Origin of the sequence: Bradyrhizobium sp. S3.12.5, from assembly GCF_040548225.1 — a bacterium.
Classification (GTDB): domain Bacteria; phylum Pseudomonadota; class Alphaproteobacteria; order Rhizobiales; family Xanthobacteraceae; genus Bradyrhizobium; species Bradyrhizobium cytisi.
The window spans coordinates 273,508-328,888 of the sequence record NZ_JBEPRF010000005.1; the positions used below are offsets into that span (position 1 = coordinate 273,508).

A 55,381-nucleotide genomic window follows, 5' to 3' on the forward strand; every position below is an offset into this window, starting at 1 on the left:
TCTTGCGCCGGGCGCCACTGCTGCGGCGCGATGGACATTCATCCATGACGGGCTGTCGCGCTTCGCTGGCCGCGAACTGCCGCTCAACGAGGAAGTCTATGCGTCAGCGTCGCAGACTAATTTCCGCAACCGCAGTATCGCGCGGCTGCTGGAGAGCTACGACCGCATCTATTGCGACGCGAAGGAAGCGACTGATCTCTATACGCGGCAGTGCTCGCTCAATGTGAGCGCCCGCGATCTTGCCGTGATGGGTGCGACCTTGGCCGATGGCGGCGTCAACCCAGTCACCAAGAAGCGTGTCGTCGATGCCTCGGTCTGCCATTACGCGCTCGCTGTCATGATCACCGCTGGACTGTATGAGACGTCAGGCGACTGGCTCTACGACATCGGCCTGCCCGGCAAGAGTGGAATCGGCGGCGGTATCGTGGCGGTGTCGCCGGGCAAGGGAGGTTTCGGCACCTTCGCCCCGCCGCTCGATCCTGCCGGCAACAGCGTGCGGGGACAACTCGCGGCAAAATTTCTGTCGCAGCGGCTGGGGATGGATCTGTTCGTATCGCAACCGGAGCAATGAATGCGCAAAAACGATCGGCGGGCCGCTGGCCTGACCGATCGTAACCCCCATCAAGCGGGAGGACGTCATGGCCACGCAGACAATCTCGATCGGCGGCATTCACGGGGAAGAGCGCGTGTCATGGATTCCCATGATTTCGATCGCGCTCGGCCAGATGATCATGTCGTTCAACGTGGCCTCGCTGCCGGTGGCGATGGGCGGCATGGTCACGAGCTTCGGCGTGGCGCCGACCACGGTCGCGACCGGTATCGTGGCGTATTCAATGCTGGTGGCGGGCTTCGTGATGCTCGGTGCCAAGCTCGCTCAGCGCTTTGGCGCCTTGCAGGTGTTCCGCGGCGCAGTCGTTCTCTTCTTCATCTCGCAGCTCATGATGACGTTCAGCCCGACGGCCACGGTCATGATTTCGGCGCAGGCGCTCTGCGGTGCGTCCGGTTCGGTCATTGTGCCCTCGCTCGTCGCGCTGATTGCCGAGAACTATGCCGGCCGTCAGCAGGCCACCGCACTTGGCGTGCTCGGCTCGGCGCGCGCGGCGGCCGGTGTGCTGGCTTTCGTGATCGGCGGCGTGCTCGGGACCTATATCGGCTGGCGGCCGGCGTTTGGCATCCTGATCGCCGCCTCGGCGATCGTCTTCCTGATGAGCTTTCGTCTGAAGCCCGATCGTGGCCGGCCGGACGTGCAGATCGACCTGATCGGCGTCGCTCTTGCCGCCAGCGCAATCATCCTCATCAGTTTCGGCTTCAACAATCTGAACGGCTGGGGCCTCGCGGTTGCGACGGCGAATGCGCCATTCGATCTGCTTGGCCTGTCGCCCGCGCCAATCATGATCGTGCTCGGAATCGTGCTGGGACAGGGGTTTCTGCTCTGGACGCACCGGCGCCAGGCCGCTGGTAAGACGCCGCTCCTTGCCCTCGAGGTGATCGACTCGCCGGAAGAGCGCTGTGCGGTGTTCGCCTTGTTCGCGGTGGTGGCGCTGGAGGCCGCGCTGAACTTCACCGTGCCGCTCTATATCCAGATCGTGCAGGGACGTTCGCCGATCGCGACCGCGATTGCGATGATGCCGTTCAATCTCACGGTCTTCTTCTCGGCAATGCTGATCGTGAATGTCTATGAGCGGCTGACGCCGCGGCAGATCGGCCGCTACGGCTTTGCGCTGTGCACCATCGCGCTGGTCTGGCTCGCTTTCGTCGTGCGCAACGACTGGAGTGAGGTCCCTGTGCTGTTCGGGCTGGTGCTGTTCGGCATCGGCCAGGGCTCGCTGGTGACGCTGCTGTTCAACGTTCTGGTGACGGCGTCGCCGAAGGCGCTCGCCGGCGACGTCGGCTCGCTGCGCGGCACCACGCAAAATCTTGCTGCGGCGCTCGGCACGGCGGTGGCCGGCGCGCTGCTGGTCGGCCTGCTCAGCACCATTGCGCTGGGCAAGCTCACGGCGAGCCCGGTGCTGACGCCGGAGCTCCAGGCGCAGGTCGACCTCGGCAACATCACCTTCGTCAGCAACGATCGCCTGCGTAGCGTGCTCGAGCGCACCAACGGCACGCCGGAGCAGGTCGCGGAAGCCGTCCGCGTCAACACCGAGGCTCGGCTGCGGGCGCTGAAGATCGGACTGTTGATCATGGCGGGCCTCGCGCTGATCGCGATCATCCCGGCGGGACGGCTGCCGAACTATCTGCCGGGCGAGATTCCGAGCGATGAGACCACAGCGAAAACGTGAGTTCGAAACCGGGCAGGGGATTTCGCGAAGGAGACCCCCATGAATGAGATGGATCGCCGCGACGCGCTGCACCTCATGTTCGGAGGCGTGATCGTCGCAGGTGCAGGCGTGAGCCTGTGGCCGCAGGACGCCGCCGCCTTGGTGGACGTGTCGCCGCTCGATCAACGAGCTTCGACCAGACGCGAACCCGCGGGACGGGTTTATGCGCAATCGACCCGGCCACGGCCTCCGGCTCACCGCCCACCTCGTCGGCCGCCGCCGCGACCGCCGTCATGGCACCGGCGGCGCCGGCGTTGGGTATGCTGGTGGCATCGTGGTCGCCGTCATTGCGGCTGGCGTTGGCATTAACCGAGGGAGGATGTCATGACGACTTACGATCACAGCGCGCCGATGGGCGCGACCGGGCTGCCACAGCCATCTCGCTGGGTCTGCGTGCTGCTGGGTCTTTTCATGGTGTTCACGGGGCTGATGGTGCTGGGCGACGTTGCCTTCTTCACCGTGATCAGCGCGCTGTTCATCGGCTGGATGGCGATCGCCACCGGCGCCTTCGAGATCTTCCACGCGTTCTGGACCAAGGGCTGGGGCGGCTTTGTCTGGCAGGTGGTGCTTGGCGTTCTCTACGTCGCCTTCGGCATCGTTCTCATCAGCCAGCCGCTGACCGGCGCGCTGCTGCTGACCTACGCGCTTGGCGTCGCGCTCCTCGTCTCCGGAATAGTCCGCATGCTGATCGGCATCGGCCGCTGGCAGCAGGGCGGCGGCATCATGCTGGCCTCCGGCCTGTTCGGCGTGCTCGCCGGCCTTGTCATCCTGACCGGCTTTCCGATGACCGGGCTCTGGGTGCTGGGCATGCTGCTCGGCATCGATCTGTTGTCGCACGGCATCGGCTGGCTGACCTTTGCCTGGCGGCCCGTCGCAGCGGCCACATAGCGGCACCCCAGCGCGGAGATTGAACATGTCGGGATTGAGTGCGCGGGCCGGCCTCGCGGTGCTGCTCGCAATGATTGTCTGGAGCGCATCGCCCGCGCCGGCCCAGCAGGATTCTGCCGTCCTGTTCCGCAACGTCAAGATCTTCGACGGCAACAATGCGACGCTCTCGGCCGCATCCAATGTCCTCGTCAGGGGTGGCAAGATCGAGAAGATATCGACCGCGGACATCGCGGCCACTGGCCAGATGATCGACGGCGGCGGCCGGGTGCTGATGCCGGGACTGATCGATGCGCATTGGCACGCGATGCTGGTCAGGCCGACGCCGATGGCGGCCCTCGGCGATGTTGGCTACAACAATCTGCTCGCCGCCAGTGAGGCGACGGCCACGCTGATGCGCGGCTTCACCACCATACGCGACATGGGCGGGCCGAGCTTCGGCCTCAAGCGGGCCATCGACGAGGATCTCGTCGCCGGCCCGCGCATCTATCCGTCCGGCGCCATCATCACCATCACCGGCGGTCATGGCGATTTCCGCCAGCTCACCGATTTGCCGCGAACGATCGGCGGCATGCTCAGCCGCATGGAGCTGATCGGCGGCAGCCTGGTCGCCGACAGCCCGGACGAAGTGCGCGTGCGCGCGCGCGAGCAGCTGATGCAGGGTGCTTCCCAGGTGAAGCTCACCGCGGGCGGCGGCGTCGCTTCGCCCTTCAGTCCGTTGGATGTCTCGACCTTCACCGAGCCCGAGCTGCGCGCCGCCGTCGAGGCCGCCGACAATTGGGGCACCTACGTCGCCACGCACGCCTATACGCCGGTCGCGATCCAGCGCTCGATCGCCGCCGGCGTGAGATGCATCGAGCACGGTCACCTCATGGACGAGGCGAGCGCGAAGCTGATGGCGGAGAAGGGGATCTGGCTCAGCACGCAGCCGTTCCTGGATATGTCCGCGGCCGCCGCGCTCGGGCCTTCGGAACAGGACAAGATGCGGCAGGTCGTTGCCGGCACCGACCGCGTCTATGCGCTGGCAAAGAAGTATCACCTCAAGACCGCCTTCGGCACCGACGTGCTGTTCTCGCAGGCGATGGCGGAGAGGCAGGGCTCAATGCTCGCCGCGCTGACGCGCTGGTACACGCCGGCCGAAGCGCTGGCCATGGCGACCTCGACCAATGCCGAACTGTTGAGCCTGTCGGGCCCGCGCAATCCCTATCCCGGCAAGCTCGGCGTGGTCGAGGAGGGCGCGTTCGCCGATCTCCTCCTGGTCGACGGCAATCCGCTCGACAACATCGCCCTTGTCGAGGATCCCGCGAAGAATTTTGTGGTGATCATGAAGGGCGGCAAGGTCTACAAGAACATCCTGCCGCGCTGACAGCTGCCCCCAAAAAAGTTGCGGCCAGGCTTTGGGGGAAGCCTGGTTGTTGAAGGTTCCGTCAGTGCGGCTGCCCGATCAGCTCCGCATTGCGCTGAACCTTGCAGATGATTGCGGCTGTCGACCGAGATCACAACTTGTGATAGTTTAAGTCATTTCATCACGTAGGACTGGAGGTAGCTATGAATTGGAAGCCACCACGGAAGTCCATCAGCGATCTGAACGCGATCCATGTGCCGAATGAGTCCGGCGACGCAGTTGCTCATTTTGAGTGGCCAGATGAAATCGCCTTTGAATGGGAAGATCTGGTGATGTCCCTGGCGAGGACATTGGCCATGGCGCTGCCAGAGAAAGGTTTGACTCAGGAAGAGCGGTTGCAGCTTGCTCGCTCTGTCGCGATGCCGACTGCTGAGCGTATCAACGTTTTTCTCGAGAAAGAGGAAGCAGAGTTCAGTTTCAGCGATAAGCTCGAAATTCTTGCCGACATAAGGCCTGCGATCTCCGGTGAGGTTGGCGCGGCTGTGGCAGATCTCGTCATGGAGCATTTCAATTGCCACTGGCGGTCGAACGGGAACGACGCTGGTTTCGTCATCGCAAAGGGCGTTGACGTAACCGACGAGCGGATACCGGATTTCGTCTATGATCCGGGCGGCAAAGGCGGCTTCGAGCCAGGGCAACTGATCGCCGTCGAGGCGAAAGGGAGTCTCTCCAAGACCGGCGGCCCACGCCCTGCGATCAAGCGGCTCGCCAAGAAGGCCTTCGGCGGACAAGTGAAGAAGTATCTGGGCGCCAAGGCCGATGGATGCTTGATCGCTGCGGGTTACGGCGTGGCCTATGGATCGGTACCAGGCAGCAGGGAGTCGACCCTCGCTATCGCCAGCTCGCACAAATTTCAAACTGCCCTGCAGCCGCACAAGGTGCCGGCCCCGCTATCGGCCGCGGCGACAGGGCAGCCGGCGCCCGCCGAGGCGGAAGCCGAACTGCACCACGACGAGGAGCAACAGGAGGACCGGTCAAAGATGGATTTGCGAACGGCGCCTCAAATTGAATATCGGCAGGACGAACAGCGCAGCGAGCGCGAAGCGGACGATACAGGTGGGTTGGGCGACGGCGGCGATGATGGTGGCCGCGAGCGCGGCGGAGGACGGCCGCGTGCGACTCCGGCGCGTCGCGTGGCACTAGCAAATTATGAGACGGTGTTTCAACTATGCGGAGCGCTGGCCGCGGCCAGGTCAATTCGCGACATTCTGTCGGACGAGGGAACGCGCGTGGCCGAAACTGCAGACCGGTTTCAGGAATTTTACGAGATCGGGGATGACGAACCGATTCTGATCGGGGCACCCTATCGTTATGCTTGGTGGTACCCGGATCACAGTTTTGGAATCTCGGCAAAATCAGCTGAGGAGATCCTCAAGATCATTGCACAACCGGGAGAACTTCCACCCTCACTCGATCTCAGCGTCGTGCCGTTCGATCGACGCCGTATTCGAGACGGAGCGATCGAGGCTAATTTTCAAGGTGATGGCTTCGCGTTCTTGACGAGTTGGTCGGGCCCCTACAGACATCGCACCTGGGACCTTCGCGAGGGCGCCTGGGCGGACTAAGGCCCGGATGTTACGATGGAGTGACATCGCGAGCTCGTCTTGACAGCCCATCGCCGCGGCCACGCGCTCTTGCCCCCAAAAAAGTTGCGGCCAGGCTTTGGGGGAAGCCTGGCCGCGCGCGAACCGGTCTGGGACGGGGAGGGGTGGGGATGTGACCGGGTCGCGTAACTCCTTCGCTTATCTCTACTGATCTCTTGCGCTGGCGGTGGAGACCGCCGGCTTGGTATCGCCGAGCGACACCCAGACGTTGGGATCGGCCTGCGACTGGCGCTTGACGAAGCGGTAGCCGGTCTCGGTCCAGGCAACGACGCTCTCGTTCTGATTGTCGAGAACGAACTCGCCCTTGTCGGTCTTCACCGTCAGCACCGCGTGTCCTTCGCCCTTCTTGTCGCGCACGACGGTGATGAGCAGGGCCTCGCGCGGCCATCCGGCATCGATCAGCATCTTGCGCTTCAACAGCACGTAGTCTTCACAGTCGCCGTAACCGTCGGTCGGCAGCGACCACTTCTCGATCACGCCCCAGTGGTCCTGGTCGGTCAAAGGCTTGATGGTCTCGTTGACCCAGCGATTGACCTTGGTCAGGTCGCGCCACGCGGTCTGCGACATCACGATGTCGCGCGGCTGCGTCGGCCCGCCCTGACACTGAGCGGTATTCTCTGCACAAAACTCGACCCAGCCGATCGGCGCACGCGTGGTGTCGCCGAGACTCGCGTAGAGCAGACGGCTTTCACCGGCCTGCGCTGCAGCGCTGATCCCGAAGAGCATGGCGGCGATCGCCACTCTCTTCCCCTGTCCCCTGAAGTCCAACATTGCGGCCCCCGTTTCTTGTTGGGACCACATTTCGCATGGAGCTTTTGAGTTGCCGCTAAGTCAACCAAGTCAAGTCGAGACGAATACAAGTAAAAGGCGCGGAGATTTCGATCTATACTTGAATATAATTCGAGTAAAATTGGAGAATACTGCAATTGATTCAAATTGTAGGGATTAACGCGGAAACGCTGGCGGAACTGCAGTTTCAGTGCGCGAACAAGCTGCGCGTTAACCGGCGTGAGGCCGCAACCGGACGCGAAAAAGGCGGCATCCGCATCGCGGAAGCCGCCTTTGAGGCCGAGAAATCAGGGGTTTTGGCGCGCTTTCGCTTTACCGCGCGGTAACGCTCTCTTCGAGTGTCTCGATCGGCTGCGAGTGCAAGAACTCCAGCGCGAAGCCATCTTCGAGGTTTCGGACCACGCGGCCCTGGACCCGGCCGAGCAGAACCGTCGATTTCAGCGGCGGGCGATTCTCCGCGGCGATGGCGGCGCCGGACAGCGACAGGTCGATGATGCGGCAAGTCATCTTGGTGCCGTCCTCGAGCGTCAGCACCGCGATCGGGTTGCGCGGCACGATACGGTCGTGGCGGCGGTCCTCCGGCAGGTTGAGGATGTCGCGGTTGGCGAGCCAGGTCAGCTGGGCCGCGAGCTTGTCGCGCTTGCGCGGCGTCGCGCCGACCGTCATTGCGAAGCCGTTGTCGATGATCCGGGTGATCTTGCCCTCGACCCGGCCGATATGGTCGAGATAGGCGACCACGCGGTCGCCGACATTGCCGATGCCGGGCGCGAGCAGCGCAAGCCCGCCGGGCGACATGTTGATCACCTGGCAGGGAAATTCACGGCGATCCGGCAGCATGTAACGGCCGAGCAGGTGAACCTTCACCCGTTGGAAACGCCGACGTTCCTCGGCGGCCGGAAGAAATTTTTTGTTCGCCAACGCCATTTTCACTACCCGACCCCCCGCCCGGGCGGAGTCCGGGACGACCCTAAGGTGCACAGGGTTAATGCCGCGTTATGATTTGGCGCGGCGATGACGCACCGAAACAATGCGTTCAAAAACCCACATCAAGGGCGGGCAGGCCAATACCGCCAGTGCGCCGAGGTCGAGCGCGACCGCCGCCGTCCCCACCGATTTGGCCAGCCACCCCGCCACCGCCGGCCCCAGCATCATCGCGCTGTAGAAGAGGGTGTAAAACACGCCCATGCCGATCGCCCTGGTCTCCGGGACGAGCACGCGGGCGGCGAGGCTCATGATCGGGCCGGCCGGATGGCCGCCGATCAGGCCGATCAGGACGAGGATGGTGATGACGGCATCCGATCGGCTCAGCCAGGCCAGCAGGGCGGCCACGACGAGGCTTGCCGCAATCGCCAATATAAAGGGCCGCTTGAAGCGATCGGCGAGGTACCCGCCCGCCGGCACCGAAACCACCGATAGCCACATCACGACGCTGATCGCCGAGCCGGCCGCCGCGATGCTCCAGCCGCGCTCGGCGAGCAAGGAGGGGCCGAACGAGAAGATCATGGCGAAGCCGACATTATAGAGGCCCCAGATCATGCCCGCGACGATCACCGCCAGCAGTGCGAGCAGATCGAGCCGGCCTGAGCCGGCCGCGGTGACTGTTGCGCCCGGCGGCGGCTGGTAGAGCGTGATCAGCACGATGCCGATCGCGCTCAGCGCACCAGTCGCTGCGAATACGGCGCCCGCGCCATAGGCGGTGCCGATCGCCGGCAGCACCAGCAGCGAGATCGCAACGCCTGCCGGCCAGGAGTTGACGAAGATCGCCATCGCGGTCGCGATCTCCTTACCCGCGAACCAGTCGGTGCCCATCTTGGTGAGCTGCACCGTCAGCAGCACGCCGCCGGCGCCGGAGACGAGTCGGCCCGCCATCTGCAGGCCCCAGATGTCGGTGGTTGCCATCACGAGGCTACCGGCCGTCATCAGCAGCAGGGCCACGATCGTCGTCGGCTTGTCGCCGAGTGCCCGGCCGATTGCCCCGCCCGGCAGCGCCAGCACGACGCCCGGGGTGAAATAGAGCCCGATCAGGAGGCCGATATCGGCGAGCCCGACGCCGAACGTCTTTTCCAGCAGCGGTGCGACTGCCGCCACGCTCTGGAACTGGAACGCGATGGTGAGGCGAACGACGAACAGGATCGCAAGAATGCCCCAGCGATTGCGCAATGCCTGATCTCCCCAACCTGCTTTTCGAGCGTGCGGTGGGGAGGGACGAGAGTCAACGGGCTGCTAGCCCGCACCTTGGCGCCACCGCGCATCTCACATACGCTTCACCTCACGCCCGCACCAAACAAACACAACGAACGGGCGGCGAGGAGACAGCATGGACCAGATCCGCATCTGCACCCACGCCGGACCGGGCTCAGAGCCCGTGATCAAAACCGTGCCGTGGCCGAAGGTCGGCCGCAAGGGTGCGCTGATCAAGATCGGCGCGTGCGGCGTCTGCGGCACCGATTTGCATATCCTGAAAGGCCATTGGCCGAAGCCGCTGCCCTGGCCGTTCACGCTCGGCCATGAGATTGGCGGCGTCATCGTCGAATGCGGCGATGAATTCACCGAGGATTTCATGAGCAAGCCGCTCAAGGTCGGATCAAAGGTGATGATCCCGCCGCTGATGCCCTGCGGCCGCTGCTATTATTGCGTCCATTATCCGCAGATCGCCAACAAATGCCTGACGCCGGTCTATTACGGCCGCTATCTCGGCTTCGACAAGGCGCCGCACATGTGGGGCGGCTGGGCCGAATACGTCTATGTCGATCTCGACATGCTGCCGGGCACCAAGATCTACAAGCTGCCCGACGATATGTCGCTGCGGCTGGGCGCATTGTCCGAGCCGCTGACCTCCTGCATCCGCGCGTTCAATCGTGCGACCCGCGCCAGCGGCTTCAGCTGGGGCGACACGGTGGTGATCCAGGGCTCGGGCCCGATCGGCATTTTGGCGGTCGCGGCCGCCAGGGAGATGGGGGCCGGGCGCGTCATCTGCGTCGGCGCGCCCGAAGAGCCGCGCCTCAAGCTCGCGCGCGAGTTCGGCGCGGAAGCGACCGTGAACTTAGAGGAGATCAAATCGCCGCAAGATCGTATCGCGCGCGTCCGCGAGATCGTGGGTGGTTTCGGCGCCGATCTGGTGATGGATTGCTCGGGCCATCCGACCGCCGGTCCCGAAGGCATCGAGATGCTGCGTGACGGCGGCACCTATGTCGAGATGGGCCAGTTCACCGATGCCGGCTCGATCGAGACCTCCTGGCACCGCATCTGCACCAAGGACCTCAACGTGCTGGGCTCCTGGGGCTTTACCGGCAATGATCTGCCGCTCGGCGTCGACATGCTCTACCGCACCAGCGATAAGTATCCCTGGCTGAAGATGCAGACGATCTATCCGTTCACGGAAGAAGGCGTCGCGCGAGCCGTCAAGGACGCGATGGCGATGAAGACGGTGAAGTCGACGATCGTGCCGTGGCCGGAATTGGTGGAATAGGCCATGCGGTCCATCCCCCACGATCTCGCGGCATTCCTGGTCGAAGCCAAGCGGCGCACCTATGCGGCCTCGATGACGACGCGACCGTGACCATGCCGCTGCTCGCCGGCTCAAAACAGCTCGAGCACCGCGCGCCGCCTTATGCCTATCGCGATATCTATTTCGGGATGGGATTTTTCGCCGGGCAGGAGACGGTGTCGCGGGACGATCGCGTCATCTGGTCGTTGAGTTATAGCGGCGGCGCCCGCGCGGAGATCGCGGATCGAGACACCTTTGTCGCAATCTACAAGTTCCTGCGCGGGGCGCTGTTGGGCGTGAGCGTCGAAGAGCCCTTTCGGGGACCGCGCCTGTTCGAGCGGGCGGACATGATCTATCGCAACAAGGTCGAAGGCGGGCTCGATCGCTTCCACGGCATCGAGACGATTGCACGGCATGATGGCGCATCGCTCTACGAGCTGCGGTATAGTGGCGGTTTGTTACGATAGATCTGGCGAACCTTCTGGCTCGATGGAGCGCAGCGTAATCCGGGGCCGCCGGACCCGCATTCCGCTTCGCTCCATACGGGCTACGAGCCGGAGTTTGGAATGGCTACGATGAGCAACGAACCAACCAACGAACCAAGCCGCACCCGCTCGCCCTTCAGCGCCATCCGCGCGATCGACTACACCGTCATCTTCGTGCGCGACATGGCGGCGATGCGGCGCTTCTATGAGGGCGTGCTCGCCTTGTCCCTGCTGCGCGAGTTGTCGCCGAACTGGATCGAGTATGGCCTCGGTAGCAACACGCTCGCATTGGCGCGACCAAGCCGGACCGCGGCTGATCCGCCGACGCCGACGGGCAGCGCCTCGCTGCAACTGGCCTTCAGGGTCTCCGCAGCCGAGGTCGATGCGTGCGCTGACGAGCTCGTGCGGCAGGGCGTGGCGCTGCTGTCGCCACCGACGAACCAGCCGCTCGGGCACCGGACGCTGTTCTTCCGGGATCCCGACGGCAATCTTCTGGAGATTTATGCCGAGATCTGAGATGGACGGGACCGAATGCCCAAAAAGTTCCTCAGGGAATCCGCGACTTATTCACGTCACGGTGAAACTAAGGCCAAGGTTCCGGCTTTCAATTGACGGGAGAGTTATCGTGAAGCGAATCCTGAAACCCGTCACCTACATCCTGGCTGCCATCTACTTCCTGGTGGATGCGGTGTTCATGGCGGTGGCGCGGCCGATCTCAGGCTGGCTGGCGCGGCATTTCGAATTCAAGCGGCTGCGTGCCTGGATCAAATCGCTGCCGCCTTATCCGTCGCTCGCGCTGTTTTCCGTGCCTGTTATCATCCTGGAGCCGATCAAGCCGGTGGCCGCATACCTTGTCGCGACCGGTCAGTTTCTCAGCGGTGTGTCGGCATTTGTCGGTTGCGAGCTGCTCAAGCTCGTGCTGGTCGAGCGCCTGTTCCACCTCACCCGTGACAAGCTGATGCGGATTCCGGCATTCGCCTGGGTGTACGGGAAGTTCACCGAGATGAAGACATGGCTGCAGGCCACCGAAGCCTGGCGCGCCATCCGCGCCTTGAGCCGCGCCGCGAAAGACTATGTCGTGCGGCTCAGAACAAGGCTCGCGGGCAGCTTCAGCAGGCTCGTGACGTCAAGGGATTAGAACCGCACCCTCTATGCGGGCTTGCGCGCTGCGGCGGTGGCCTTGTCGCCGGTGTCCGGTGTACAATTTTGGCGAGATGGCCGCAAAAGTCCGCCGTTCCGGCCCAAAAGCGCGCTGGTGGCGTCAAAGCGCGCCAAAAGCGCCGGGGCTGAGCATCCCGGCCTTGTTCACCCTGTCGTCAATGCCATGCATCAAAGCCATGGTGATTTGGCTGCTTCTGGCGTAAAGAGCGTCCAAATCAAAATCATCGTGGGTGTGACCGGGCCTTCTGCAGTGACTGCAGCGTCAGGCGCCCCGGCTTTCCGTTCCGCGCCCCGGACCAACCAAGGTTTTCCCTCCCGTGTCTTTTCCGGCCCTGACTGCGCCGCTCGCCCGTGCCTTGGCTGAGCGCAATTACGATTCACCGACCCCGGTTCAGCTCGCCGTGCTCGGCGAGGATGCCGTCGACCGCGACCTTCTGGTGTCGGCTCAGACCGGCTCGGGCAAGACCGTCGCGTATGGTTTGGCTATGGCCAAGGATCTGCTCGATGGTGCCGAGCGGTTCGCGCAGGCCGCAGCCCCTCTGGCCCTCATCGTCGCGCCGACCCGCGAGCTCGCCTTGCAGGTCCAGCGCGAGCTGACATGGCTCTACGAGCATGCGCGGGCGCGCGTCGTCTCCTGCGTCGGCGGCATGGACCCGCGCCGCGAGCAGCGCGAGCTGGCCGCGGGCGCCCATATCGTCGTCGGCACGCCCGGCCGCCTGTGCGATCATTTGCGGCGCAACCGTCTCGACATTTCGGAATTGAAGGTCGTCGTGCTCGACGAGGCCGACGAGATGCTCAATCTCGGCTTTCGCGAGGACATGGAGTTCATCCTCAAGACCACCCCGGACACGCGCCGCACCTTGTTGTTCTCGGCGACGTTTCCGCGCGGCATCGTGGCGCTGGCGAAGCAGTATCAGCAGCAGGCGTTCCGGATCGAGGTCGCCGGCGACGAGGGCGGTCACGCCGATATCGAGTACCGCGCCATCCGGGTCGCTCCCGGCGATGTCGAGCATGCGGTCGTCAACGTGCTGCGCTTCTACGAGTCGCCGAGCGCGCTGGTGTTCTGCAACACACGCGATGCGGTCAGGCATTTGCAGGCGGTGCTGCTGGAGCGCGGTTTTTCCGTGGTCGCTCTCTCCGGTGAATTGACGCAGAACGAGCGTACCCTGGCGCTCCAGTCGCTCCGCGACGGGCGCGCCCGAATTTGCGTCGCGACCGACGTGGCGGCGCGGGGCATTGACCTGCCGAGCCTTGATCTCGTCATTCACGCCGATCTGCCCAATGACGCGGAGGTCATGCAACATCGCTCAGGCCGCACCGGGCGTGCGGGCCGGAAGGGCGTCAGCGTTCTGCTGGTGCCGCCGATACGACGGCGGCGTGCGGAGGTGCTTCTCAATCTGTCCGGCATCGAGGCGAACTGGGGCACGGCGCCGCAGGGAGATGAGATTCGCAAGCTCGATCACGAGCGCATGAAGGACGTGTTGTTCACCGAGGAGACGACCGCCGACGATCTTGAGCTGGCAAAGGCCTTGCTGGCCGAGCGGTCGGCCGAGGACATCGCCGCAGCACTCGCGCGGCTCTATCGGGCGCGGCTGCCGTCACCTGAAGACATTCTCGATCCCGGCGAGGCGCGTGGCCGGCCGCGCGACGATCGCGGCCGCGACGATCGGACATCGCGCGATCGCACGCCGCGCGACGATCGAAAGCCGCGCGGCGATGACCGCTCCGAGAGGCCCCGCCCCAAATCGGGGAAATCGTCGCCGAAGCACGGCATGACAGAGGCGACCGTATGGTTCCGGGCCAACATCGGACGAAGAAAGAACGCGGAAGCGCGCTGGCTCTTGCCGATGATTTGCCGTCGCGGCGGCATCGACAAGGGCGACATCGGCGCCATCAAGATCATGGACACCACGACCGAGTTCGAGATTACCGAGCGGGTTGCGGAATCCTTCGCTGCCAAGATCAAGCGTCCGGACAAGGAAGACAATATCCGCCTCGAGCCGATGACGGGTGCGCCGCAAGCAAAGGCGGCTCCCGAAGAGCGGTTCGAAGCGCCCAGGCGCGAGACCCGAGACAGCGATCATCGCGAACGCCGCGACGATCGCGCGCGCGACGCCGGTGGCTTTAAGCCAGCCGGAAAATCACACGGCGAGCGCGGGCCGAAATTCGAGGATGCTCCTTCTTTCGGAAAGAAAAAGAAGCACAAGAGCAAGCCTGGCCATGCAGAGCCTTCGGTCGCGCCGTGGCCAGCGAAGGGTGCGCCGGGCAAGAAGGCCAAGAAGAAGCACCGCGGCTGAACCCCGGCACCGTCACGCACGGGGAAGGGGGCTATCGGGTGAGCCCGCGCAGCATGTAGGTCGCGCTCGCGCCATAGGACGAGAGTTTGTCGCGCAGCGCCGCATCCGGTGCAACGCCCTGGAAACCGAGACGCTCCCACAGTGGTTGCGTGCCGTAGACCGAGACCAGCGCAAGCGTTGTGATGCCTGACGATCGCGCCAGCTCTTCGATCTCTGCGAGATAAGCGCGCGCCACGCCGCCGCGGAAATCGGGCGGCACCGCGACATCGTGCACATAGAGACAGTCTGCAGCATCGGGCAACCGGTCGAGGAACCCGTCGAGCGGCGGAATCTGTTGCTGAATCCAGGGATGCGCGAGGCCGTAGCCTGCGATCTCGTTGCCTGCAGCGAGCACGCAACAGCCGTCCGGATAGAGCCGCATCTTTTCCGCGAATACTTCCGGGCGCTCGGGGAGATCAGGATGGATTCGTGCCGCGATCGCGCTGATCGCGGCGAGGTCTTCGGCGTGCGCGCGGCGCCAATGCGGCTTGCTCATCCCGATTGTTCCGTATCAACCATCGCAGTTTATTCCGCCGCGCCGATGTGCGCAGCCAAAAATATCTTTGCGCCATTGTGAGGAATACCGCACGCGGTGCGGCGTCCTACCCATGCGAACCAATTGCATGACAGGAGGACACCATGACGACATCTTCGATCCGCCTCGCGCTCACGCTCCTCGCGTCGCTCGCGATGACCTCGGCTGCCTTCGCGGCGCCGCCGGCCAAGACCGGCAAGACCGACAAGGGCAACGTGCTCACCGACGCCAAGGGCATGTCGCTCTACACCTTCGACAAGGACATGGAAGGCAAGTCGGCCTGCAATGGACCGTGTGCGACAAACTGGCCGGCGCTGAAAGCCGAGGCCAGCGATGCAGCCGGTGACGGCTACACCATCATCACGCGCGACGACGGCTCCAAGCAGTGGGCCCATAACGGCAAGCCGCTCTACACTTTCGCCAAGGACACCAAGCCCGGCGACGTCACCGGCGATGGTTTCCTGAACGGGGCTTGGCATCTGGCAATGCCGTGAGCGAGTGCGCTTCCGTCGCCACCTAGACGGCGAGGGCTGGCCGAAACGCGAGAAGCATCGTCGTATGCGCGGGTGCCGTGCAACTCCGGCCGGTTGCGCTAGCGGTAGAACGTTCCGGCAGGCTCAAGCGGCTCTCGGGATCGACGCCTCTCGATAGCTCGATAGTTTGCCGGCACTGATCTCAAGTTGGTGCGCAAAATTGTAGCAACTTTAGAGACGCAGGATTCGCTCTGCGCCGCCGCGTCGCACTAATCGAATTATTTCGAATTGAGAGTCAGAAAGCGAACCGAAGCATCGACTTTCGTCGGTCATAGTTGGCTCCGGCGGGGGCGAGAGCGGCATGTCCGCAGCAGCAACCCACCATCGTGAAAGCAGGGGCACTGATGTCCCGGTGCTGTACGCATCTGGACGCGTCGGGGAGTCTTCAATCCATTATCTGGTTTCGCTTGAAAGGATGAAAGCCCGTGAGTGATGTCAATGTGAAAGCCGAAACGAATGCCGCCCCGCTGAATGGGACGGCGAACGGAACTACAGACCTCAAGTTCGACATGCCGTTTTTCAACATCCAGGCGATGCTCGGCGATCTCACCGCGCCGGCGGCAACACGGGCCAAGGCAAATTTCGAGCAGATGAAGACGACTTCCGAGCAGATCACCGCGGCCCTTTGCGACGCCTGTTCGACCAATGCCAGGCGTGCCGCCGATTACGGCACCAAGGTCATCGAGATATCCAATGCCAATACCAGCTCCGTGCTGGAATTTTTCTCCCAGCTTGCGGATGCGAGGTCGTTTGCGGACCTCGTCAGTCTCTCCACCGCCCACGGTCGCAAGACCTTTGAAGCGGCTTCCGCCCAAAATCGGGAGCTTTGGGATCTGGCCCAGAAGGTCGCGACCGAGACGGCCGAGCCGATCAAGAACAGCTTCAACCGGGTTCTGCACAGGGCTGCTTGAATCGAAGCGACCGGCCACGTGGATCGGCTGGACGAGCGTCTTCGCGAGAAGAGGCGCCGTCCAGCCGAGGACGGTCAGCCTTGCCGCGAGGTGATGCCGAGCTAGAGGGAAGCCAAGATGGGTATGGTGATGATCAAATGCCCGGAAACGGGCAGCGCAATTCCGACAGGCATCGAGATGGATGGCGAAAGATTTCGCTCCAGTACGGTGTTCTTTTCGCGCACCTATTGCCGGATGTGCGCGGCGACGCACGAGTGGTTCGCCCGAGAGGCATGGGTCTATGAATCGGCCTTGGCGAACGGGAGGTCCGGGGGCGGGCAGCCATACCGCGCCGGCGCGGCGTGAAGGAGCCTTGACGCATCCTGCGACACGATCCGATCGATCCTGCGGCTCATCACCTTGTAGCATTCGCAAGCGACGATCTCGAGCCGTCGCTTGTCGATTTCGAGCTGACCGCGCCGATTGGATTTGATGGCCCTTGATGTTCGAAGTGCGCTCACGACGCGCGTGACCGTGGGGCGCCGAACGCCGAGCAATTCCGACAGCGTCTCCTGGGTCAAGGGCAGCACGTCACCGCCGCCCGTCCGGTCGTGAATGTGAAGCAGCCAGCGAGCGAGGCGCGCTTCGACGGAATGCAGCGCGTTGCAGGCCGCGACGTGCAGGAATTGCGTCATCATCGCCCTGGTGACAATCTGAACCGCGCTTGCAATGGCCGGACTGCGTTCGAGCGCTGCTTGGAATCGCGCGGGCGAGATTTGTAGTGCGGTCCCGGCCACGCGGACAACCGCCGTCAGGGGGGATCGGACCGGACCGAGCGCCGTCATGAGTCCGATGACGCCGTCGTTGCCGATCACCGCGGTTGCGGCCGTCTGTCCGTTCGGCAACTCCATGATGAGGGCAATTGCGCCGCTACAGGGGAAGTAGAGGTGTTCGATCCGGTCGGCCGATCGAACGAGGACTGCGTCGTGCTCGATCGGTACTTTTCGCAAATGCGGTGCAAGCAAAGCGAAGTCGGCCGACGGTAACGCAGCTAGCAGGCGATTACCAACTCTGGTCGCGTGCTCCATCACGGGAATCGCCCCTCGACGGACGCTCGACGGCGAGCAAACGCATCGTCACCGGCCGAGCCGCGTTACCGCGAACTCGCTTGGCACGGCAAACGGACAAACGTGGTTCAGCCGGTAAGGTTCCAATGACGGAGCGTAAGCGCCCCTAACGAAGCCCCTCATACACTATCAGCCCGCGTGCGACCTGCAATTTGCGGATCGCGCGCGGCAGCAATTTCTCCGGCTGGTGCAGATAGCGCCACGAGGTGACGGTGAAGGCGGAAAGCGCGCCGCATTCGTCGTCAAACGGCGCAAGCACGCCGGTGACGCTGACCGGCGTGTGCGGGCGAGCGTTGAAGGGCAGCAGCAGCAGCTCGAGATGGGCCTTGCTACCGTCCTCGCGCGTGGCCGTGATGCCGGCAATGGCGCCGAGCGTCTCGTCGGCGACGATGGTCGCGATTTCCTCGATCTCGCTGCGGCAGCCTTCCGTGAACAGCGCGGCGAAGCTCTGGTCCTTGAGATCGAGGCCTGCGAGCGCGCAGACGCGGGTGCCGGCGACGCGGAACGGAAAGCCGAGCTTCGGCTCGCAGGACAGGACGAAGATGTCGCCGAGCAGCTCGCGCACGGCGGCCGGGTCGATATCGGCCCGATCAGGGGCTCGCGCGCTGCCGCGCTTCTTGTCCCAATACGCAAAGAACGCGCGGTTCGACGGATGTTTCATGACTGACGCTTACCCCTCGGCGCAACCTCATGGGACAAACCTGTCCCGCTTCAGTGCACCTGAGATCCCTGTGTTGTTGTGCAGGAGGGGAATTGCAGCGTCCATGCCGCGGGGGCGTTTTTGGCCTCGCGCGGGCCGCCTTTGCGTCGTTAACGTTAAATTAACTATGCGCTTTGCGTTCGTCCCGCGGCTGCTAAGGTGATCGCGGTCGCAAGCCTCGTCGCTTTCTTCCAGGTTCTCGGCGAGGTCTGTACACGGGCGTCAAGCAGTTTGGTCACTGGCCGCGGGGAGGGGTGGGGATACTCCTTGTTCCTCTGCGGCATGATCCGGAAAAGTGCGTAGCGGTTTTCCGGCAAGATCATGCCCAAACAACAACCTAAAGTGCGGTGACGCGCTTTAGGGGCCGGCAAGATCGACACGGATGGGGAGGGCTTTCCCAGGGCTCTCCCTTTTCCTTTTGTGCACTTGCGCAAGCCCGGTAAAGGCGACTATCTCCAAGCCTGTTGCTTCGATCGCGCCTGAAAGCGAAACCGCCTTGGATTCCCCGTCACCACCGTCAGACCAACCGGTCGTCGTCGAAGAGGCCCCGCGCGAGCCGATCCTGACGCTGCCACTGGCGCTGACGGCCTATGTCGTCCTGCTGGCGGCTATCCATCTGCGGGTGCTGTTGCCGCCGGAGCTGGAGAACTGGACCATCGACGTCTTCGGCTTCATCCCGAAGCGCTACGATTCCTCGCTGGTCAATTTGCAATTCGAGGGCGGCGCGGGTGCCAAGGTCTGGACCTTCTTCACCTATTCGCTGCTGCACGCCAATCTCACCCATCTCGCCTTCAACGTGCTGTGGCTGCTGCCGTTCGGCAGCGCGCTGGCGCGGCGCTTCGGCGCGGTGCGCTTCTTTGTGTTCCTGGCGGTGACGGCCGCCGCCGGTGCGCTCGCCCATCTCGTCACCCATGAGCACGCGGTGGTGCCGATGATCGGCGCCTCGGCCTCGGTGTCGGGCGCGATGGCGGCCGCGATCCGGTTCGCCTTCGTGCGGGGCAGCTTCCTGTCGTTCAGCCGTTCGGATGCCGATAGCGCCGCAAAGGTTCCGGCGCTGCCGTTGTTGCAGGCCCTGCGGGACCGGCGCATCGTCGGCTTCCTGGGAGTGTGGTTCGCCCTCAACATCGTCTTCGGCGTCGGCGCCATTGGCGTCGAAAGCGACAGCGCGGGCGTCGCCTGGGAGGCGCATATCGGCGGCTTCTTCGCGGGGCTGTTGCTGTTCGCGCTGTTCGATCCCGTGCCGCGCGTGCGAAAAGATGATGCTGCGGATGCGTCGTCACAGGACATTTCAAGCGGTATTTGAAGCGGCGCTTGCGGCGCGGCCCGAATTCATCCATCATTCCCGGGAAGAATGTTCCGAAGCGACAAGCCCGTAGAGGCGATGCTTCGCGAAGCGCCTGAACGTGAAGCCGGCGCTGAAACTGTTAGTCGAAGACTCACGATCAAGTCCGGACCGCACCAAGCGGACGGATCCGATTCAGGGAGGCGACAATGACGGTACGTACTATTCTCAATACCAAGGGCCACCAGATCGTGAGCGTCGAGCCCGACGCAAAACTGGCTGCCGCGGTCAAGCTGCTCGCCGAAAAAAAGATCGGTGCGGTGCTGGTGATGAACCAGAGCCGGCTCGAGGGCATCCTGTCGGAGCGCGACATCGTGCGCGTGCTCGGTGAGCGCGGTGCGGGCGTGCTGGAAGAGCCGGTGAGCCAGGTCATGACCCGCAAGGTCGTCGCGTGCAAGGAGACCGACACGGTCGCCGAGCTCATGGAGATGATGACCACCGGCAAGTTCCGCCACCTCCCGGTGCTGGACAACAACAAGGTGGTCGGGCTGATCTCGATCGGCGACATCGTCAAGCGCCGGGTCGAGGAATACGAGTCCGAGCAGGAAGCCCTGCGCGACTACATCAAGACGGCCTGAGCCGCCTTACTCGCCGGGCTTACTCCGCCGCCTTGGGCGCGGCACCTTCGGGCGCCGGCGCCAGCACGTCGATCGTCTCCTGGATCGACTCCAGCGCGCGTTCGGCGGCGCGGGTGCCGTGCGCGATCAGCTCCTCGGCACGATGGAAATCGAACCAGCCGTACTGGCCGACCCGAGGCGTGATCAGCAGGTCTGGCGGATCGCCGGCGAGCCGCGCGCGGGTGATGCGGTCCTGCATGATGTTGAAGGCATCCACCATCACCGAGGAGATGCCGGGACGACCGGCACTGCCGAAAAACTCGCGCTTGACGGTTCTCTCCGGCGAGAAGATGCGCGGAAAGCGCCGCTTGGCCGGAATTTCCTCAGTGACTGGAGCAACCGGCGCGGGCATCGCGCCGTGCTGATAGATCGTCGTCGAATGCGTGAAGATGTCGGTGGACAGATTGACCGCGATGACGATTTCGGCACCGAGCGCCCGTGCAGCCGAAACCGGCACCGGATTCACCAGCGCGCCGTCGACCAGCCAGCGGTCGCCGATCATCACGGGCGAGAAGATGCCGGGCAGCGCATAGGAGGCGCGCATCGCCTCGACCAGGCGCCCGCGCGTCAGCCAGATCTCGTGGCCGGTGCGGACCTCGGTCGCGACCGAGGCATACTTCATCGGGAGGTCCTCGATCATGGTCTGGCCGACCGCGTCCGCCAGCCGGCTTGCGAGCTTCTGGCCGCCGATCAGGCCCGAGCCGTCGAGGCGAATGTCGAGATAGCCGAGAATGTTGCGCACGCCCTGCAGGCTGCGCGCCCAGTCTTCCAAAGCGTCGAGCCGGCCGGCCGCGTAAGCGCCGCCGACCGCGGCGCCGATCGAGGTGCCGACCACGACATCGGGCACGATGCCGTTGGCCAGCAGCGTCCTTATGATACCGATATGGGCAAAGCCGCGCGCCGCGCCGCCTCCGAGTGCGAGGCCGATGACCGGCTTGCGAATGCTGCCGAGGCCGACCTTCTCGCCATTTGCTCCGTTCACGCTCCGACCTCTCAAGATGTCCAGCACCGAAACTCTCCTATTCCGGGCCGTCCTCACTCCAGAGTAGGCGCCGCGCTTCCGCTCCGCCAGAAAGAGGGCAAAGCTTGGTTTATAGCGTTAGGGACGCTGGGGGCAGGAGTGTGGCGGAGGCCGATTGCCATTGATCTAATCACGCAGGCGTCAGCCGGGTTCCAAAGAACCTGTATTTCATGGGATTTCAGAGGCTTGAATTTGCCGCGTTTTCGGTGAAAAGCAGGAGACATGACTCTCGGGGGTGACGGCATCATCGGATGGCGGCGCGGCGGCAGGCTGCTGCCGGCGCTTGTTCTTGCTGCGTGCCTCGGTTTCCTCGGGCAGAATGCCGCGCAGGCCCAGCTTTTCTCGGACCGGCCGCCGCCGGTGCCCCCGGCTTCGGTGCCCGATCCCGGCGGCGCCGTCAGCCTGGCGCCGCCCTCCGGTCCGGGCGCCGGCCCTCTGAGCCTGCCGCCGACTCTGACGCAGCCGAATACGCCGAGCATGCCGCCGCCTGCGGTGACGACGGTGCCGCCGGCCGCCCCGCTCAATGCGGCCGCGCCCGGGCAGGCTGTGCTGTCGCTGAGTGCCAAATACGGCAAGGACACGCCAGCGATCACCAGTGGCCTGGTGTGGCGGGTGTTTGCCGACCGGCCCGACGAGAACGGCACCTTCAAGCTGATCCGCGAGGATCGCAACCCGACGCCCAACATCGTGCTGCCGCCGGGCAATTACGTCGTGCACGTCGCCTTCGGCCTCGTCAGCGCGGTGCGTACCGTCAGCCTGAAGGCCGAGACCGATCGCGAATCCTTCGTGCTGCCAGCCGGCGGCCTCCGCATCGAGGGTCGCGTCGGCACCAGCCGGATTCCGCTGAACCAGATCTCGTTCGCGATCTACAAGGGCAGCCAGTTCGAATCCGGCGAGCGCGCCTCGCTGGTGCCGAACGTCGCCGCCGGCGACGTCGTGCTGCTGCCGGAAGGCACCTACTACATCATCTCCAATTACGGCGACGCCAACTCGGTGGTGCGCTCGGACATCCGCGTCCAGGCCGGCAAGCTCACCGACGTCACCATCACCCACCGCGCCGCCGTGATCACGCTCAAGCTCGTCAGCGACAAGGGCGGCGAGGCGCTCGCCAATACCGCCTGGTCGGTGCTGACGCCCGGCGGCGACGTCATCAAGGAATCGATCGGCGCCTTCCCCCGCGTCGTGCTCTCCGAAGGCGAATACCGCGCCATCGCCAAGAACGAAGGCAAGGTCTACGAGCGCGGTTTTAACGTCGTCAACGGCGTCGACGGCGAGGTCGAAGTCGTCGCGCGCTGATCTTTCGCCTCGCCCCGCTTAGCGATTTTCCGCAACATCGTACCGCGCTTCTCATCGAGCGCACGCAAAGCCAATCAGGCGCTGGTCGCCCGGTGAGCGTCCGCTTACCGGGCATTTCCGTCCTGTGTATCGCTGCAAGCGTACCCAAGCTCCGCCGCGGAGGGATAAGAAAACACCGGCGGCATCGGCTTATTCCGGGCTCGGTGCGACTTCGTCATAACGGTGCAAGATACGTATTTCCGATAATCAATTTCATTCGCTTTCCATCCTGCTGGGTTATATGTCGGCTATCCGTCAAAAGGGGGAGGCCGGGGCAGGCTTGTATGCCAGCACCGGCAAGGAGCAGGGGACCAAGCGCGTCGGCATGTTCGAAGTGATCCTCACCAGGCGCAAGCGGTTCGGTTGGCGGTGGCAGGTCTGCGACCAGTCCGGCAAGATATTCGCCGATGGCTTCGAGCGCACGCGGCCGTCCGCCAAATATTATGGCGAGCGCGCGCTGTTCTTCCTGTTGTCGCAGGCTTATTTGCATAACCGCTCCGCGGCTGCGAGCGAGGATTAGCGGCGCTCGGCAGGCGTTTGGCGCGGCTGCGCGCATTGCCGGATCCGGTGATCGAGCGGTTGGCAGGGCGATCCGGCGACAATCCCTTGCGTTGCCCGACGGGCAAAACACCCAAACCCTCGGTCAATCCGCACCGTCAAAAATATGCCACTTTACCGAAATTCGGAAACGGCGTATGTGTCGTGCAACCCGGCCCAAGGAAGAGGGGCGTATCGCGATCGTCACGAACGCGGGTCGGATGGCGGTGGACGTGGGTCACGTCGGCGCGAAGGGTTTTGCAGGGCGGGCAACCGTGAGCGAAGGCCTCGCGCATACGACCGGTGTGATCCGCGTACGGCAAAATCGTGTGGTCCTGGCGCCCGGAGTCTGTTGCGCCAAGGCTCGCGGTGATGCGTGTGGCCCAACCGGGCCCTCACATCAGTCATCCGCGAGGCGACGGGGGCAATAGTGCATCGCTCCCCGGGGAGAGCACGACATAAGCCGTAAAGCCACTGCGCAGGGAAGGCCGGATGTTTGGCTTCACCTGTATGCCGCTGTGCAGATTTTTATAGCGCAATCATCGCACAGTGGACCGCGGGTGCCAGCCGGCACTCGGTCTTCCCTGCGCCCTCTTTCAATTGAGGGCAAGGCGACGAAGCAAAGCTCGGGCGAAATGAGCCGCGAGGATGCGAAGGCGTGTCTAACGTCGAGCAAAGGTCTCGTGCCCCGGACGCTGCGCAGCGCTCCTTCAGCGGTGCGCTGCAGAGCCGGGGCCCATGCATCAGCGAGTACGCGGCCTGCTGGGTCCCGGCTCTGCGCAGCAGCGTACGAACGCTGCAGCGCGTCCGGGACACGAGAGACGTGGATGCCGCTACTCCACCCTCCGTCATTGCGAGCGCAGCGAGGCAATCCAGAGTCTTGCCGCAGATACATTTCTGGATTGCTTCGCTGCGCTCGCAATGACGACGTAGCGACACATCGCGTTTTACACGACCGTCATAGTCTCTAATACCCACTAACCATCGCCCGACTTAAAACTGTCATAATCGCCGAATGGAACCTGCATCCGCGCGCTTTTTACAAGCCATTAAGCGGGGTTGCATTGGATGCGGCGTGAAAGTGCGTTGGGGACTGCAATGAGTGCCGCGAAGAAGATGCCGGGCAAAGCGGCAACCGAAATGTTCGATGACATCCCGGTGCTTCAGCGCAAATGGCGTGCCGCGTTGAAGCCGGGCGACCGGCTGCCGCGCTATGAGGACGTGATGCTGGGCAGCCTCGGACGGCTCGCCGACCACATCGCACTGCTCAAGGGCGACGATGTGCTCGAGCTGTCGCGCAGCGGTCGTTACGTGCAGAAATGGCTCGGCGAGGAGCGCTGGGACATTCCGCTCGCTGAGCTGTCGCCGGATTGCGCCACCGCGCTGTCGGAGGCGGTGGCAAGCGCGCTCAGGAACGGACAGCCGCACCAGGCCAGCGCCCATTGCGTGCGCGACGGCATGGTCCGGACCTACGATGTGCTGGCATTGCCGACGGCCTCGCGCTGGGGCGCGACGCTGGTCGGCGCCTATGTCAACGAACGCGGCGCGCAATACAATCTGCTCGACGCGATCTTCTCGTCGACCGATGATGCGGTGGTGTCGCTGGCGACCCTGCGCGACGCCGACGGCGCGCCGTTCGATCTGCAGGTCGTACACCACAACAAGAGCGCCAGGCTGCTGCTGAAGGTCGCAAGCGGAAGTCTGCTGTGGCGGCGGATCGGTGAGGGCAGCACGCTGCTGGCCTCGGCCGAGATCATGACGTTTCTGCTCAAGGCCGTCTCCGGCGGCCGCGGCGAGCAGCTCGAGATCGAGCACGAGGGCCGTTATCTCCGGCTCAGCGCCACCGCCTTCGCCGACGTGGTCTCGCTGACGATCTCGGATGTCACTGCGCTGAAGCGCCGCGACGCCTCGTTCCGCCTGCTGTTCGACAACAACCCGATGCCGATGTGGGTGTTCGACGCCGACACCAAGCAGTTCCTTGGCGTCAACGACGCCGCGGTCCAGCATTACGGCTACAGCCGCACCGCGTTCCTGCGCATGAAGCTGCACGAGATCTGGCCCGAGGACGAATGGGACAGCCACGCCGAGGCGCTCGGGCGCATCGGCGACACCTATCATTCTTCGCGCAACTGGCGCCATCTGCGCGCCGACGGCAGCGAGATCGAGGTGCTGACCTTCGGCCGCCGCGTCGCCTTCGACGATCGCGACGGCTATCTGGTCGCGGTCGTCGACATCACCGAGCGGCGCAAGGCCGAGGCGCGGATCGCGCACATGGCCCATCATGACGGGCTCACCGATCTCCCGAACCGCGAATATTTTCAGGAGCGCCTGAAGCAGGCGCTCGACCAGGCCGTCGGCAAGCGCGTCGGCGTGCTCTATATCGACCTCGACCTGTTCAAGAACATCAACGATTCCTTCGGGCATCCGGCGGGCGACCGCCTGCTCAAGGAGGTAGCCGAACGCCTGACCAATGCGGTCCGCGGCGCCAATCTCGCAGCAAGGCTTGGCGGTGACGAGTTCGCCGTGATCCTTGCGGTGGACGTTTCGCCGAACGAAGCCAGCGCCTGTGCGACCTTGCTGATCGACATGCTGAAGGCGCCCTACGACATCGACGGCCAGGAGATGGTGATCGGCGCCAGCATCGGCATCGCACTGTCGCCGGGCGACGGCGTAACGTCGGAGGAGTTGATGCGCAACGCCGACATGGCGCTGTACCGGGCGAAGTCCGACGGTGGCGGCGTGCACCATTTCTTCGAGCGCGAGATGGATCTCCAGGCGCAGAAGCGCCGCGACATGGAGCTCGATCTGCGCCGCGCGTTTGCCAATGGCGAGTTCGAGCTGCACTACCAGCCGCTGGTCTCGATCGCCTCTGACCGCATCTCCGGCTTCGAGTCGCTGCTGCGCTGGCATCATCCCGATAAGGGAATGATCTCGCCGGCGGAGTTCATTCCGGTCGCGGAGGACATCGGCCTGATCACCCAGCTCGGCGAGTGGGTGCTACGCGAGGCCTGTGCCGAAGCGGTGAAGTGGCCTGTTGAGGTCAAGGTCGCGGTCAATCTGTCGCCGGCGCAATTCCGCAGCCGCAACCTGGTTCAGGTGGTGATCTCGGCGCTGGCGCAATCCGGCTTGTCGCCGAAGCGGCTCGAGCTGGAGATCACCGAGTCGATCTTCCTCGCCGAGACCGACGCCAATCTCGCCACGCTGCATCAATTGCGCGAGCTCGGTGTCAGCATTTCCATGGATGATTTCGGCACCGGCTATTCCAGCCTCAGCTATCTCCGCAGCTTCCCGTTCGACAAGATCAAGATCGACCGCTCCTTCGTGAAGGATCTGGCGCAACGTCCCGACTGCGTCGCGATCGTGCGCGCGATCTCCGGGCTTGGGCGCAGCCTCAACATCACCACGACCGCGGAGGGCGTCGAAACCAAGGATCAGCTGGACTGGCTGCGGGCCGAAGGCTGCAACGAGGTACAGGGCTTTCTGTTCAGCGCGGCGCGGCCGGCGGCTGAGATCGGAAAGCTGCTGGCTGATTTCGGCCAGCACGCATCACGGGCGGCGTAGCTCTTCGGGGTAGCAGTCGTAGACCAGCGCCTTGAACGCCGGCGTGATGCGGCCGCGCTCGTTCTGGGTCTGCTGCATCAGCACGTAGACCATGTCGAGCTTGGGATCGACGCCGAAATAGGTGCCGCTGCCACTGTCCCATTTCAATTCACCGATCGATCCCGGCGGCGGCGGCTTTGCGTTGCCGGGATCGGTGCGCACAGCGAGACCATAGCCATAACCAAAGCCGTCACCAGGGAAATAGAAATAGTCGCGGCCGACGCCGGAGCCTGGGCCTATCTGGTCGGTGGTCATGTCCTTGAAGGCGGCCGGGCTGAGATAGCGCTTGCCATCGAACTCGCCGCCGTTGAGCAGCATTTGCGAGAAGCGCAGATAGTCGGTGACGGTCGAAAGCAGACCGCCGCCGCCGGATTGCCATTCCGGATGGTCGAGACGCTCGCGCTCGGCATCGAGCAGGATCTGGTCGGTCGGCAACGGCCGCGCCATGTGTTCGAGCTCGTCAGGCGTCGTCAGCACGAATTTGGTGCTGGTCATGCCGAGCGGATCGAAGATGCGCTGCTTCAGGGCGTCGTACAGGGTCTGCCTGGTGATGATTTCGATGACGCTGCCGAGCACGTCGGTGGAATGACCGTAGCGCCACAGCGTTCCCGGCTGGCGCGCCAGCGGCAGCTTGGCGATGCGCTCGGCGAATTCCCTGTTGTTGAAGGGGCCCTCGAAGATGTTGGCCGCCTTGTAGGCGAGCTCGACCCATTTGCCGCCGATATAATCGTAGCTGATGCCCGAGGTGTGCCGCATCAGGTCCCGGATCGTCACCGGGTGGATCGGCGGCACCAGGTCGAGCGCCAGCGAGCCGTCGGGCTTGGTGACCTCGAGTCCCACCTTCGTGCCCGCGAACAGGGGGATGTATTTCGACACGGGATCGGTGAGCGCGAGCTTGCCCTCGTCGATCAGCATCATTGCAAGCACGCTGGTGATCGGCTTGGTCATGGAATGGATGGCGAAGATCGTGTCCGGCGTCATGGAGAGCCGTGTCCTGACGTCGCGCACGCCGAACATCTTGAAATAGACCGGCTTGCCGTGCTGCTGGATCAGGACGATCGCTCCCGGCAATCGGCCGGTGGTCACCTCGTTTTCGAAGAACGCCGTGATGCGTCGCAGCCCGTCTGTGGAGGGGGCGGGGACGCCGCTGGCGCGGCTCCGGGCCATCGTGCCGGCCAGCATCGCGGCCCCGACCAGAAATTCACGACGCTTCATCCGGGCTTCCTCCCCCGCCGGGAACAAAGCCGCAAGACGTCCGATGCGTCAACAAGACTTCGATTAAAAACGCGTCACGATTTCGGAAAGGACCGGTCGCGGACGATCCTCGCTCGGCTTGGTTGGCGTGCCGATGTGGACGAGGCCGGCGAGCTTTTCGTCCGCCTTGAGGCCAAGGCCGTCCAGCACATCGCGATCGAAGGAGAACCAGCCGGTCAGCCAGCAGGCGCCGTAGCCGAGCGCGGTCGCGGCCGTGACGATGTTCATGACGCTGGCGCCTGCCGACAGTTCCTGCTCCCACGCCGGCACTTTCGGATGCGGCTTGGTGAGGCTGACGATGCCGATCACCAGCGGCGCATCGGTGAGGCGCTTGCGCTCGGTCTCGATGTCGGCTGTGGGGGCGCCGGGATTCTTCCGCGCAAAGACCTTGGCGATCACCTCGCCGGCGCGCTGGCGGGCATCGCCTTCGAAAATGATGAAGCGCCAGGGCGCGAGCTTGCCATGATCGGGCACCCGTGCGCCGATGGTCAAAATGGTATCGAGCTCGCCCGGCGAGGGGCCTGGTCCGGTCATCTCGCGCGGCTTGACCGAGCGGCGGGTCTTGAGGAGTTCGATGGCGTCGGGCACTGCAATTACCTCATCGGCTGGTCGTCGGGCGTGCAGTCCTCACATAGGAACGCACGCCCGCAACCGAAAGCGAGTTTAGATCGATTTCAGGGATCAGGCCGGCTCGCGCATCCGCCGGACATCCGGCGGGGTCGCCTCGTCGACCAGGGCGGCGATTGCCTCCGCGGTCGTCATCACCTTCTGCCCGTCGCTGCCAAGCCGGCGGACCGAGACCGAATGCGTTTCGGCCTCTTTCTTGCCGACCACGAGCAGCGCCGGAATCTTGGCCAGCGAATGCTCGCGGACCTTGTAGTTGATCTTCTCGTTGCGCAGGTCGATCTCGACCCGAAGCCCTGCGCGCCGCGCCTGCTCCAGCACCTGCTTGGCGTACTCGTCGCCTTCCGAGGTGATGGTGGTGACCACCGCCTGCACCGGCGAGAGCCAGAGCGGGAAGTTGCCGGCATAGTGCTCGATCAGGATGCCGATATAGCGCTCCATCGAGCCGCAGATCGCGCGGTGCACCATGACAGGCGGTTTCTTGCCGCCGTCATGGTCGATGTAGAACGCGCCGAATCGTTCCGGCAGGTTGAAGTCGACCTGCGTGGTGCCGCATTGCCAGTCGCGGCCGATGGCGTCGCGCAGCACGTATTCGAACTTCGGCCCGTAGAAGGCGCCTTCGCCGGGATTGATCTCGGTCTTGATGTGATTGTTCTGCGCCTGGATCTCGCGCAGCACGGTGGCCATCACGCGCTCGGCGTGATCCCACATCGCATCGGTGCCGACGCGTTTCTCCGGTCGCGTGGAGAGCTTCACCGTGAGTTCGCCGGTAAAGCCGAAATCGGCATAGGTCGACAGGATCAGATCGTTGATCTTCAGGCACTCTTCGGCGAGCTGGTTCTCGGTGCAGAAGACGTGCGCATCATCCTGGGTAAAGCCGCGCACGCGCATCAGGCCGTGCATGGCGCCGGACGGCTCGTAGCGATGCACCACGCCGAACTCGGCGAGGCGCAAGGGCAGGTCGCGGTAGCTTTTCAGCCCATGCTTGAAGATCTGGACGTGACCTGGGCAGTTCATCGGCTTGAGCGCAAACCAGCGCTTGTCCTCGGCCTCGTCGCCGGCCGATTGCGCCGCGAACATGTTCTCGCGATACCAGCCCCAATGGCCGGAGGTCTCCCACAACGACTTGTCGAGGATCTGCGGCGCGTTGACCTCGTTGTAGTCGCCCGTCAGGCGTCGCCGCATATAGGCGATCAGCTGCTGGAAGATGGTCCAGCCCTTCGGGTGCCAGAACACGACGCCCGGACCTTCCTCCTGGAAATGGAAGAGGTCGAGCTCGCGCCCGAGCTTGCGATGATCGCGCTTCTCGGCTTCCTCGATCTGCTTGAGGTAAGCGTCGAGGTCTTCCTGCTTGGCGAAGGCCGTGCCGTAAATGCGGGTCAGCATCGGGTTGTTGGAATCGCCGCGCCAATAGGCGCCGGCCACCTTCATCAATTTGAAGGCGTTGCCGACCTTGCCGGTCGAGGTCATGTGCGGGCCGCGGCAGAGATCGAACCAGTCGCCCTGGTAATAGATCTTGATCGGCTCGGTTCCGGGAATGGCATCGACCAGCTCGACCTTGAACGCCTCGCCCTTGTCGCGAAACACCTGTTTTGTTTTTTCGCGATCCCAGACCTCTTTGGTGAAAGGCTTGTCGCGCGCGATGATCTCGCGCATCTTTTTTTCGATCGCGGCAAAATCTTCCGGCGTGAACGGCTCGTTGCGGAAGAAGTCGTAATAGAAACCGTTCTCGATCACCGGGCCGATGGTCACTTGCGTGCCGGGCCACAGCGACTGCACGGCCTCCGCCAGCACATGCGCGCAGTCGTGGCGGATCAGCTCGAGCGCGCGCGGATCATCGCGGTTGACGAGTTCGATCTTCGCATCGGCGTCGATCGGATCGTTGAGGTCGGCGAGCTCGCCGTCGAGCGCCATCGCCACCGTGCGCTTGGCCAGCGACGGCGAGATGCCCTTGGCGATCTCCATGCCGGTCGTGCTCTTGGCGTATTCGCGCCGGGCGCCATCGGGGAAGGTGAGGGTGATTTTTTCCGGCGGGGTCACGGGTCTCAGATTGCTGAGGCTGTACTGGAAGCCGGATTCGGACTTCGGTTGCTCGGACTTGGGTTGTTCGGACTTGGGGTCCTTGGGCTGGTCAGTCATTGCTTTTCTCCTGAGGCTCACTCCTGCGAACGAGCGCAGGTAAGCGGGAACGAGCGATATATCAGGCGATTCGGCCTGTGCAATCCGGCAATTCCAAGAAAGTGGCGCGCAAAAGCCGGGGCGGTGCTCCAACTATTTCGAACGCCGCTCTTTAACTGCAGGTGCGTCTGTTCTACATGCACTTGCATGGAAAGTCCCCGCGCCGGCCGTTTCACGCCAACCGCCCTGATGCTTGGCAATCTCGTCACTGGTTGCTCGGTGCTGGCGCCTGCGGGGATGCTGCCGGAATTATCTGCGGGGCTCGGCATCAGCATCCATGCGGCCGGGCTGCTCATCACCTTCGGTGCAATCACGCTGTGCATCGGCTCGCCGTTGACGGCGTGGCTGACCAGCCGCATCGAACGGCGGGTCTTGCTCACGACCACGCTCGCGGTGCTCGCCCTTGGCAATCTCGCCTCGGCCTTTGCGCCCGACTATGCAAGCCTCCTCGTCATCCGCCTGGTGATGCTTGCCGTCGGCGCACTCTACACGCCGCAGGCTGCCGGCACGGCGGCGCTGATCGTGCCGGCGGAGCGGCGCGGTAGCACGATCGCCTATATCTTCCTCGGCTGGTCGTTAGCTGCCGCGGTCGGCCTTCCGCTGATCACTTTCATCGCCAGCCGCTACGGCTGGCGCGCCGCTTATGGCGAGATTGGCGCGCTCGGCTGCGTCAGCTTCCTGTTGCTGCTGGTGCGCCTGCCGGCCGGCTTGAAGGGCACGCCGGTTGACCTGAAAACCTGGAGCGAGGTCGGGCGCGACAGGATGATCCTGCTGCTGCTCGCGATCACGATGCTGCAGATGTCCGGACAGTTCGCAGTGTTCACCTTCATGGGCCCGCTGCTCAAGAAGCTGACCGAGGCGAGCCCGGATGCGATCGGCATAGTGTTCGGCATCTATGGGGTGTGCGGTTTTCTCGGCGTTGTGGTGGCGACCCGTATCGTCGACACATGGGGGCCATACCGAACCTCCTTGCTGTTCACGTGCCTGTTACTCGCGGGCATCACCGTGTGGGCGCTGAGCGCGGGCACGCTCGTGTTGATGGCGATCGCGGTGGCGATCTGGGGACTGGGCTTTGCCTCGACCAACTCGATGCAGCAGGTACGGCTGGTCGCGGCGGCGCCGCCGCTTGCGCCCGCAACCGTCGCGCTCAACACGTCAGTCCTCTATATCGGCCAGGCCATCGGCTCGGCCGTCGGAGGGCTGCTGTTTGCCCGCGATCTGCTGCACAGCACGGGTTTCGTGGCGGTCGGCTTTGTCGTGCTGGCGCTGGTCCTGGTGCTTGCGAGCCGTCCCCGGCCGGCCGTTGCCGCCCCGGGCTGAAGCAGGCATTTCCCCTGCAAGGCGCTTGGCAAACCGCGCGGGAGAGCGCTAGAAGGCCCGTCATGGGGACCAAAGAGAGTTGACTGAAATGAGGATGATTCTGGCGGTTGCCGCGGTGCTCTATTCAGCCTCCGCGTTTGCGCAGACCGACAAGCCACCGATGGTGGGGGACAAGCCGCTGGTGCAGGTCAAGCCCAAGGGGACCAAGACCGGCACCAAAGAGGCCGCCGCCAAGCCGGCTGCAGCACCCAAGGGCAAGCCGCAATCGATCGCGGCTCGGCTTCAGGCCTGTCTCGATACTGACGACGGCACCAAGGACCGGCTCAACTGCTACGACGCCATCATCCCGCCGACGCCCAAGCCGAAGCCGGCGAAGGCCAAGGGCTATGCCGATTGCCGGTTCTTCAAGGAAGAGGACGAGCGGCTGGCCTGCTTCAACGGCTTTGCCGAGAGCATTCCGAAGCTGCCCAAAACCTGAGATCAAGAGCTGAGGTTCGAGGGCCGGACGCCTGGTCGGCGATCCGGCTCAGCATCGCTCGTTCGCAAAGTTCAGACTAACGGCTTGGCGCGGAAGAGCTGGTGGCTGCAATGCGCGTCAGCGCCAGCGCCGGCGTTGCCGACATCTTCACCAGCACGTCCTTGAGCGGATATTGCGTCCACGCGCGGTTGACGTAGTCGCGGTGCGTAATGCCGTCGCCGGTTTCGACGAACACGACACTACCGGGACGCAAGGGTCCATCCATGTCCTCGGAAACACCGATGCCCTTCTGCCGCAACATGCTCATCAGCTCGCGGTCGCGCCGTGCGGTGTAGTGGGTGTAGGAGCTGACGAAGAAGCCCGAGCGGTGGCTCTCGATCCAAGATGCGAATTTGTCCATCTCGCCATAGACCGCATCGAGCAGCACGACGCCGCGGACGCGATCGCTGATGCCGCCGACCTCGAGGCTCCAGGCGGTCGGCAGGAAGCCGCCGCTATAGCCGACGATCACGATCGGCATATTGGCGAAGGCCCGCGCGCTGTTGGGATCGCCGGTCAGCTGCGCGAGGTGGCTGGCTGACTCTTCCATGAAGCGCTTGAGGCCACCGGGCTGCCAGAATTTTCCAGCGCTGGAGTCTGCGGCATCTACAGCCATCTGCGGCGCGAGCAGCACGGCATTGGCGCCGGAATCGGTGATCTGCTGCGGCACCAGCTGGCGGTCGCGCACGTCGCGCTCGAGCGTTGCGCCATTGCCGTGGAAGAACACCACGATCACGCCAGGCTTGCGCACGTCGAAATGCTCGGGGACGTGCATCAGCACACGGCTGTCGTTGTAGGTCTCGTCCTGCCAGAACACGCGCCCTGAGTAGCTGCGGTGGCCGCGGCGGTCGCCCTTGGAGATGTTGAGAAAGGGCGCGTCGGACGCAGGGTTGTTGCCGAAATAAGGGAAGGCCGAGGACTTCATGCTGACGAGCGCCGTCAGGTCGTCACGCGCCGGACGCTGGTAGGGGACCTGCGGCGCGAGCGAGGCGACCTTGTACGGTGCCTGCTCCGGCTGCACGGCGCGCTTGGGCGAGAAGTCCGACATCTGCCGTTGCAGGAAACTCTCGCTCGCCGAGGGGAAGCGCTCCCTGAACTGCGGGGCCGGGAAGCGATCCTCAAACGTGTCGCTGCTGGCGACTTGCGGATTGGTCTTGGGGACGGTCTGATTGACGACCGGGACATTGGCCTGCGAGTTCGCGGCGAGCGCCGCCGGATTGGGAGCTTGGCCGCATTGAACCAGCGTCAGCGACAACGGCACCAAGCCTGAGATCAGGGCGATCCGAAGCGCATGACCGCGCGCCCCGGACGCCTTGGTCCGGTCAGCGCGCATGTCTGCTCTCAATTTCGGAACGGCCCCGACCATCCACCCATGACCCCAAGTCACGACCCAAGTCACGTCCATCGGCAAACTTAAGACAATTGAGCCGAGTGGCGTTTAGGCGACGTTAAGTGTCCGGAGAAACTTCCCCACATCCGGAACGATCAAAAAAGACCACGCAATCGTGTCGCGATTGTGGGAGCGCCGCGCGTATTTCCGCGGCCGACTACGGCTTTATTGCTCGAACGCGGGCAAGGAAGGTGGCTAATTACCTATTTCAATCGCCTCATTTAGCCCTTGTTAACCCTGCTTGAATTGACTGGACCAATCTGCACGATGCCTCCGATGAGGCGCGACGCCTGAGGCTAAGGACCCAGATGACGGCATCAGATGCGGGAACCGCGCCCTGGACCGGGCGGCTGACCGGCGGCTCCGGGATCTCCGTTCTGGTCGCAACCGCGATCGTCGTTGCCGATATGATCGGGGTCGGCGTCTTCACGAGCCTCGGCTTCCAGGTCAAGGACATCCCCTCGGGCTTCTCGATCCTCGCGCTGTGGACGGTCGGCGGCATCGTCGCGCTGTGCGGCGTGTTCTCCTACAGCGAGCTGGGCGCGATGTTTCCCCGCTCGAGCGGGGAGTATAATTTCCTCGGCCGCGCCTATCATCCGGCCTTCGGCTTTCTCGCCGGCTGGGTTTCGGCGACGGTCGGCTTCGCCGCGCCCGTCGCGCTCGCCGCCATGGCTTTCGGCGAATATGCCAAGTCCGTCATGCCTGAGGTGCCGCCGATCCCGCTTGCGATCGGCGTGGTGTGGCTGGTGTCGATCGTGCAACTGACCGGCGTCAGGCACTCCTCGACCTTCCAGCTGATCTCGACCATCCTCAAGGTCGTGCTGATCGTCGCTTTCCTCGTTGCAGGCTTCGTCGTCGGCACGCCGCAGCCGATCTCGTTTGCACCCCACGCCGGTGATTTCGCCCATATCGTGAGCGCGCCTTTCGCGATCGGGCTCGTCTTCGTGATGTACTCGTTCTCGGGCTGGAACGCCGCGACCTACATCATTGGCGAGATGAACACGCCGCAGCAGAGCCTGCCGCGCGCACTGCTCGCGGGCACGCTGATCGTGCTGGTGCTGTATGTCGCGCTCAACGCGGTGTTCCTGTACGCGACGCCAATCAGCGCGTTGGCCGGCCAGCTCGACGTCGCAAGCGTGGCCGGCAGCGCCATTTTCGGAGGCCTCGGCGGCCGTATCGTCGGCGCCATGATCTGCGTCGGCCTGATCTCCTCGATCAGCGCGATGATGTGGATCGGCCCGCGCGTGATGATGACGATGGGAGAGGACATCCCGGCGCTGCACGTGTTCTCGAAACGATCGGTGAGGGGTGCGCCGGCCTATGCCATCCTGTTTCAGCTCGTGGTCGCCAATCTGCTGCTGTTCACGCGCAGCTTCGAGGCGGTGCTCGACTTCATCCAGTTCTCGCTGCTGTTCTGCTCGTTCTTCACGGTTGCCGGCGTCATCAAGCTGCGCATCACCGATCCCGACCTGCCGCGGCCCTATCGCGCCTGGGGATACCCATTCACGCCGCTCATTTTCCTGATCGTGACCGCATCCATGATGTACTACCTCTTGACCGAGCGGCCGGTGCAGTCGCTGTCGGGGATGCTCGTCATGCTCTCGGGCCTGTTGATTTATGCAGTTTTCCGCAGGCGGCCGGTCGCCGCTGCCACGTCACACAATCGCGAATAGACATGTTTCGACCCATGAGAATTGCGGCCGTCGCTCTTGCCCTTATGGCTGCGGCCATCTCGTCCACGCGCGCGGCCGAGATTACCTTCGACGACACTGCGCGCTTCCTCGCAGGCATGCAGCCTTCAGCGGACTCGCCGCTGGTGGCGCTCACCAGGGACCCGTCCTGGCAGCATCACGCCAAATTCTTCGACAGCGCCTTCGCCCAGCTCGAGCAGCGGCAGTTGTCGAAGATCCGGAACTGGTCGGACGTCAATCTCGCCGCGCCGCGGCCGACCATGTTCTACTTTTTCAGCGGCCCGGATTTCCTCTACGCCAACGCCTTTTATTCCAAAGCCAGCACCTACGTGCTGGGCGCGCTGGAGCCCGTCGGCGCGGTGCCGGATCTGACTAGGCTGCCGCGCGGCTCGGTCAATGCCGCGCTCTACAATGTCGAGCGCTCGCTCGGCTCGATCCTGAGCTTCTCCTTCTTCATTACCAAGCAGATGAAGGTCGACTTGCACGCCAACCAGGTCAACGGCACCTTGCCGATCCTCTACGTATTCCTGGCGCGCTCCGGCAAAACCATCCGCAACGTCGAGACGGTCGCACTCGACGACAAGGGCGGGGCGCACACGGGCAATGACAATCCTGGGCCGAATGCCACACGCGGGGTCCGCATCACCTTTGCAAGTGCCGACGGCGAGGCGCGCACGCTGTATTATTTCTCGACTGATCTCTCCAATTCCGGCGCGCGCGCAGCCGGCTTCCTGAAATTCTGCGAGACGCTCGGGCCCGGCAACAGCCTGCTCAAGAGCGCGTCCTATCTCTTGCACGGGGGCAACTTCACCGTCGCCCGCGATTGGCTGCTCGCCAACAGCGCGACCATCATCCAGGATGATTCCGGCATTCCGGTCGCCAACTACAATTCGCGGCAATGGCGCTTCTTCCCGTTCGGCCGCTATCTCGGGCCGATCGGCGAATTTCCCGGTCGTTACCAGGAGCGTTACGCCGAGCTGTTCACGCGCGCCCAGCCAATCGATTTCGGCGTCGGCTATCGCTGGCGGATGCATGAGTCGAACTTGCTGCTGTCGGTGAAAATGGCGGCGAGCGAAGCCGCGCCGGCCGCGGAGACGACTTCGTCCGCCGAGCCGCCGCCCAAGCCGCGACCGAAGCGGCCGCGTCCGCCCGAGCCGGTCCCACCGCCCGGGCGATTCTTCTGGTTCCGCTAGTCTAGCTACCAGTGCACGCTCTGGCTCGGCACGATGAATGCCGTCGTGCTTTGCGGCGTCGCAAGGCTTGTTGCCAGATACCAGCCGGATCCGACGACGAGCACGAGCAGAGCAATGATCGCGAGCACGTCGATGGTTCTGGGATCGTGATCCCTCGGATTGAATCCGGGATGCGGGCCTGGCCTGAAGCGAAAATGAGGGCTGATTTTCCAGCGCATTGTTGTTTCCTCCCTGGGGGAGCATCACAACAACGCGAGGGGAAAGTTCCGGTTCCGGTCAGGGCAGTAATGCGCAAAGCACCGCAGCATGCTTACGGGGCGTTCACTCCGCGCCAGCGGCCGTACCGCCAGGGCAGGTACCAGCGCGCACTCTTCGGCACGGCGAGGGGCACGTTGTCGATACCCGACGTGCCGAAGGGATTGCAGCGCAACAGGCGCGCGAGTGTGATCCAGCCTCCGGCCCAAAGTCCGAACCTCTCGATTGCCTCGTCGCCGTACAGGGAGCAGGTCGGCAGGTGTCGGCAGTTGTAGCCGACCAGCGGCGACAGCGTGTGTCGATAGAGCCAGATCAGCGCGCGACCGAATCTGCGCGGCAGCCGCAGCGCTTCAGTAACAGGAGTGGAGCAGTGCTCGCAGGCTGAGTGCTTCATGTGCGCTGTGTCGCCATCGTGAGCGCCCGGTTGCGCAGTTCCAGCGCAGGGAACAGCAAGTTGTTGTGTCCACGCCATAGTTTGCCTGCTTTCTGGGAGCAGTGCAGCAAGTACCTATGGACGATCTGTATTCCCCCGGATACCATTTTGGTGAAGTTCATGTGAGATTCATTGGAACGTCGAAACGGGGTTTGCCTGATTGCTTTTGGGGCTTGGGGAAGGAACGAGTTTGAAAGTTCTGAAGTCGCTCAACCTTCGCGGCTGGTTGCTGGTTGGAACCGCCGCTTGTGGTGTTGTGTTGGCGGGCGCCGTCGCGGCCTTTGGCTCGTCGGCCAGCGCTGGCGTCTCGCTCGAAGAGCGCAAGCTGCCGATGAAGTTTGGCTGGGTCGCCTGCGAGCCCAATTGCCGCGGCTGGGTCAGCGCGGTCGGCATCATTACTGCTGATACCCCGAAGGACTTTGATGACTTCGCCCGTGGACGCCAGCTCGGCGGCGCCACCGTTGTGCTCGACTCCAGCGGCGGTTCCGTCAACGACGCGATCTCGCTCGGCCGCCGCTTCCGCAATCTCGGCCTTCTCACCACCGTCGGCATCACGCAGCAGGGCGGCGGCGGGCAGGGTGCCCGTCCGGCGGTCGCCTCGGAAGCCTATTGCGAATCCATGTGCGTGTTCCTGCTGCTGGCCGGCAAGAAGCGCTACGTGCCGGAAGCGGCCCATGTCCGCGTCCATCAGATTTGGATGGGCGACCGGGCCGATGATGCCAAGGCCGCGAGCTACAGCGCGCAGGATTTGATGATCGTGGAACGCGACATCGGCCGGCTCGCCAAATACACCTTTGACATGGGCGGGGCGGGGGACCTGCTGTCCCTCGCGCTCAACGTGCCGCCGTGGGAAGATTTGCACGAGCTGGATACAGCCGAGCTGAAGCTCACCAATCTCGTGACGACCAATCTGGTGGCCGACGTGCTGCCGCATGTGGATATCTCGGCGCCTGCGGTGGCCGAGCTTACGCCGAAGACGCAGGCAAGGTTCGGCGAGGAACCGGAGCCGCAGCAGCCTGCCAAGTCGACCAAGACGGCGGAAGCCGTGGTGCCCACCGGTGGCGCGGTGACAGCACCGGCGGCGCCGTCGCAGAAGTAAGAGCCCCAGTCTGGTCTCAGCCCTGCGCGGTGGCCGGCTGCATTGCCTTGGCCTCGATCTGGCCGATCGCATCGACCACGGCATCGAAGGTCAGCAGCGTCGAGGCGTGACGCGCCTTGTAGTCGCGGACCGGCTCGAGGAATTTGATTTCCTCCCATTTGCCTTCGGGAGGCGAGCCATTCTCTTTCAGCATCTTGCGAACGGTTTCGCGTAACTCACGGAGTTCGCTCGCGGTCGAGCCGACCACGTGACTTGCCATGATGGATGAAGAGGCCTGTCCCAGCGCGCAGGCCTTCACGTCATGCGCGAAGTCGGTGACGGTGTCACCCTCCATCTTGAGGTCGATCTTGACGGTTGAGCCGCACAGCTTGGAATGGGCCGTGGCGGTGGCATCGGGGTCCGACAACCGCCCGAGGCGCGGAATATTTCCGGCCAGCTCGATGATCCGCTTGTTATAGATGTCGTTCAGCATGTGATGGAGTCCAACACTGACCTGCCGGATCGGCCTTGGCGGGCGCGGTCCACGGCCCTATATAGGGGCGGAACTGGCGGAAAAACAGTCCGGCGGTGCGTCGGCGATGATCCAGATCCGCTTGCCGGCGTTATTGCCAAGAAACCTCTTTCGCCAAATACTGTTCTCTCCAGGCGTCCGGCGGCTTGTCCGCCCCGTCTGCCGGTGACACTCCGGCCGCAAGGCCGTCGAACGGAGTAGACATGGACGCTACAATCAAATCCATCCGCCCGAACAAGCCCTCTGACAAGCAGCTCGAGAGCCGCCCGGCGGAGCTCGATCCTGCCGAATTCCTTGCGGCCGCCGTCCGCGCCGACCAGCCGCGTCCCGCGCGTGCCGAGGCGGAAGCTGCGGTGAAGACGCTGCTCGCCTATATCGGCGAGAACACCGGGCGCGAGGGCCTGCTCGACACGCCTCGCCGCGTCGTCGAGGCTTTCGACGAGCTCTATCAGGGCTACCACCAGTGCCCGGCCGAGGTGCTCGACCGCACCTTCGGCGAGACCGCCGGTTATGACGACTTCGTGCTGGTGCGTGATATCGAGTTCACCTCGCAATGCGAGCATCACATGATGCCGTTCTACGGCAAGGCGCACATCGCCTATACGCCGGTGGAACGCGTCGTCGGCCTGTCGAAGCTCGCGCGCCTGACCGACATCTTCGCCCGCCGGCTCCAGACCCAGGAGCATCTGACGGCGCAGATCGCAGCCGCGATCGACGAGATCCTGAAGCCGCGTGGCGTTGCTGTCCTGATCGAGGCCGAGCATACCTGCATGTCGGTGCGCGGCGTCGCCAAGCATGGCGCCTCGACCTTCACCAGCCGCTATACTGGCATGTTCCGCGACAACCCGGCGGAGCAGGCCCGCTTCCTGTCCATGGTGCGAGGCATGACGCGCTGACCTCGCGGATAACTGGCGAGGTTTGTCGTGTCCGCTCACTCCCGCGAGATCGAGGAAGGCCTGTCCTTCCTCCCCAAGTTCGATGCCGCCGGCCTCGTGACCTGCGTGGCGACGGACGTCACCACCGGTGACGTGCTAATGGTCGCGCATATGAATGACGAGGCGCTGCGCAAGACCATTGCCACTGGCGAAGCCTGGTACTTCAGCCGCTCGCGCAATGCCTTGTGGCGAAAAGGTGAGACCTCAGGTCAGACCCAGCGCGTGGTCGAGATCCGCACCGATTGCGACCAGGACGCCGTCTGGCTTCGCGTCGAGCAGATCGGCGCGGCCTGCCATACCGGGCGCAGGTCCTGCTTCTATCGCAAGGTCGAGGCCGAGGGCGGCGGTGCAAAGCTCGTCTTCGTCGACGCTGACAGGCTGTTCGATCCGAACGCAGTCTACAAGAAATAGCGAGCTGTGATTCCCGGGCGCGCGAAGCGCGAGCCCGGAATCCGTTCTACGGCATCACGCGCGGTTAGATGGATTCCGGGCTCATCGCTACGCGATGCCCCGGAATGGCTCGGGGACGGGCAGCCCCCCGAATTAACCCCGCATTAACCATAACTGTCCCACGGTGAGGCGATCAGGCGTCCGAATTGCCGGCGCCGCTCAAACGCCGCACGGGCCCGTCACGCCATCATGTCGGTCGACAATTCCAGTGCCTCGCAGACGGCCGCATCCGACTCATCGCGGCGCGTTGCGGGCGCGATCAAGCAGGCTTCGAACCAGACCGGCGTCAGCTTCGAATACATGCTGACCACCGCCAAGATGGAATCGGATTTCGATCCGTCGGCCGGTGCCACCACCTCGTCCGCCCACGGTCTCTATCAGTTCATCGACCAGACCTGGCTCGGCACTGTGAAAGAGGCGGGTCCGCAGCTCGGCTATGGCAACTATGCCGACGCCATCAGCAAGACCTCGTCCGGCACTTACGCCGTCGACGATCCCTTCATGAAGCGCACGATCATGAAGCTGCGCGACGATCCCGAGGCCGCTTCCAGCATGGCGGCGGCGTTGACGCAGTCCAACAGCTTCAAGCTCACCGGTCTGCTCGGCCGCAGGCCGTCCGACAGTGAGCTCTATATGGCGCACTTCATGGGCGTCGGCGGCGCGGCGAAACTGATCGCCAATGCCGAGGACAACCCGCAAGCGGTCGGTGCGCGGCTGTTTCCCAATGCGGCATCCGCCAACCGGTCGATCTTCTACGCCAAGGATGGCCGCGCGCGCAGCGTCTCCGAAGTCTATTCGGTGCTGAACGCGCGCTATGCGAGCGCCTCGAATGCGAAATCCACGCGCAGCGCGATGGCGATGTATGGTGACACGCCGTCGACCACGCAGGTCGCCGCCGCCAACGGCGTGCAGACCACCGTGCCAATGGTCAATGGGGCCGCCTATCTCCAGACCTTTCCGGATGCGCGTGGTGTGACGCCGGTGAGCGCGACATCGTCGGCGACGGTCGCCGACAACACGCCGATCACGCCGGCATTCCGTTCGATCTATCAGCCCGGCGATGCGACGCAGCCAGTCTCGACGACGGTGCAGAAATTGTGGGGCAACAACGCCTCGCTCACTTCGGTCGCGTCGACAACGCCCGACGTGCGGCCGCCGCAGCCGCTTGATCTGTTCAGCGATCGCAGCGGCACGTTCTCGAGCTAGCGCGCTATCGCGCCCTTGGGCTGCTTCCAGCCCTTAACAAATCATCAATAAAACCAGCCAGTTATGGTGAACGCTTTGTTAAGCGTCGTGGTTTATTTTGTGTTGCAGGTGACAGGCCGTCACCGTTTTCTTTTTTTCGTTGCGTAAGCCGGAAGCACCATGATTGTTCGGCAGTTCATTAATTGGATCAGGACCGCGCCCGCCGGTGAGCGGGCGGAGGCAACGCGGGCGTTGGCCCGGGCCTGGCTGATCTCGGATCTTTCTCACGACGACCGTGTCGCCGCCGAGGGCGCGCTGCTGATGCTGCTCGACGATCCCTCGCCCCTGGTGCGGCAGGCGATGGCCGAGGCGTTTGCGCGCAGCACGGATGCGCCGGCGTCGATCGTGCGGGCGCTGTCGGCGGACCAGCCGACCGTGGCGCTGCCCGTACTCGAATATTCGCCGCTGCTGATCGATGCCGATCTCGTCGACATCGTCGCGACCGGCAACGACGAGGTGCAATGTGCGGTCGCCCGCCGCATCGCGCTGCCGGTCTCGGTCTGCGCCGCCATTGCCGAGGTCGGCTGCGCGGCCGCCGCACTGGAGTTGATCGAAAATCCCCACGCCGAGCTGGCACCGTTCTCGTGGAACCGCATCGTCGAGCGTCACGGCCATCTCGCCGCGATCCGCGAGGCGATGCTGGTGCTGGACGACATTCCTGCCGCAACGCGCGCGGCACTGGTGGCAAAGCTTTCCGAGACGCTGGCACAGTTCGTGGTGGCGCGGAATTGGCTGAGCGCCGACCGTGCCGAACGCATGACGACCGAGGCGCGAGATCGGTCCACCATGAACATTGCGGCGCGCTCGCGCGGCGACGACATGCAGGGCCTGGTGAAGCATCTGCGGATCACCGGCCAGCTCACCGCGGGCCTGATCCTGCGCGCGCTGCTGTCGAGCAATCTCGAGCTCTTTGATGCGGCACTTGCCGAATTGGCCGATCTGCCGCTCGCGCGCGTCTCCGCGCTGCTGCACGACCGTGGCGGCAACAGCATGCACGCGCTGCTTCGTCGCGCAGGCTTACCCGAGGCGACGTTCGCAGCGTTCCAGGTCGCGCTTGATGCCTGCCACGAGCAGGGCTTTGTCGACACCGACGACACCGCGGCGCGCTTGCGCCGGCGCATGGTCGAGCGTGTGCTCACCCATTGCGAGACCGACCGCGGCGCCACCGAGCCGCTGATGGTCCTGTTGCGCCGCTTCGCCACCGAATCCGCGCGCGAGGAGGCGAGGTTGTTCTGCGACGAGCTGGTTGCGGAAGACACGATCGATCCGGTGTACGACGACCTGATCGCAGCGTAGTTCAAGCCGGACCCGCAAACTTCGTCATTGCGAGCGCAGCGAAGCAATCCAGAGTCTTTCCGCGGAGGAATTCTGGATTGCTTCGCTGCGCTCGCAATGACGAGAGGAGAGAGCGGAGTCGTTACTCCGCCGGCGCGATGCTCGGCGCCAGGATCACTTCGAGATGCTCGGGGCGGTCGCGGTTGACGCCGGCGAGATAGTCGTCGGCGACCTTGCGCAGACGGCGGCTGAGCTCGGCGGAGATGCTGATGCTGTCGAGCTTGGTGTTCTCGTGCACGATGGCGAGGATCGCGTTGATGTGGTGCGTGAACAGTTCGGCCGGCACCTTCTCGAGATCCGGCGCGTGCTCGATGACGCGGCACAGGCTCTCGGCAACTCCCGCCGCGGCCGGAAAGCCGAACGTGGCGGCGTCGCCCTTGATGTCGTGCGCGGCGTGGAACAGCTCGTCGCGCCGCGCCTTGGTGAAGCCGTCGTTGCGGATGGCGACGTAGGCAGACGACAGCCGGTTGACCTCGGTCGTCATCCAGCTCTTGAACTCGCCGGACAGATCGGCCAGCGCCTGCTCGGCGCGTCCGATCGGATCGTCCAGGTCCTTTTCCTCGACCCGGCGCAGAACTTTACGCAGCGGATTGGGCTGCGTGATGATTTGATGCGTGGCGAAGGCCGTGACCTCGATGTCCTTTGCGCTGTTCTTCGCCATGATGCCTGCCTCGTCGTGTGGGACCCTGCGCTAGATGGAGGAGCGGGCCTTGTCGAGCAGCGAGGGCTGCTGGAGCACCTCGTGCTTTTCGCCGACGCGGCGCTCCGGGCCCATATAGGCGGAGTTGGTGTTGCGGCGCCGGTCCGGGCCGAAATAGGTCTTGGTCTTGATGAAAGGCCGGGGACTGGCGACCACGTTGAGAATGCGCTGGTAGAGGCCCTTGGCCGAGATCGGCTTGGCCAGGAATTCGGTGACGCCGGCATCGCGCGCGACCGTGACGCGGCGCTTCTCGGAATGGCCAGTCAGCATGATGATCGGCGCGTAGGGGTTGCCCTTGGATTCAGGCTGCCGGATCATCTGCGCGAGCTCGAGCCCGTCGAAGATCGGCATCGCCCAGTCGGTGATGACGATGTCGGGCACGTAGTGACTGTACATTTCGAGCGCCGTGGCGCCGTCCTCAGCCTCATAGACCTCGCGCGCGCCGAACGAATGCAGCAGCGTCCGCAGGATGCGGCGCATGTGCGGATTGTCGTCGCAGACGAGAAAGCGCAGCTTGTTGAAGTCGATGCGAAACATGACGCCTGGGCCAAAGCGGTCAACCTTCGTTAACCATATCGTGCCGAGGGTTAACGAAGCGTTGCGAACAGGCGGCCGGCGGGGGGCGGAGCCGGCAGGTCAGTAGCCGAACTGCTCGCGCAGGATCCGTTCCTCCAGGCTGTGGCCGGGATCGAACAGCATGCGCATCGAGATGGTCTTGTCGGACAGGATCTCGACGCGCCGGACCCTGCGTACCTCCTCATGGTCGGCAACGGCCGCGACGGGCCGCTTGTCGTCTTCCAGCACCTCGATCACGACGTAGGCCGTGTTGGGCAGCAGTGCGCCGCGCCAGCGCCGCGGCCGGAAAGCGCTGATCGGTGTCAGCGCCAGCAGCGCGGCGTTTATCGGCAGGATCGGCCCCTGTGCGGAGAGATTATAGGCGGTCGAGCCTGCCGGCGTCGCCACAATGATGCCGTCGGCGATCAGCTCGGGCATGCGCTCGCGCTCGTCGATCAGGATACGCAGGCGCGCCGCCTGGTAGGTCTGGCGGAACAGATAGACCTCATTGATGGCGTGATGCAGGTGGACGCGGTCATGGGTGTCGGTCGCGCGCATCAGCAGCGGGTTGATCCCGGATTCATGCGCGGCCTGGAGACGGGCGCGGAGGTCGTGCGTCGAGTATTCGTTCATCAGGAAGCCGACCGTGCCGCGGTGCATGCCGTAGATCGGCTTTCCCGAGCGCATGTGGCGGTGCAGCGTCTGGAGCATCAGCCCGTCGCCGCCGAGCGCGACCACGACGTCGGCCTCGCTCGGATCGCAATTGCCATATTGCGTGGTGAGCTGGTGGAAGGCGGCCTCTGCCTCGCTGCTCGGGCTGGCGACGAAGGCGATCCGTTCGTATCGCGATGGCTTGGTCATGGCTTCCAGGCAGGTGTTGCTGGCTCGAGAAAGTTCCGCCGAGGTCGTCTATACGACCTGGGCCTCCATTGTCGAGGACGACCGCCCGGAAGGCAAACGCGCTCAGCGGGGAGGGCAAAAGCCAAGCGGATCGGCCCGGAAAGCCCTTCCTGGGCCTCCAATTCCCCAAACCGTCGCAATTGCCGGCTACAGCTGCGGCCAGCGACCGACGGGCCGGGGCAGGGAGAACAATCATGGTCATAGGCTTGCCGATGCTGCGCTGCGCGGGGCTGGTGCTGGCGGTGTCTGCCTTCGCGCTCGCAGACGTAGCGTTCGCAGACTTGGCGCGCGCGGACGATCCGCCGCAGCCGCGCAACGAGGCGGCGGCGCCTGCGGGACAGAAGGGCGGTCGCGGCGGCAATGCAGCGCAGGCCTCGCCATCTGCCGCCGACCAGCATCGTCTGCCCGGAGATTCGACCACCAAGCAGACCCTCGATCTGCCGGGGCGAACGCTCAACTTTGCCGCGACCGCCGGCTCCATCCGCGTATTCGATGACAAGGGGGAGCCGCTCGCCGACATCGCCACCACGTCCTACGAGCTCGACGGCGCCGATCGCACGCGCCCGGTGACGTTCCTGTTCAACGGCGGGCCCGGTGCCTCGTCGGCGTGGCTCCAGTTCGGCGCGGCCGGGCCGTGGCGGCTGCCGCTCGACGGCGAGGGGGTGTCGCCGTCGGCCTCGCCCGAAGTGAAGCCTAACGCGGAAACCTGGCTCGACTTCACCGATCTCGTTTTCATCGATCCCGTCGGCACCGGCTACAGCCGTGTCATCGCGAGCGGCGAGGATGCACGCAAACGGTTCTATTCGGTCGATGGCGACGTCAACGCGATTGCGCTCGTGATCCGCCGCTGGCTCGAGAAGCACAACCGCCTGACCTCGCCGAAATATGTCGCTGGCGAGAGCTATGGCGGCATTCGCGGGCCCAAGGTCGTGCGCCAGTTGCAGATTCAGCACGGCGTCGGTGTCAAAGGCTTGGTCCTGGTGTCGCCGCTCCTGGATTTCCGCGAGTTCACAGGCACGAGCCTCCTGCAATATGTCGCGACCTTGCCGAGCTATGTGGCGGTGGCGCGCGAAGCCAAGGGGCCGGTCAAGCGCGCCGATCTCGCTGATGTCGAGGCCTACGCCCGCGGCGAATTTTTGGCCGATCTCGTCAAGGGTGAGGCGGACAAGGAAGCCTCCAATCGTCTTGCCGACAAGGTCGCGGAGCTCACCGGCATCGACCCGGCGGTGAGCCGCAGGCTCGCCGGCCGCTTCGACGTCGGCGAATTCCGTCGCGAGCTCGACCGCAAGAATGGCATGGTGACCGGGCGTTACGACGCCTCCGTGCGCGGCTTCGATCCCTATCCGGATTCGAGCAGCTCGCGCTTTGGCGACCCCTCGGGCGATGCGCTTCAGGCGCCGCTGACGAGTGCCGCGGTCGATGTGTTCACGCGCAAGCTTAACTGGCGGCCCGACGGCTCCTATGAAGTCCTCAACGGTGCCGTCGAGCGCAACTGGGACTTTGGTGGCGGCATCAACCCGCCGCAATCGCTGTCGGAGCTGCGTCAGATCCTCGCCACCGACGCGAAGCTGAACGTGCTGGTCGCGCACGGCCTGTTCGATCTCGCCACGCCCTATTTCGGCACGAAGCGGGCGCTCGACCAGCTGCCGGCCTTTGTGACGTCGCGCGTGAAATTCGTCGTCTATCCCGGCGGCCACATGTTCTACTCGCGCGATGGCTCGCGACAGGCGCTTCGGAGCGAGGTCGAGGCGCTGATCAGGGAGTAGGCCGGCGTTTTCGTGGCGGGTATCTCCGTGCGATCTCGCGCGCGACGACGACCGCCGGCTTGACATTGGCGCCGGCGATCCAGATGTCGCTGACCTTGCCGCGCTTGTCACGGACGCGGCGCACCGGCTCGCCGTGGCTGGAAACTCCCGCGGCCCAAGCAAGCCTGCCGGTGTCGCGGCCGGTGACCTCGATCTCGCCGGAATCCATGAACGGATTGTTGAACTGGGGATTGGCGAGCAGCACGCGGTTGCCTATCGGCACGAAATCTGTCGCGCCCCAGATCGTCCACCAGCGGCCGGTCCAGTCGCGCAGGCGCCGGTCGGCTGCGCCGCGGGTCTTGAAGACGCGCAGGATCTGCATGGCACCGTCCATCCAGATCGGGGCTGCGCCGTCGATGGAGTTGCTGAGGATGCTGATCGCGAGCTCGCATCCGGGGATGGAGCAAGTCCGCGAGATGTAACCCTGGAAGCCGCCGCCATGCCCGAACCAGTCCCAGCCGTCGGTCTTGCCGGCGTTGACGCCAAGGCCGTAATAGCCCTCGAGACTTTGCGGCACGCGCCAATGGTTGCGCGTCATCTCGCGGCGGCTCGCGACCGACAGCACGCTCTTCCTGGCGTTGGGAGCGAGCTGGGCAAAGAAACGCGCTGTGTCGGCTGCGGTAGCGACGAAGCCTGCGGCCGATGCCATCGCGTGCGCGGGATTATCGCCAGGGATTACGCAGCGCTCGCCGAGCGGCAGCTTTCGCGTGTGGCCGCGCGCAAACAGCGCGCCCCTGGGAAGCGGCGCATTTGGCTCGGTCTCGCGGAGGCCTGCAGGCTCGACGATCTCGCGCTTGATCCAGGCGGCGTAGGGCTCCTTGGTCACCGCTTCGATGATGAGCCCCATCAGGGCAAAGCCGTGGTTGGAATATTTGAAGCGCGTGCCTGGCTCGATCGCGGGAGGCCCCTTCAACTCGGCGAGCAGCTCCTTGGCGTCGAGATAGGGACGGCTGTCGATGAACTGGCCGGAATCGGCGCCGTCGCGCGTCAGCCCGGAGCTGTGCGAAAGCACCTGGGCAATCGTGGTCTCGGCCACGCGCGGATGCAGACCGCTCACATATTGGCCGACGGGATCGTCGAGCCTGAGCTTGCGCTGCTCGCGCAGCTTCATGACGCCGGCCGATGTAAAACTCTTCGAGTGCGAGGCGATGCGGAAGCGATGGCGCGGGGTGAGCTTCTCGCCGGTGTCGAGATTGGCAAGGCCGAACGCATGTTCGGCGACAACCTCGCCGCGATGGACGAATGCGACCATGACGCCGGGCTGTTGGGCCGTCGTTTGCTGGAATTCGATCCAGGAGCCGATGTAGTCGATCGCGGATCGCAGCCACGTGTCCATTGCGCACCAATTTGCGAGGGGATCGGTTGCGAGAAGCTAGCCGAGAAAGCAGAACGGGCACAACCCGGAAGGTTGTGCCCGTTCTGTCATGCGAAGATGCGATGTCTTCAGTAGACGAGCGTCGCGCCGGTCGGCTTGTCGAGCGCGGCAGCCAGCGAGCGATATTCGGAGCTGTCGGTGCCGGCGAGCATGGCAATCTTGTTCAGGTGATACTGCGCCTGTTCGCGGTTGCCCTGCTCGAGCTGCCAGAGGCCGTAATACTGCCAGGTGCGGACGTGGTTCGGATCGTCCTTCAGCGCGATCTCGTAATAGACTTTCGACGACTGGTAGTCGCCGAGCTTGCGATAGGAATAGCCGATCAGGTTCGCGACGTCGGCGACGTCGTCGCGCTTGAGCGACTTCAGCTGGCCGATCGCGCCCGTATAGTCGTTCCTGTCGTAGATCGTAGTATAGGCGGTGCGATAGGCCGCGAGGAATTTCGGGTCGCTGACGGAAGAGCTCTTCTTCTTGCCCTTCTTGGACGAGTTGTCCGACTTCGGCGGTGAGGAGGGCTCATCGCTGCCCGCCGCATAGGCGCTGGTCAGCACCGGCGCGGCCGCCAGCGACATGGCGACGAGTCCCGGCACGACAAGCATTGAGAATTTGCGCATTGAAGTTCTCCCGTATGGAACGTGGCGATCCTACACGATTGCCCGAATACCGGAACACCCGGTACGCAAAAACATTCCCGGCACCCCGGTGTATTCGCCTTTCCTCAGATGACAAACTTGTCATCGAGATGAACGGGAGCTGGCCGCGGGCTTCAGACAGGGTTCAGTGCGCTCCCTCTACGCTCTGACCCATGATCGAAGGGTTGGCGAGAGGGCGCCCGCCTCAAGATCCTTCCAAGAGGAGACCACCATGTTGAAGACCATTTCCGCAGCCTTGCTCGCAGCTTCCGTCATCGCAGCCCCGGCCTTCGCAGCTGAAGCCGGCAAGACAACCACGACCGCGCCAGTCATCAAGGCGGACCAGGCCCAGAGCAAGGTCTCGACCACCGCCGCGAAACCCGACGCCAAGACGGACGGCAAGACGGCCGACATCAAGTCGGGCGCCAAATCGGGCGCCAAGTCAGATGTGAAGGCCGATGCCGATACCAAGGCCAAGGCGATGAACGCCAACGCAGCGATCACGCCGGACCAGCACAAGACCGTGCGGACGCATCGTCATCACGACAAGCACCTTTCGGCCAAGAAGTCGCTGAAGACGCCGTCGGGCGTCACCAAGCCGGTGACCATCGAGAAGCGCAGCTAACGACTGATCTGATCCCGCGCGGCTGCATCCCTGGATTGCCCTGCTGCCGCGCGCGAAGTTCAGGCCCGGCTCGCCCGTCACGCCCCGCGCGCAAGCGCGAGGCGCTGGCGGCGGGCCGGTGCGCCGTCTGTGGGAGCGAATTCCCTTTGCGCAACCTTGGAGCTAGAAACAACTCCGAGTCCGACTGGCTGGAGCGAGTCCGACTGGCTGGAGAATGTGATCCCTTGGGGCGATTGGCGAAACGCGCGGCGATCCTGGTGCTGCCTCTGGCGCTCACGGCCTGTTTCGGCAGCGATGGGGACCGTCCGTCCCTGCTGGAGGGAGGCCAGGCCGGAGGGCCGCAGTCCTTTCCCGATAATTTTCGTAGTGACGCGCTGGCCCTGATGCGCGCCTATCTCAACAATCCGGTCGGCGTGCGCGACGCCAGCATGGCCGATCCGGTGCTGAGGGAGGTCGGCGGGCGGCAGTTCTATGTCAGCTGCCTGCACTTCACGCCGCGCGAGACCGATGGCACCTATAAGGCGATGCGAGAGCGCGCCATCATCTACGTCAACGGCCGGGCCGACCGCGTCATCGATCGCGCTAACGAGATCTGCGCAGGCGCGGTTTACGCACCCTTTCCAGAACTGGAAAAGATGGCGCGGTAGCGCAAAGCGCGCCTTCATCGCGCGGTGCTAGGACAAGAACCGCCGGAGCCGCTGGATCACATTTCGGCGAGCTTTGAACGGATCGGTTTTGCCCTGCGACAAATCGTTACGGCTGGACATGTGCGGACGACAAAATCTGCCGGCGCAGGCCGGACGAGATGGAACAAAAGCGCGATGTTGCCGCTCCGTCACAGTTGCGAACGATCAACGTTCCGGCATCGCCGCGAAGCAACCCAATTCACGCCACGTTGTTTCCTGAGTGTCGTACGTGAAAGAACGGGGATGACCATGAAGACGATTTTGCTCGGGGCAGCAGCTCTGCTCGCTCTGGCCGCACCGGCGGCTGCAGCGGACATGCAGCCGCACACTTACACCAAGGCTCCGGCCTACACGCCGCCGCAGGCGATCTACAATTGGACCGGCTTCTACATCGGCGGCCATGTCGGCGGCGCCTTCGCCGGGGACAGCAGCTTCCAATCCAGCGACGCCCGCTTCCTGGGCGGCGTGCAGGGCGGCTTCGACTACCAGTTCGCGCCCAATTGGGTGGTGGGTATCGAAGCCCAGTACTCCTGGCTGCCGACCAACAATAACGGCGTCACGTTCCCGCTGGGCACCCAGGTGACCTCGAGCACCGACCAACTCGGGTCGGTGACCGGCCGCATCGGCTACACTTGGGGCCCGACGCTGCTCTACGCCAAGGGCGGTTACGCCTGGCGCAACGGCGGTCTTGGCGTGAACATCGCCGGCGTGCCGCAGGCCTTCACCGCCACCGGCAACAGCAAGGACGGCTATACCGTCGGCGCCGGCCTCGAATACATGTTCGCGCCGAACTGGTCGGCCAAGGCCGAGTACCAGTATTATAACTTCGGCAGCACGACGATCACCGCCGGTCCAGCCGACGTCGTCGGCGTTCGCGGCCGGGACGACGAGCATACCGTCAAGGTCGGAGTGAACTACCGCTTCGGCTGGGGCGGTCCGGCGGCCTCGCGCTACTGATCCGCCGCGCGCAGCACGACCACGATCTGACAAAGGCCGGCTTCCTTGCCGGCCTTTCGCTTGTTTGCCTTGCGTGAACCATCTGGCGCGTCATTTGCAAGCAAACAGCCTGGCGCGCGCCTTCTCACGCGTGTCACGGGGATCGGGTAAACCAAAAATAATTTCTGCGACTTACGGAACTGGCGCTCCGGAAAGCGGTATTATTGAATTGCTGGGCTGGTGGGACAACGAACATGCGTATCTTGGCGTCGGTGGTGGTGGTCTCGTGCTTCGTCGCCCTGCCGTGCTCTGCCCAAACAATCCTCAAATCCGAGCCTTTGATGTTGGCACCCTACGAGGTCGCCTTCGTGAAGGACGCCTCCTGTCCGTCGGGCAAGGTGCTCAAGATCACCGGGGCGATCCGCGGGCTGCACCGCCGCAAGGCCTGCGTGGCGCTTGCCGGTGAGCAGGCGTCGCTGGCGATCGCGACGCCCTGAGGCACTCGGCCAGATCTCACGAGCTGAGCTGAAGCTCCAACCTGGATTCCCGCTCGGCGTCCGCCTTGTTCTTGGCGGGGTCCTCGCCTTGGGCGGCCCGGCATGATCTGATCTCATAGTCATTGTCGAGCACCCGGCGCGGACCTTGCCGCTCGTCGTCGGTGCCGAGGTCCACGACCAAGCCGCTCCGTTGCGCGAGTTTCCAGACGTCGGCTTCGCTCGGATAGGCCTTGCTGATCTGGCTGTCGTTGCAGAACAGGGCGTAGGGCATGCTTCCCGCTCCCGGAAAGCCCGTTAACGACTTCATGGCGCGAAGGGTTCCAAGCCGATCACGGGGCCGTGATCCGCCCTGATCAAGGGGAGAGGGGCGCCGTGCCCTGAGTCCCTTAACGAGTCCTGAATCCCCCAAAAAAGAAACTTTGGGACTCATTTGGCGGAATCAGCGGATGTTTCCGGCCATGTCGACCGACCTGAAAACCTGCTGCGGGCACATGCTTCTGCCCCTGACGCTGGCACTGTTCGGTGCCTGTGCAGCCAATCTCTGGCTGGTGTGGTCGTGGCTCTAAGGCCTTGGTCGCAGGCGGGCCCTACTTCTGGGCCGGCGGCGGCGGGGCGGCATCGCGGATGGCGGCGCGCAGCTTGGTCAGGGTCGCCGCGCAATATTCCTCGCGCTCGCGCTCGAAGCGCTCCTGATGCTTTCTGAAGTTAGCGATGCGCGCCTGCATTTCGTTGCGGAAATCGCCGGCCATCCGTGGCGGGGGGACCGGCAGCGGTTGGGGCGGCGGTGCGACCTGCGGCGGCGGATCGGCCTGCTGCGGCTCGAACGCGACGGTCACGGTCTGGACGGAGACAATCTCCGCGGCCAGGATCGGCGCAACGGCAGCGGTATCCGGCTGACGGGCGCCATCCTTCTTGCCGGAAACCGATTGGACGAAGGCCAGTGTCTGCGCGATCAGTGCGTCGCGCTCCCTGATCCACTTCATGATCCACCACCCTGTTGGAGCTATTCCATCAAAGCCTGAGCGCCGAATCAAGAAGGCTGTCGGCAAGGGATTGCATATTTTTCCCGGACACCCGACAATGGATGGATGGATTCCAGGGCCGACCCGTCGGACGAAGCGCAGGGCCTGCGGCTCGTACGCGCCTTTCTGTCATTGCCGCCCGACAAGCGGGCGGAGGTGATCGCGTTCGTCGAGGATCTGGTGCGCGCCCATGCCGGGCCTGACGACGGGCATGGCATCTCCCCCATCCGTGATCGATAGCTATCGCTGGCGGATCGGGTCGCCCCATAGTCGATCGAAGCTTACGTGAGGCTTACGTGCGGCGTCCCGCTGGCTATTTTCCCGTAAGATTACCCGTGTCATTTCGTATCAAATTTTAACGTTGGCGGGTTCCAATGCCGCCGCCGGGACTGCTTCGGTCAATGGGGACCGAAAGATTATTAGGCGGCTGCGATGAGCTTTTTGAACAATTTGAAGATCGTGTCGAAGGTTGCGTTGATCGTGACCGTGATGGGCTTTGCCCTGGTCGCCGTTGCCGCCTTCGGCATTCGCGAGCTGTCCGCGACGGTCGACGGCTTCGGCGAACTCACCGCCATGCAGTCGGCAGCTCTCAACCTCACGCGGGCCCAGCGCCGCATCGAGACCTATCACGCCGCGCTCTATGCGGTGTTCACCGAGACGACCGAGGCGGGCAACGCCAATCGCCTCAAGATTGCGAGCCAGAACCGCAATGAAATTCGCCAGTATCTGGACGCTGCGGAGCAGGACGACCCGGCGAGAGCGGCCGAAACGAAGAGTGTCGGCGCGCAGTTGACGGCCGCCTTTACCGGCTGCGATCCGGTGCTCCAGGCCGGTGCGGCTGCAAGCAGCCCTGAGGAAAATGCCAAGGCCGCTGATCGTGCTCACAAGGAGTGTGACCCGCTGATCGATGCGGCTCTCGAGCGCGTTGCCAAGTTCACGACCGATACGTCCAAGGCTGTGACCAAGCGCAAGGAAGCCATCGAGGGCGACGCCAAATCCGCGACCTGGACCGTGATGAGCGTCAGCGCCAGCGGCCTGATCATCGGCATCGTGATTGCGCTCTTCATCGGTCTCGTGGCGATGTCGAAGCCAATTGCCCGGCTCAAGCTCGCCATGGAGGGCCTGGCGCGCAATGACCTCAAGACCGAGGTGCCCGAGAAGGACCGCCGCGACGAGATCGGCGAGATGGCCCGGACGGTCGAGGTGTTCAAGACCAACGCGCTCGAGATGGAGCGGCTCAAGGCGGCGCAGGTGGAAGCCGAGAAGCAGGCCGCCGAGCAGCGCCGCCGCGACATGTTCAACCTGGCCGACGGTTTTGAGCGTGCGGTCGGTGAGATCATCGATACCGTCGGCTCCGCATCCACCGAGCTCGAAGCGTCGTCCTCGACGCTGGCCACCACCGCTCAGCGCGCGCAGCAGCTGACTTCAGTCGTCGCGGTTGCTTCCGGTGAAGCCACCGGCAACGTCCAGTCGGTTGCGACGGCGACGGAGGAGTTGTCGTCCTCGGTCAACGAGATCAGCCGCCAGGTGCAGGAATCCGCGCGGATGGCGAGCGAAGCCGTCAACCAGGCCCGCACCACCACTGAGCGGGTCAGCGAGCTTTCGGTCGCCGCGACGCGCATCGGCGACGTCGTCGAGCTGATCAACACCATTGCTGGCCAAACCAATCTGCTGGCGCTGAACGCCACCATCGAGGCGGCGCGGGCAGGCGAGGCCGGCCGCGGCTTTGCCGTCGTCGCCTCCGAGGTGAAGACGCTGGCCGAGCAGACCGCGAAAGCGACCGGCGAGATCAGCCAGCAGATCTCCGGCATTCAGAACGCCACCCAGGAATCGGTGACCGCGATCCGCGATATCTCCGCGACCATCGAGCGGCTCTCGGAAGTGTCCTCGACCATTGCCGCGGCCGTCGAGGAGCAGGGCGCTGCGACCCAGGAGATCTCGCGCAACGTGCAGCAGGCGGCGCACGGCACCCAGCAGGTCTCGACCAACATCACCGATGTGCAGCGCGGCGCGGCCGAGACCGGCTCGGCGTCCTCGCAGGTGCTTTCGACCGCGAAGATGCTGGCGACCGACAGCACCCGGCTGAAGGACGAAGTCGGAAAATTCCTGCGGACAGTGCGCGCGGCCTGAGCCGCACGACATCCAGGGTCCGGCGGCCTCGCGCCGCCGGTACGCCGCCGCTCCTATTGCGGCAGCAAGAGCGCCATCGCGATCGCGAAAAGGAAGACCGTCGCCACGATGGCCGCGACCGCTCCGGCGATGATCTTGGCGCTTTCTCGGCTGGTATAAGGCTGCATGCGGCCCACATGCTACCTCATGTTGAACTCTGATCCAATCCGTGGTCAGTAGCCGTCCCCGCGACGCAAGCGGACAACATCCATTCCCGAGGTTAGGCCATGAGCGATGATATCAGTGACGGCTGGACCGCGTCCGCGTCTGCATGGATCGTCGAGCAGGGCGAGCACGGTGATTATGGCCGACGTTTTGTGCTGGATGCACCGATGCGGGCGCGCC

Annotated in this window: 56 protein-coding genes (2 of these 56 running past the window's edge); 35 read left to right on the plus strand and 21 right to left on the minus strand. The window is 64.1% G+C overall.

Translation table 11 applies throughout. The annotated features are described in order from the left end of the window. From glsA to ABIC09_RS09305, 5 genes are all read left to right on the plus strand, one after another. Positions 1-571: the 3' portion of a glutaminase A gene (gene glsA / locus ABIC09_RS09285; RefSeq protein WP_354109068.1), read on the plus strand. Its footprint begins 428 nt before the window's first position; the window shows 571 of its 999 coding nt (coding positions 429-999); its start codon lies off the left edge, out of view; the stop codon is at positions 569-571. 67 nt (positions 572-638) lie between these two features. Beyond that, a complete protein-coding gene (locus ABIC09_RS09290; RefSeq protein WP_354109069.1) occupies positions 639-2,279 on the plus strand; it encodes an MFS transporter in 1,641 nt (546 codons plus the stop codon). A 363-nt stretch (positions 2,280-2,642) separates the two neighbouring features. Further along, positions 2,643-3,206, plus strand: coding sequence for an HdeD family acid-resistance protein (locus ABIC09_RS09295; RefSeq protein WP_354109070.1), 564 nt, complete (start codon positions 2,643-2,645; stop codon positions 3,204-3,206). Between the two features lie 25 nt (positions 3,207-3,231). Beyond that, the gene (locus tag ABIC09_RS09300; protein WP_354109071.1) at positions 3,232-4,569 is read left to right on the plus strand and encodes a metal-dependent hydrolase family protein; all 1,338 of its coding nucleotides are present in this window, start codon (positions 3,232-3,234) and stop codon (positions 4,567-4,569) included. Positions 4,570-4,751: 182 nt separating this feature from the next. After that, a complete protein-coding gene (locus tag ABIC09_RS09305; RefSeq protein ID WP_354109072.1) occupies positions 4,752-6,173 on the plus strand; it encodes a hypothetical protein in 1,422 nt (473 codons plus the stop codon). A gap of 183 nt (positions 6,174-6,356) precedes the next feature. On the opposite strand, the gene ABIC09_RS09310 is transcribed toward ABIC09_RS09305, so the two are convergent. Beyond that, complete coding sequence (locus tag ABIC09_RS09310; protein WP_187435028.1) at positions 6,357-6,983, minus strand: transglutaminase-like cysteine peptidase; 627 nt, start codon at positions 6,981-6,983, stop codon at positions 6,357-6,359. A 155-nt stretch (positions 6,984-7,138) separates the two neighbouring features. On the opposite strand from ABIC09_RS09310, the gene ABIC09_RS09315 reads away from it, so the two are divergent. Next, a complete protein-coding gene (locus ABIC09_RS09315; RefSeq protein ID WP_354083808.1) occupies positions 7,139-7,327 on the plus strand; it encodes a hypothetical protein in 189 nt (62 codons plus the stop codon). Here the strand turns inward: ABIC09_RS09315 and ABIC09_RS09320 are convergent. Then, entirely contained in the window at positions 7,314-7,925 is a 612-nt protein-coding gene (locus ABIC09_RS09320; RefSeq protein WP_027536189.1) for a PilZ domain-containing protein, read from the minus strand. The genes ABIC09_RS09315 and ABIC09_RS09320 overlap by 14 nt on opposite strands. A gap of 69 nt (positions 7,926-7,994) precedes the next feature. Next, positions 7,995-9,161 carry an MFS transporter gene (locus ABIC09_RS09325; protein WP_354109073.1) on the minus strand — a complete coding sequence of 389 codons (1,167 nt, stop codon included), beginning with the start codon at positions 9,159-9,161 and terminating at the stop codon, positions 7,995-7,997. A 157-nt stretch (positions 9,162-9,318) separates the two neighbouring features. On the opposite strand from ABIC09_RS09325, the gene ABIC09_RS09330 reads away from it, so the two are divergent. From ABIC09_RS09330 to ABIC09_RS09350, 5 genes are all read left to right on the plus strand, one after another. Further along, positions 9,319-10,470, plus strand: coding sequence for a zinc-binding dehydrogenase (locus tag ABIC09_RS09330; RefSeq protein ID WP_354109074.1), 1,152 nt, complete (start codon positions 9,319-9,321; stop codon positions 10,468-10,470). A 92-nt stretch (positions 10,471-10,562) separates the two neighbouring features. Then, positions 10,563-10,955 (plus strand): DUF5680 domain-containing protein, encoded by a 393-nt coding sequence (locus ABIC09_RS09335; RefSeq protein ID WP_354109075.1) that lies wholly within the window; start codon positions 10,563-10,565, stop codon positions 10,953-10,955. A gap of 108 nt (positions 10,956-11,063) precedes the next feature. Continuing rightward, positions 11,064-11,489, plus strand: a complete 426-nt coding sequence (locus ABIC09_RS09340; RefSeq protein WP_354109076.1) for a VOC family protein — start codon at positions 11,064-11,066, stop codon at positions 11,487-11,489. 109 nt (positions 11,490-11,598) lie between these two features. Further along, positions 11,599-12,111, plus strand: coding sequence for a hypothetical protein (locus tag ABIC09_RS09345; protein WP_148752890.1), 513 nt, complete (start codon positions 11,599-11,601; stop codon positions 12,109-12,111). 340 nt (positions 12,112-12,451) lie between these two features. Next, positions 12,452-14,431 carry a DEAD/DEAH box helicase gene (locus ABIC09_RS09350; RefSeq protein WP_354109077.1) on the plus strand — a complete coding sequence of 660 codons (1,980 nt, stop codon included), beginning with the start codon at positions 12,452-12,454 and terminating at the stop codon, positions 14,429-14,431. Between the two features lie 31 nt (positions 14,432-14,462). Here ABIC09_RS09350 and ABIC09_RS09355 read toward each other — a convergent pair whose 3' ends face one another. Continuing rightward, entirely contained in the window at positions 14,463-14,966 is a 504-nt protein-coding gene (locus tag ABIC09_RS09355) for a GNAT family N-acetyltransferase (protein ID WP_354109078.1), read from the minus strand. Positions 14,967-15,109: 143 nt separating this feature from the next. Here ABIC09_RS09355 and ABIC09_RS09360 point away from each other — a divergent pair, with 143 nt between their 5' ends. Next, positions 15,110-15,499: a COG4315 family predicted lipoprotein gene (locus tag ABIC09_RS09360; RefSeq protein ID WP_187435029.1), complete on the plus strand. Its 390-nt coding sequence runs from the start codon at positions 15,110-15,112 to the stop codon at positions 15,497-15,499. 464 nt (positions 15,500-15,963) lie between these two features. Next, positions 15,964-16,449: a phasin gene (locus ABIC09_RS09365; RefSeq protein ID WP_148752894.1), complete on the plus strand. Its 486-nt coding sequence runs from the start codon at positions 15,964-15,966 to the stop codon at positions 16,447-16,449. 278 nt (positions 16,450-16,727) lie between these two features. On the opposite strand, the gene ABIC09_RS09370 is transcribed toward ABIC09_RS09365, so the two are convergent. After that, positions 16,728-17,519 (minus strand): Crp/Fnr family transcriptional regulator, encoded by a 792-nt coding sequence (locus tag ABIC09_RS09370; RefSeq protein ID WP_148752896.1) that lies wholly within the window; start codon positions 17,517-17,519, stop codon positions 16,728-16,730. Positions 17,520-17,661: 142 nt separating this feature from the next. Then, on the minus strand, positions 17,662-18,216 hold the full coding sequence (locus ABIC09_RS09375) for a PAS domain-containing protein (protein WP_148752897.1): 555 nt from the start codon (positions 18,214-18,216) through the stop codon (positions 17,662-17,664). A gap of 535 nt (positions 18,217-18,751) precedes the next feature. Between ABIC09_RS09375 and ABIC09_RS09380 the strand changes: the two genes are divergently transcribed. Both ABIC09_RS09380 and ABIC09_RS09385 read left to right on the plus strand, forming a co-directional pair. Further along, complete coding sequence (locus ABIC09_RS09380) at positions 18,752-19,558, plus strand: rhomboid family intramembrane serine protease (protein ID WP_354109079.1); 807 nt, start codon at positions 18,752-18,754, stop codon at positions 19,556-19,558. Positions 19,559-19,746: 188 nt separating this feature from the next. Continuing rightward, the gene (locus tag ABIC09_RS09385; protein WP_148750137.1) at positions 19,747-20,175 is read left to right on the plus strand and encodes a CBS domain-containing protein; all 429 of its coding nucleotides are present in this window, start codon (positions 19,747-19,749) and stop codon (positions 20,173-20,175) included. A 19-nt stretch (positions 20,176-20,194) separates the two neighbouring features. Here the strand turns inward: ABIC09_RS09385 and ABIC09_RS09390 are convergent, their stop codons facing one another. Then, positions 20,195-21,223, minus strand: a complete 1,029-nt coding sequence (locus tag ABIC09_RS09390; protein WP_354083804.1) for a patatin-like phospholipase family protein — start codon at positions 21,221-21,223, stop codon at positions 20,195-20,197. Between the two features lie 234 nt (positions 21,224-21,457). On the opposite strand from ABIC09_RS09390, the gene ABIC09_RS09395 reads away from it, so the two are divergent. From ABIC09_RS09395 to ABIC09_RS09405, 3 genes are all read left to right on the plus strand, one after another. Then, entirely contained in the window at positions 21,458-22,531 is a 1,074-nt protein-coding gene (locus ABIC09_RS09395; RefSeq protein WP_354109080.1) for an RgsD C-terminal domain-containing protein, read from the plus strand. A 280-nt stretch (positions 22,532-22,811) separates the two neighbouring features. Further along, entirely contained in the window at positions 22,812-23,090 is a 279-nt protein-coding gene (locus tag ABIC09_RS09400) for a hypothetical protein (protein ID WP_430640161.1), read from the plus strand. A 1,115-nt stretch (positions 23,091-24,205) separates the two neighbouring features. Further along, entirely contained in the window at positions 24,206-26,668 is a 2,463-nt protein-coding gene (locus ABIC09_RS09405; RefSeq protein ID WP_354109081.1) for a putative bifunctional diguanylate cyclase/phosphodiesterase, read from the plus strand. Here the strand turns inward: ABIC09_RS09405 and ABIC09_RS09410 are convergent. From ABIC09_RS09410 to thrS, 3 genes are all read right to left on the minus strand, one after another. Next, positions 26,654-27,922, minus strand: a complete 1,269-nt coding sequence (locus tag ABIC09_RS09410; RefSeq protein ID WP_354109082.1) for a serine hydrolase domain-containing protein — start codon at positions 27,920-27,922, stop codon at positions 26,654-26,656. The genes ABIC09_RS09405 and ABIC09_RS09410 overlap by 15 nt on opposite strands. 63 nt (positions 27,923-27,985) lie before the next feature. Next, a complete protein-coding gene (locus ABIC09_RS09415) occupies positions 27,986-28,549 on the minus strand; it encodes a nitroreductase family protein (protein WP_354037272.1) in 564 nt (187 codons plus the stop codon). A gap of 93 nt (positions 28,550-28,642) precedes the next feature. Continuing rightward, positions 28,643-30,724: a threonine--tRNA ligase gene (gene thrS, locus ABIC09_RS09420; RefSeq protein ID WP_354109083.1), complete on the minus strand. Its 2,082-nt coding sequence runs from the start codon at positions 30,722-30,724 to the stop codon at positions 28,643-28,645. Positions 30,725-30,910: 186 nt separating this feature from the next. Between thrS and ABIC09_RS09425 the strand changes: the two genes are divergently transcribed. Both ABIC09_RS09425 and ABIC09_RS09430 read left to right on the plus strand, forming a co-directional pair. Then, the gene (locus ABIC09_RS09425; RefSeq protein WP_354109084.1) at positions 30,911-32,083 is read left to right on the plus strand and encodes an MFS transporter; all 1,173 of its coding nucleotides are present in this window, start codon (positions 30,911-30,913) and stop codon (positions 32,081-32,083) included. A gap of 88 nt (positions 32,084-32,171) precedes the next feature. Further along, the gene (locus ABIC09_RS09430; RefSeq protein WP_354083799.1) at positions 32,172-32,561 is read left to right on the plus strand and encodes a hypothetical protein; all 390 of its coding nucleotides are present in this window, start codon (positions 32,172-32,174) and stop codon (positions 32,559-32,561) included. A gap of 76 nt (positions 32,562-32,637) precedes the next feature. Here ABIC09_RS09430 and ABIC09_RS09435 read toward each other — a convergent pair whose 3' ends face one another. Further along, complete coding sequence (locus ABIC09_RS09435; RefSeq protein ID WP_354109085.1) at positions 32,638-33,933, minus strand: alpha/beta hydrolase; 1,296 nt, start codon at positions 33,931-33,933, stop codon at positions 32,638-32,640. Positions 33,934-34,298: 365 nt separating this feature from the next. Here ABIC09_RS09435 and ABIC09_RS09440 point away from each other — a divergent pair, with 365 nt between their 5' ends. After that, entirely contained in the window at positions 34,299-35,663 is a 1,365-nt protein-coding gene (locus tag ABIC09_RS09440; protein ID WP_354109086.1) for an APC family permease, read from the plus strand. 14 nt (positions 35,664-35,677) lie between these two features. Beyond that, positions 35,678-36,874: a hypothetical protein gene (locus tag ABIC09_RS09445; RefSeq protein WP_354109087.1), complete on the plus strand. Its 1,197-nt coding sequence runs from the start codon at positions 35,678-35,680 to the stop codon at positions 36,872-36,874. Between the two features lie 5 nt (positions 36,875-36,879). Here ABIC09_RS09445 and ABIC09_RS09450 read toward each other — a convergent pair whose 3' ends face one another. Next, a complete protein-coding gene (locus tag ABIC09_RS09450) occupies positions 36,880-37,092 on the minus strand; it encodes a hypothetical protein (RefSeq protein WP_148750158.1) in 213 nt (70 codons plus the stop codon). A 92-nt stretch (positions 37,093-37,184) separates the two neighbouring features. Beyond that, complete coding sequence (gene yidD / locus ABIC09_RS09455) at positions 37,185-37,523, minus strand: membrane protein insertion efficiency factor YidD (protein ID WP_354109088.1); 339 nt, start codon at positions 37,521-37,523, stop codon at positions 37,185-37,187. Between the two features lie 229 nt (positions 37,524-37,752). Here yidD and ABIC09_RS09460 point away from each other — a divergent pair, with 229 nt between their 5' ends. Beyond that, positions 37,753-38,661 carry a COG3904 family protein gene (locus ABIC09_RS09460; protein WP_354109089.1) on the plus strand — a complete coding sequence of 303 codons (909 nt, stop codon included), beginning with the start codon at positions 37,753-37,755 and terminating at the stop codon, positions 38,659-38,661. 16 nt (positions 38,662-38,677) lie between these two features. Here ABIC09_RS09460 and ABIC09_RS09465 read toward each other — a convergent pair whose 3' ends face one another. After that, the gene (locus tag ABIC09_RS09465; RefSeq protein ID WP_148750161.1) at positions 38,678-39,133 is read right to left on the minus strand and encodes an iron-sulfur cluster assembly scaffold protein; all 456 of its coding nucleotides are present in this window, start codon (positions 39,131-39,133) and stop codon (positions 38,678-38,680) included. A gap of 242 nt (positions 39,134-39,375) precedes the next feature. Here ABIC09_RS09465 and folE point away from each other — a divergent pair, with 242 nt between their 5' ends. The 4 genes from folE (at position 39,376) to ABIC09_RS09485 (ending at position 43,098) form a co-directional block, all read left to right on the plus strand. Further along, entirely contained in the window at positions 39,376-40,068 is a 693-nt protein-coding gene (gene folE / locus ABIC09_RS09470) for a GTP cyclohydrolase I FolE (protein ID WP_354083795.1), read from the plus strand. 27 nt (positions 40,069-40,095) lie between these two features. Then, entirely contained in the window at positions 40,096-40,518 is a 423-nt protein-coding gene (hisI, locus tag ABIC09_RS09475; protein WP_354037259.1) for a phosphoribosyl-AMP cyclohydrolase, read from the plus strand. A 228-nt stretch (positions 40,519-40,746) separates the two neighbouring features. Beyond that, the gene (locus ABIC09_RS09480) at positions 40,747-41,763 is read left to right on the plus strand and encodes a lytic transglycosylase domain-containing protein (RefSeq protein ID WP_354109090.1); all 1,017 of its coding nucleotides are present in this window, start codon (positions 40,747-40,749) and stop codon (positions 41,761-41,763) included. Positions 41,764-41,922: 159 nt separating this feature from the next. Next, a complete protein-coding gene (locus tag ABIC09_RS09485) occupies positions 41,923-43,098 on the plus strand; it encodes a DUF2336 domain-containing protein (protein ID WP_354109091.1) in 1,176 nt (391 codons plus the stop codon). 121 nt (positions 43,099-43,219) lie between these two features. Here the strand turns inward: ABIC09_RS09485 and ABIC09_RS09490 are convergent, their stop codons facing one another. From ABIC09_RS09490 to ABIC09_RS09500, 3 genes are all read right to left on the minus strand, one after another. Further along, entirely contained in the window at positions 43,220-43,798 is a 579-nt protein-coding gene (locus ABIC09_RS09490; protein ID WP_354109092.1) for an Hpt domain-containing protein, read from the minus strand. Positions 43,799-43,828: 30 nt separating this feature from the next. Then, positions 43,829-44,374 carry a response regulator gene (locus ABIC09_RS09495; protein ID WP_008133731.1) on the minus strand — a complete coding sequence of 182 codons (546 nt, stop codon included), beginning with the start codon at positions 44,372-44,374 and terminating at the stop codon, positions 43,829-43,831. A gap of 99 nt (positions 44,375-44,473) precedes the next feature. Then, positions 44,474-45,253, minus strand: coding sequence for an NAD kinase (locus ABIC09_RS09500; protein ID WP_354109093.1), 780 nt, complete (start codon positions 45,251-45,253; stop codon positions 44,474-44,476). A 233-nt stretch (positions 45,254-45,486) separates the two neighbouring features. On the opposite strand from ABIC09_RS09500, the gene ABIC09_RS09505 reads away from it, so the two are divergent. Further along, the gene (locus ABIC09_RS09505) at positions 45,487-47,058 is read left to right on the plus strand and encodes a S10 family peptidase (protein WP_354109094.1); all 1,572 of its coding nucleotides are present in this window, start codon (positions 45,487-45,489) and stop codon (positions 47,056-47,058) included. Here the strand turns inward: ABIC09_RS09505 and ABIC09_RS09510 are convergent. Next, complete coding sequence (locus ABIC09_RS09510) at positions 47,048-48,433, minus strand: serine hydrolase domain-containing protein (protein ID WP_148750176.1); 1,386 nt, start codon at positions 48,431-48,433, stop codon at positions 47,048-47,050. The two genes, ABIC09_RS09505 and ABIC09_RS09510, sit on opposite strands and share 11 nt — an antisense overlap. Positions 48,434-48,540: 107 nt before the next feature. Beyond that, entirely contained in the window at positions 48,541-49,083 is a 543-nt protein-coding gene (locus tag ABIC09_RS09515) for a tetratricopeptide repeat protein (RefSeq protein WP_354037252.1), read from the minus strand. A 250-nt stretch (positions 49,084-49,333) separates the two neighbouring features. Here ABIC09_RS09515 and ABIC09_RS09520 point away from each other — a divergent pair, with 250 nt between their 5' ends. The 4 genes from ABIC09_RS09520 (at position 49,334) to ABIC09_RS09535 (ending at position 51,845) form a co-directional block, all read left to right on the plus strand. Further along, positions 49,334-49,726: a His-rich protein BRANT gene (locus ABIC09_RS09520; protein ID WP_354109095.1), complete on the plus strand. Its 393-nt coding sequence runs from the start codon at positions 49,334-49,336 to the stop codon at positions 49,724-49,726. Positions 49,727-49,950: 224 nt separating this feature from the next. Continuing rightward, a complete protein-coding gene (locus ABIC09_RS09525; RefSeq protein ID WP_187434722.1) occupies positions 49,951-50,373 on the plus strand; it encodes a hypothetical protein in 423 nt (140 codons plus the stop codon). Between the two features lie 288 nt (positions 50,374-50,661). After that, complete coding sequence (locus tag ABIC09_RS09530; protein ID WP_187434723.1) at positions 50,662-51,369, plus strand: outer membrane protein; 708 nt, start codon at positions 50,662-50,664, stop codon at positions 51,367-51,369. A 233-nt stretch (positions 51,370-51,602) separates the two neighbouring features. Beyond that, positions 51,603-51,845: a hypothetical protein gene (locus ABIC09_RS09535; protein WP_354109096.1), complete on the plus strand. Its 243-nt coding sequence runs from the start codon at positions 51,603-51,605 to the stop codon at positions 51,843-51,845. 16 nt (positions 51,846-51,861) lie between these two features. Here the strand turns inward: ABIC09_RS09535 and ABIC09_RS09540 are convergent, their stop codons facing one another. Then, a complete protein-coding gene (locus ABIC09_RS09540) occupies positions 51,862-52,116 on the minus strand; it encodes a hypothetical protein (protein ID WP_148750186.1) in 255 nt (84 codons plus the stop codon). A 316-nt stretch (positions 52,117-52,432) separates the two neighbouring features. After that, positions 52,433-52,828 carry a hypothetical protein gene (locus tag ABIC09_RS09545; protein ID WP_354109097.1) on the minus strand — a complete coding sequence of 132 codons (396 nt, stop codon included), beginning with the start codon at positions 52,826-52,828 and terminating at the stop codon, positions 52,433-52,435. A 105-nt stretch (positions 52,829-52,933) separates the two neighbouring features. Here ABIC09_RS09545 and ABIC09_RS09550 point away from each other — a divergent pair, with 105 nt between their 5' ends. The 3 genes from ABIC09_RS09550 to ABIC09_RS09560 form a co-directional block, all read left to right on the plus strand. Beyond that, positions 52,934-53,107 carry a hypothetical protein gene (locus ABIC09_RS09550; RefSeq protein ID WP_187434724.1) on the plus strand — a complete coding sequence of 58 codons (174 nt, stop codon included), beginning with the start codon at positions 52,934-52,936 and terminating at the stop codon, positions 53,105-53,107. A gap of 192 nt (positions 53,108-53,299) precedes the next feature. Beyond that, positions 53,300-54,997: a methyl-accepting chemotaxis protein gene (locus ABIC09_RS09555; RefSeq protein WP_354109098.1), complete on the plus strand. Its 1,698-nt coding sequence runs from the start codon at positions 53,300-53,302 to the stop codon at positions 54,995-54,997. Between the two features lie 266 nt (positions 54,998-55,263). Next, positions 55,264-55,381: the start of a class I SAM-dependent methyltransferase gene (locus ABIC09_RS09560; RefSeq protein WP_354109099.1), read on the plus strand. 602 nt of this gene lie beyond the right edge of the window; the window shows 118 of its 720 coding nt (coding positions 1-118); it begins with the start codon at positions 55,264-55,266; its stop codon lies beyond the right edge, outside the window.

Bases quoted from the DNA above. Each gene is read 5' to 3' on its own strand.
- ABIC09_RS09430 (WP_354083799.1), top strand. From the start codon at position 32,172: ATGAGGATGATTCTGGCGGTTGCCGCGGTGCTCTATTCAGCCTCCGCG.
- ABIC09_RS09440 (WP_354109086.1), top strand. From the start codon at position 34,299: ATGACGGCATCAGATGCGGGAACCGCGCCCTGGACCGGGCGGCTGACC.
- ABIC09_RS09515 (WP_354037252.1), bottom strand. From the start codon at position 49,083: ATGCGCAAATTCTCAATGCTTGTCGTGCCGGGACTCGTCGCCATGTCG.
- ABIC09_RS09425 (WP_354109084.1), top strand. From the start codon at position 30,911: ATGGAAAGTCCCCGCGCCGGCCGTTTCACGCCAACCGCCCTGATGCTT.
- ABIC09_RS09310 (WP_187435028.1), bottom strand. From the start codon at position 6,983: ATGTTGGACTTCAGGGGACAGGGGAAGAGAGTGGCGATCGCCGCCATG.
- ABIC09_RS09520 (WP_354109095.1), top strand. From the start codon at position 49,334: ATGTTGAAGACCATTTCCGCAGCCTTGCTCGCAGCTTCCGTCATCGCA.
- ABIC09_RS09555 (WP_354109098.1), top strand. From the start codon at position 53,300: ATGAGCTTTTTGAACAATTTGAAGATCGTGTCGAAGGTTGCGTTGATC.
- ABIC09_RS09465 (WP_148750161.1), bottom strand. From the start codon at position 39,133: ATGCTGAACGACATCTATAACAAGCGGATCATCGAGCTGGCCGGAAAT.
- ABIC09_RS09500 (WP_354109093.1), bottom strand. From the start codon at position 45,253: ATGACCAAGCCATCGCGATACGAACGGATCGCCTTCGTCGCCAGCCCG.
- ABIC09_RS09295 (WP_354109070.1), top strand. From the start codon at position 2,643: ATGACGACTTACGATCACAGCGCGCCGATGGGCGCGACCGGGCTGCCA.
- ABIC09_RS09290 (WP_354109069.1), top strand. From the start codon at position 639: ATGGCCACGCAGACAATCTCGATCGGCGGCATTCACGGGGAAGAGCGC.
- ABIC09_RS09360 (WP_187435029.1), top strand. From the start codon at position 15,110: ATGACGACATCTTCGATCCGCCTCGCGCTCACGCTCCTCGCGTCGCTC.
- ABIC09_RS09550 (WP_187434724.1), top strand. From the start codon at position 52,934: ATGGATTCCAGGGCCGACCCGTCGGACGAAGCGCAGGGCCTGCGGCTC.
- thrS (WP_354109083.1), bottom strand. From the start codon at position 30,724: ATGACTGACCAGCCCAAGGACCCCAAGTCCGAACAACCCAAGTCCGAG.
- ABIC09_RS09535 (WP_354109096.1), top strand. From the start codon at position 51,603: ATGCGTATCTTGGCGTCGGTGGTGGTGGTCTCGTGCTTCGTCGCCCTG.
- ABIC09_RS09300 (WP_354109071.1), top strand. From the start codon at position 3,232: ATGTCGGGATTGAGTGCGCGGGCCGGCCTCGCGGTGCTGCTCGCAATG.
- ABIC09_RS09375 (WP_148752897.1), bottom strand. From the start codon at position 18,216: ATGAAACATCCGTCGAACCGCGCGTTCTTTGCGTATTGGGACAAGAAG.
- ABIC09_RS09505 (WP_354109094.1), top strand. From the start codon at position 45,487: ATGGTCATAGGCTTGCCGATGCTGCGCTGCGCGGGGCTGGTGCTGGCG.
- yidD (WP_354109088.1), bottom strand. From the start codon at position 37,523: ATGAAGCACTCAGCCTGCGAGCACTGCTCCACTCCTGTTACTGAAGCG.
- ABIC09_RS09355 (WP_354109078.1), bottom strand. From the start codon at position 14,966: ATGAGCAAGCCGCATTGGCGCCGCGCGCACGCCGAAGACCTCGCCGCG.
- ABIC09_RS09510 (WP_148750176.1), bottom strand. From the start codon at position 48,433: ATGGACACGTGGCTGCGATCCGCGATCGACTACATCGGCTCCTGGATC.
- ABIC09_RS09385 (WP_148750137.1), top strand. From the start codon at position 19,747: ATGACGGTACGTACTATTCTCAATACCAAGGGCCACCAGATCGTGAGC.
- ABIC09_RS09395 (WP_354109080.1), top strand. From the start codon at position 21,458: ATGACTCTCGGGGGTGACGGCATCATCGGATGGCGGCGCGGCGGCAGG.
- ABIC09_RS09435 (WP_354109085.1), bottom strand. From the start codon at position 33,933: ATGCGCGCTGACCGGACCAAGGCGTCCGGGGCGCGCGGTCATGCGCTT.
- ABIC09_RS09445 (WP_354109087.1), top strand. From the start codon at position 35,678: ATGAGAATTGCGGCCGTCGCTCTTGCCCTTATGGCTGCGGCCATCTCG.
- ABIC09_RS09490 (WP_354109092.1), bottom strand. From the start codon at position 43,798: ATGGCGAAGAACAGCGCAAAGGACATCGAGGTCACGGCCTTCGCCACG.
- ABIC09_RS09305 (WP_354109072.1), top strand. From the start codon at position 4,752: ATGAATTGGAAGCCACCACGGAAGTCCATCAGCGATCTGAACGCGATC.
- ABIC09_RS09450 (WP_148750158.1), bottom strand. From the start codon at position 37,092: ATGCGCTGGAAAATCAGCCCTCATTTTCGCTTCAGGCCAGGCCCGCAT.
- ABIC09_RS09485 (WP_354109091.1), top strand. From the start codon at position 41,923: ATGATTGTTCGGCAGTTCATTAATTGGATCAGGACCGCGCCCGCCGGT.
- ABIC09_RS09405 (WP_354109081.1), top strand. From the start codon at position 24,206: ATGAGTGCCGCGAAGAAGATGCCGGGCAAAGCGGCAACCGAAATGTTC.
- ABIC09_RS09540 (WP_148750186.1), bottom strand. From the start codon at position 52,116: ATGCCCTACGCCCTGTTCTGCAACGACAGCCAGATCAGCAAGGCCTAT.
- ABIC09_RS09530 (WP_187434723.1), top strand. From the start codon at position 50,662: ATGAAGACGATTTTGCTCGGGGCAGCAGCTCTGCTCGCTCTGGCCGCA.
- ABIC09_RS09495 (WP_008133731.1), bottom strand. From the start codon at position 44,374: ATGTTTCGCATCGACTTCAACAAGCTGCGCTTTCTCGTCTGCGACGAC.
- ABIC09_RS09335 (WP_354109075.1), top strand. From the start codon at position 10,563: ATGCCGCTGCTCGCCGGCTCAAAACAGCTCGAGCACCGCGCGCCGCCT.
- ABIC09_RS09480 (WP_354109090.1), top strand. From the start codon at position 40,747: ATGTCGGTCGACAATTCCAGTGCCTCGCAGACGGCCGCATCCGACTCA.
- ABIC09_RS09320 (WP_027536189.1), bottom strand. From the start codon at position 7,925: ATGGCGTTGGCGAACAAAAAATTTCTTCCGGCCGCCGAGGAACGTCGG.
- ABIC09_RS09400 (WP_430640161.1), top strand. From the start codon at position 22,812: ATGTCGGCTATCCGTCAAAAGGGGGAGGCCGGGGCAGGCTTGTATGCC.
- ABIC09_RS09545 (WP_354109097.1), bottom strand. From the start codon at position 52,828: ATGAAGTGGATCAGGGAGCGCGACGCACTGATCGCGCAGACACTGGCC.
- ABIC09_RS09410 (WP_354109082.1), bottom strand. From the start codon at position 27,922: ATGAAGCGTCGTGAATTTCTGGTCGGGGCCGCGATGCTGGCCGGCACG.
- ABIC09_RS09340 (WP_354109076.1), top strand. From the start codon at position 11,064: ATGAGCAACGAACCAACCAACGAACCAAGCCGCACCCGCTCGCCCTTC.
- folE (WP_354083795.1), top strand. From the start codon at position 39,376: ATGGACGCTACAATCAAATCCATCCGCCCGAACAAGCCCTCTGACAAG.
- ABIC09_RS09330 (WP_354109074.1), top strand. From the start codon at position 9,319: ATGGACCAGATCCGCATCTGCACCCACGCCGGACCGGGCTCAGAGCCC.